The organism is Mesorhizobium caraganae, assembly GCF_016836705.1.
Taxonomy (GTDB): Bacteria; Pseudomonadota; Alphaproteobacteria; order Rhizobiales; family Rhizobiaceae; genus Mesorhizobium; species Mesorhizobium caraganae.
On sequence record NZ_JAFCGY010000037.1, the window covers coordinates 1 to 46717 of the forward strand.

The following is a 46717-nucleotide window of genomic DNA, read 5'->3' on the forward strand; positions in this document are numbered from 1 at the left end:
AAAGCTCATCACAACCCTCAACGCCATGGTCCGAGACAACAAACCCTGGAGCCCAGCTTCAATCTGAAACACGGTTGCTCATCCGTCGCCTTCGGCGACACCTTCTCCCACAAGGGGAGAAGGAAAAGATCGCCGATGTCGCTTTTACGGCGGCCTTTTGCTGCTGCGTAGGCGATGCTCCCTCCGTATGGCCACTCTCGCTAATACCAAGACCCACATCGACCCGGACCATGGCGCCTCGCCGGCGCCGGTGATCGCCATTGCCAGTGTCGTCGTGTCGATGGCGCTTATTGCGGTCGGCAATGGGTTGATGTTTGCCTATATCCCGGTCCGGCTCGGTGTGGAGCATTTCGATCCGACATGGGCCGGGCTGATCATCACCGGCCTGTCGGCCGGTGGCCTTGCCGGCTGCATCCTGACCGGGCCGCTGGTGCGCCGGGTCGGACATGCGCGCGCGTTCATGGTGCTGTCGGCGCTGATTGCGCTCTCCAACGCGGCCATCGGCGCCGGCACCTATCCGCTGCTGTGGATCGCGGCGCGCGCGCTTTACGGCTTTGCCATATGCGGCCTGTTCATCGTTGCCCAGAGCTGGCTCAACGATGCCGTAGCCAACGCCATTCGCGGCCGGGTGATGGCGGTGTTTTATGTCGCCTATGTCGCCGGGCTCGGCGTTGGCTATGCCCTGCTTGCGGCGGTCGACATCGCGTCGGCGCAGGCGCCGCTGATCGGCATTGCCTTCACCGCGGTGTCGATCCTGCCGGTGGGGATGACCCGTCTAGCTCAACCGCCACCACCTCGCGCGGCCTCGGTGGCGCTTGGGCGCGCCTGGCGAATCTCACCGGTCGGCGTGGCCGGCATGTTGGCCGTCGGCGGTCTGTCGATGGCGATTTCGGGCTTTGCGCCGATCCATGCGACGGCCAAGGGCTACAGCCAAGCCGAAGTGGCGCTGCTGCTTTCGGCCATGCCCGTCGGCACGCTGATCCTGCAGATCCCGCTCGGTTGGATTTCCGACCGTACCGACCGCCGCTACGTGCTGGCCGGCGCTGCAGCACTCGCCATCGTCGCCGGCCTGTTCGCCATCGGCTTCGACGGCGGCGCGCTGGCGGTGCTGGTGGTGATCTACGTGATCTGGGACGGCGCGTCGGAATCGATCTATTCGCTGGCCAGCGCGCATGCCGCCGACCGCGCCGGCAAGGACGACATGGTGGCGTTGTCGAGTTCGCTGCTGTTTGCCTGGTCGCTGTCTGGTTTCATCGTGCCGGGCATCGTGACGGCGCTGTCGGCTGTCTATGGAACGCAGGCCTTCATCTATGTGGCGATCGTCATCGCCACGGGCTTCTGCCTGTTCGTGCTGTGGCGGGTGGCGACGACGCGCGCCGTCCCCGCCACGGAGACCGGCAGTTTCGCGCCGATGTCGGCGCAGGCGCCGCTGCCGGTGGAGCTCGCCTACGCCCCGGATGAGCAGCGCTAAAGCAATTCCAGGAAAAGTGTGAAGCGGTTTTCCGTCAGATATTGCTGAAGCAAATGACCAGTTCCACAGATCTACTGTCGGGTGGCGGAAGCCTCCTGCCGGGCCTCCGGCGGCGGCGCCGGAACCGAGATGGCCTCGGCATCGAACGCCTGCTTGACGCGCTTGGTGAGATCGATCTGGGTGGCAAAGAAATCCGCCGCCGATGTCCAGTAGCGCAAGGTGATGGCGACGGTGGCATCGCCGACGGTGGCGACAAAGGCAATCGGCGCCGGCTCGCGCTTGATGCGGCGCTCGGCGCCGGCAACGCCCAGCATCGTCTTCTGCGCCAGGTCGATGTCGTTCCAGGAGCCAATGGTCAGCGTGATGTCGCTGCGGCGCACGCCGTTGCGGGTGAAATTACGGACAGGCTGGTTCCACAAGGTGGAATTCGGCGCCAGCACGTAGACACCGTCTGTCGTGCGAAGCTTGGTGGCGAACAGGCCGATTTCCTCGATGGTTCCGGCAATGGCGCCGACCTCGACATATTCGCCGATGCGGAATGGCCTGAGCGCCAGAAGCATGATGCCGGCGGCGATGTTCTGCAGCGTGCCTTGCAGCGCCAGTCCGATGGCCAGGCCGATGGCGCCGATGGCGGCAATGATCGAGGCCGTCTGCACGCCGAACTGGCCGAGCACCATGATGACGACCAGGATCAGGATGGCGTAGCGGACGATCTTGGAGAAGAAATGGCGCAGCGTCGCGTCGAAGCCATGGATATGGCCGAGCCCGGCTGAGATCGAGCGTTCGGCGAGACCGGCAACGAGGTAGCCGACAACCAGCAGGATGACGGCGCCGATGGCAGAGAAGGAATAGGAAACGATCAGGGTGCTCAGTTGCGCAAGGCCGGCCTGCACGGTGAGAAGCGTGTTTTGGGGGTCGATGGGCATCAGAGAAATTCCGGTTGGGGGGTGCGTCGATAACCGCTGTGGACGCCATGGGTTCCGATTTTTTTGAAGATCTCTGGAACCGGAAAGGGGGTGCAACGTTCGCGCCGGCAGGGCCTGCGTCTTGAAACTGCAACGGAACTCTGCCTATCTATGGGGTGTCACCTGATTTCATGGGTGATTTGGTTGTTCTTGCTGCGAAAGGAAATACACTGAGAACAGCACTGCGGAAGAAGGCCGACATCGTGCCTTCGCCGGCCAGGATCAGCGTAGACGACGCCGTGTCCCGTGCCATCAAGACAGTCCTTGCCAGTCTGGAAGACTCCAAGGCCGAAAATATTGTCTCAATCGACATTCAGGGGAAATCGAGCCTCGGCGACTATATGGTTGTCGCGTCGGGTCGATCGCACCGTCATGTCTCGGCTGTCGCCGACCATCTCCTCAAGGCGCTCAAGGATGCCGGCCTCGGCATGGCGCGCGTCGAGGGGTTGTCCGGCGCCGACTGGGTCCTGATCGATTCAGGCGACATCATCGTCCACGTCTTCCGCCCCGAAGTCCGCGAATTCTACAATCTTGAAAAGATGTGGCAGGCGCCGGATCTCGAGGAAGAGACCCTCCACTAAGCCGCTCGCGCGGCTTATAGAGGCGGGATGAAAGTATTCGTTCATGCCGTGGGCCGGATGAAGACCGGCCCCGAGAGAGAACTCGCCGACCGCTATTTCGAGCGTTTCGCCAAGAGCGGCCCGGCGATCGGGCTCGAATTCTCTGGTGTCACCGAGATTGCCGAGGGACGCGCGCAGAATGCCAATGAGCGCCGCCGCGAGGAAAGCCAGAAGCTGCAGGCGCAGCTGCAGCCGGGCACGGCGCTATTCCTGCTCGACGAGCGCGGCAAAAACCTGTCCTCAGACGATTTCGCCGGCCGCATCGGCCAGCTGCGCGATGGCGGCCGCAAGGCGCTGGTGATCGCCATTGGCGGTGCCGACGGACACGACCAGCCGCTGCGCGATCAAGCCGATCTGGTGCTGTCGTTCGGCGCGGCGACCTGGCCGCACCAGCTGGTGCGCGTCATGCTGGGCGAGCAGCTTTATCGCGCGGCGACAATTCTCTCGGGCCATCCGTACCATCGGTCGTAAACCGGTGGACGCAATCACCGTCATACCGATTTCCGCCCCAATGCGCGGCTGTCTTATGCTAGGCTTCGGTTTCGATCATGGTTGATGGTTCGTTAACGAAGCCACGCATAGAGTCGGGCTTCAATGGCTGACAACGGGAAATCAGGAACGGGCTTCTGGCACGCACGCTGCGGCATCGCTGCAGCCGTGGTTTTGCTGTCGCTCGGCCTTGTGCGGGCCGAAAACACGCTCGACGTGGCGCCCGATCCGGACCAGAGCCGGGCCGAATATGAGAAGGTGTCGGCCGAGATCACGCTGTCGTCCGAACGGCTGGCCAAGCTTGCCGCCGACATTGCGGCGGTCAAGAAGGACCATGCTTCGATCACCGCGGCGCTGATCCAGTCGGCGATGACCGAGCAGAAGCTCGGCCAGGACATCGAGGATATCGGCGCCAGGCTGGAGGGGCTGAAGGGCGAGGAACAGAAGATCCGCGGCTCGCTGGCGGCACGGCGCGACGTGCTGGCTGAAGTGCTGGGCGCGTTGCAGCGAATGGGGCTCAATCCGCCGCCGGCGATCCTGGTCAAGCCGGAAGACGCGCTGTCGTCGGTGCGCAGCGCCATCCTGCTCGGCGCGGTGGTGCCGGAACTGCGCCAGCAGACCGACAAATTGCTGGCCGACCTCAAGGAACAGACGCGGGTAACGGCCTCGATCGAGGCCGAGCGGACCCGGCTGACGGCGGCGGTCGGCGAGCAGACGGCGGAAAAGAAACGCCTCTCCATGCTGCTCGAAGCCAAGCAGAAGCTCGAGGCGGACACCTGGACCGCAATGGTGGCGGAAAAGCAGCGCTCCCAGGCGCTTGCGGCCAAGGCCGGCAGCCTGAAGGAACTGATCGCCTCGCTCGAGGCCGACAAGAGCCGCAAGGCGGCCGATGCAGTTAAGGCAGGCGAGCAGAAGGCGGCTGACGGCGACAAGCCGGACGCGGATACCACCGCGTCGACGGAACTGGCGTCACTGCCGGTGCCGGAAGGCAACCGTCTCACTGCATCGGCGCCGTTTTCGGCGCTTCAGGGCCAGGTCGCGCTGCCGGTCACCGGCAAGATCAAGCGCCGTTTCGGGACCGATGACGGTAACGGCGCGGTGATGCTTGGCGACATGGTTGCGACACAATCGGGAGCCATCGTCACAGCACCGGCGGACGGAAATGTGCTTTATGCGGGGCCTTTTCGCTCCTATGGTCAACTCTTGATCCTCAATGCGGGAGACGGCTATCATGTCGTCCTGGCGGGGATGAGCAGAATCAGCGTCGCGTCTGGCCAGTCGGTGCTCGCAGGAGAGCCGGTCGGCGCGATGGGAGAGGCCCGGGTGGCAAGCACCTCGGCCTCGAAGAATGGAAATGCCACGCCGGAACTCTACGTCGAGTTCCGCAAGGATGGAAAACCCGTCGATCCGACCCCATGGTGGGCGGACCGCTTCTCTGGAAGGACGTGAAATGATGCGGAAACTGTCGCTTCTTATTGCCGGTGCGCTGATGGGCGCGTCAGCGATGAGCCTGGTCTATGGCGCGCCCGGCTCGACGGCGAACGCTGCAGGCTCCGAAACCTACAAGCAACTGGCGATCTTCGGCGACATCTTCGAGCGCGTGCGGGCGCAGTATGTGACGCCGCCGGACGACAAGTCGCTGGTCGAAAACGCCATCAACGGCATGCTCGCTTCGCTCGATCCGCACTCGTCCTACATGAATGCCGAGCAGGCGCAGGACATGCGCGTGCAGACCAAGGGTGAGTTCGGCGGCCTCGGCATCGAGGTCACCATGGAGAACGACCTGGTCAAGGTGATCACGCCGATCGACGACACACCGGCCGCCAAGGCAGGCGTGCTGGCCGGCGACTATATCGCCAAGATCGACGGCGAAGAGGTTCGCGGCCTGACGCTGAACGACGCGGTCGAGAAGATGCGCGGCCTGGTCAACACGCCGATCAAGCTCACCATCCTGCGCCAGGGCGCCGACAAGCCGATCGAGCTGACGGTTGTGCGCGACATCATCAAGGTCAAGGCGGTCAAGTTCCGGGTCGAGAACGACATCGGCTACATGAAGATCACCTCCTTCACCGAAAAGACCTATGACGACCTCGAGAACGCTATCGACACCATCAAGAAGCAGGTGCCGAACGACAAGCTCAAGGGCTATGTGCTCGATCTGCGCCTCAACCCGGGCGGTCTGCTAGACCAGGCGGTGAGCGTGTCCGACGCCTTCCTCGACCGTGGCGAGATTGTCTCGACCCGCGGCCGCGACCCGAAGGATGTCACCCGCTTCGACGCCAAGGCAGGCGACGACATCGGCGCCAAGCCGCTGATCGTTCTGGTCAATGGCGGTTCGGCCAGTGCTTCGGAAATCGTTGCCGGCGCGCTGCAGGACCTGCGCCGCGCCACCGTGGTCGGCACGCAGTCCTTCGGCAAGGGCTCGGTGCAGACCATCATCCCGCTTGGCGAGAACGGCGCGCTGCGTCTGACGACGGCGCTTTATTACACGCCGTCCGGCAAGTCGATCCAGGGCAAAGGCATTACGCCCGACATCAAGGTCGACCAGCCGCTGCCGCCCGAACTGCAGGGCAGGGACCTGACGCGTGGCGAATCGGACCTCAAGGGCCACATCAAGGGCGCCGACGAGAGCGATACCGGTTCGGGCTCGGCTGCCTATGTGCCGCCGGATCCGAAGGACGATCTGCAGCTCATCTACGCCGAACAGTTGCTGCGCGGCCAGAAGACCGATCCGGCGTTCCCGCCGAATCCGGAGAAGGCCGTGCTCAACCAGTAAGTCGACAGGCGGCTCTGGCTGCCTGATCGAAGCATGCAATGCTGCCGGGACCGCAAGGTTCCGGCAGTTTGATTCGGAGGCAGTGGCTGGAGAGCGGTGCCTCAAAAGGCGCCGAGGACGCGCCATCAGTTTTGGATCTGCGCATGGCGAAAAGGTTTCGCTGATCATGCTCCCCGGGGATACGGCTTGGCTGACATCGGCAAGGACATAGAACGCCCGCTCGGACAGACCGTCCGGCCGCGCGCTGCGTCGCGCGGGTTGAGCGCCCGTACTGTCGCGACGACGCTGGTCGTCCTGGCCGCGCTCGGCATCTCCGGCGCGATCGCGCTTCGCGAAAAGCCGTTCCGCAAGCCCGAACAGGCGGCGGTCTCGACGCCGAAGGTGACGGCGGCGGCGGAGCCTGCCGCGGCGGCACCGACTGCCGAGCCCGCGGCGCCGAAGGCGGAAACGCCGCCCAAGGCAGCCGGGCCGCAGATCATTCATGTGCAGACCCAGGAGGGCGACGGTCCGGCGAATGCGGCCATCGTCATCCATGACCCGTCGACGATCGGTCAGAATCTGAAGATCGCACATATTCCTGACAAGGCGCTGATCGAGGCCAGCGACACCGGCCCGCTGCCGGTACGCGCCGCCGACGGCAGGCGGCCGTTCGACGTCTATGCGCGGCCATGGTCGGGCTCACGCGGCGCCCGCGTGGCGATTGTCATCGGTGGGCTTGCGGTGTCGCAGACCGGCACCCAGGCCGCGATCGCCAAGCTGCCGGCGGAAGTGACGCTAGCCTTTGCGCCGCAAGGCAACAGCATCGGCCGCTGGATGCAGGCGGCACGGCAAAGCGGGCATGAGGTGGTCATGCAGGTGCCGCTCGAACCGTTCGACTATCCCAACGTCAACCCCGGCCGCAACACGCTGACGGTGGCGGCGAGCCCGGACGACAACCTGAAGAGCCTGCGCTGGGCGCTGTCGCGGACCACCAATTATACCGGGGTCATGAACTATATGGGCGCGCGCTTTTCCGCCGACGCGACGGCGATGGGACCGTTCATGGCCGAGCTAGGCAAACGCGGCCTTGCCTATATCGACGACGGCTCGTCCGCGCGGAGCCTGGCGCCCGATCTCGCTTTGAAGGACGGCGTGCCGTTTGTCGCCGGCGATATGGCGATCGATGCCGTGCAGGATCGCGGAGCTATCCTGAAAAAGCTCGACGCGCTGGAAGCCACAGCGCGCGCCAAAGGCTCCGCCGTCGGCATCGGCTCGGCCTTCGATCTCACCGTCGACACGGTTGCGGCATGGGTGCTCGAGGCGAAAAAGCGCGGCATCGAGATCGTGCCGATCTCGGCGGTGGCCATCGACCCGGAAAAAAATTAGCGCGAACTCCCGAAACGGCTGGACCTGACTGATGGCTAAAAAGATCGATCCCGAGACGCTGCCCTACCGCCCCTGCGTCGGACTGATGATCCTCAATGGCGACGGGATGGTCTGGGTCGGCCATCGCATCGCCGAGCCGGACAGCGAATTTGCCGGCACGAAGCAACTCTGGCAGATGCCGCAAGGCGGCATCGACAAGGGCGAGGAGCCGCTGCAGGCGGCCGGGCGCGAGCTCTATGAGGAGACCGGCATGCGCTCGGTCACGCTGCTGGCCGAGGCGCCGCACTGGATCAATTACGATCTGCCGGCCGATCTGGTCGGCATCGCCTTCAAGGGCCGCTATCGTGGCCAGACGCAGAAATGGTTCGCCTACCGCTTTTACGGCGAGACCAGCGAGATCCAGATCAATCCGCCGCCCGGCGGCCATGCCGCCGAATTCGATGAATGGGCCTGGCGGCCGATGCAGGACCTGCCCGACCTGATCGTGCCGTTCAAGCGCAAGGTCTATGAGGATGTGGTGGCGGCATTCCGGCATCTCGCGTAGGCGGATTTGAGCAGCCAGGTTCGCATGGTAAGAAATCCATGCTTTATTGGTTGAAGCATGGACGACGCCCGGCAATCGCCCCCTAGCGCTGCGTTGGCGCTGCCCCTCACCTGGCTGCCGCCATCCTCTCCCCGTATAGGGACGGGGAGAGGGGCGATGTCGTCGGCGATTTCGCCAATCTCCAGCGTCGCAAGAAGAGAGCGGGCGTTGAGGCCAGCCCTTTCTCCCCGTCCCTATACGGGGAGAAATGTCCGGCAGGACAACGAGGGGCGGCGCCGACCTCCATGTGTCTGCCATGACTGAAGCGAAGGCGTCTTTGCCACAATCCGATACGATCACCGAGGCCGCCGCAGGCGCGATCCTGACCATCGATCTCGGCGCGGTCCGGGAGAATTACCGGCGGCTGAAGGCGAAGCTCGGCAGCGTGCGCTGCGCCGGCGTCGTCAAGGCCAACGGTTACGGGCTCGGCGCGCGCCATGTGGCGGCGGCGCTGGTTGCCGAGGGCTGCGACATCTTCTTTGTCGCGCATCTCACTGAGGGTGTCGCGCTGCGCGAGACACTCGGGCCGCAGCCAGCGATCCATGTGCTGAACGGGCTGCCGCCGGGCTCCGAGCCGGAAGCGATAGCGGCGGATCTTGTGCCCGTCATCAACAGCGCCGGGCAACTGAAGGCATGGAGCGAGGCCGGCCGAAAGGCCGGCCGCAAGCTCAAGGCGGCCGTTCAGGTCGATAGCGGCATGTCACGGCTGGGGATGGCGCCTGCGGAGGTCGAGGCGCTTGCGGCCGATGCCTTCGCCGGCGTCGACGTTGTCCTGGTCATGAGCCATCTGGCCCGTGCCGACGAACCCACCAATGCGGCCAATGATGCGCAACTCATGGAATTCGAACGGTTGCGCAAAATGCTGCCCAAGGCGCCGGCGTCGCTCGACAATTCCTCCGGCATCTTTCTCGGGCCGCGCTATCGGTACGACCTCGCCCGCCCAGGTGCAGCACTCTACGGCATCAACCCGACGCCAAGCGAGGCGAACCCGATGCTGCCGGTGGTGCGGCTCGAGGCAAAGATCATCCAGACGCGCAGCATCGAAAAGGGTGCGGGCGTCGGCTACGGCCATGCCTTCCTGGCCAGTGGTCCCTTGCGCGCAGCGACGATCTCGCTCGGCTATGCCGATGGCTGGCACCGGCGCGCCGCATCGGCCGCCTGGTTCGAAGGTGTCAGGCTGCCCTTTGTCGGACGGGTGTCGATGGATTCGATCACCCTCGACATCTCGGCGCTGCCGGCCGGCCGCTTGCGCGAGGGCGACCTCGTCGAGCTGCTGGGTCCGTCACAAAGCGTCGACGATGCGGCCGGCCACGCCGGCACCATCGGCTATGAAATCCTGACCAGCCTCGGCCCGCGCTTTCATCGCCGCTACATCAACGAATAGAGGCGCGACACGCCGCCCCTTGGCGGACGCGGCAAAATCCGGCAGACAGGAGGCGACGGCTTCGGGCTCGGATAAGATGTCGTCGTGGAGAGTGATGCGATGAAGATCTTCGTGTTGGGCGGCGGCGTTATCGGGGTCACCACAGCCTATTATCTCGCCGAGGCCGGCCACGAGGTCACGGTGTTCGACCGCCAGAAAGGGCCGGCGCTGGAAACCAGCTTCGCCAATGCCGGCGAGGTTTCGCCCGGCTACGCCTCGCCCTGGGCCGGTCCCGGCATTCCGCTGAAAGCGATCAAATGGCTGTTGATGAAGCATGGCCCGCTGGTCGTGCGACCGGCCTTCGATCCTTACATGTGGACGTGGCTGCTCAAGACGCTGCGCAACTGCACCGCCGATCGCTACGCCATCAACAAGGCGCGCATGGTGCCGCTCGCCGAATACAGCCGCGACACGCTGAAGGCGCTGCGCGAGGCGACCGGCATCGCTTATGACGAGCGGACCAAAGGCACGCTGCAGCTGTTTCGCACGCAAAAGCAGCTCGACGGCACCGGCGGCGATGTCGAGGTGTTGAAGAAATACGGCGTGCCCTATGAGTTGCTCGATCCCGATGGCTGCATCGCAGCCGAGCCGGCGCTGGCCGGCGTGCGGGAAAAGTTCGTCGGCGGCCTCAGGCTGCCCGGCGACGAAACCGGCGACTGCAAGATGTTCACCGACAGATTGGCCGAGCTCTGCGTGGCGCGTGGCGTCACCTTCGAATATGGCACGCAGATTAGGCGCTTCACCAAGAACCGCAATCGCATCGTCAGCTTCGGCACCGACCAGCGCTCGCGCGCGGCCGACGCCTACGTGCTGGCGCTGGGCAGCTATTCGGCGCGCTTCATGCGACTGCTCAGGCGTCCGATCCCGGTCTATCCGGTCAAGGGTTACTCGATCACCGTGCCGATCAAGGAGGCGGCGGCTGCACCGGTATCGACGGTGATGGACGAAACCTACAAGGTGGCGATCACCAGGCTCGGCGACCGCATCCGCGTCGGCGGCACGGCAGAGATTTCCGGCTTCGACCTCAGGCTGCATGAATCGCGCCGGCGCACGCTCGAACATTCGGTCGGCGATCTGTTCCCGGATGGCGGCGACCTCAAGGCGGCGTCGTTCTGGTGCGGGCTGCGGCCGATGACGCCGGATGGGCCGCCGCTGATCGGCCGCACCGAGTTCTCCAATCTGTATCTCAACACTGGCCACGGTACGCTCGGCTGGACCATGGCCTGCGGCTCGGCCAAGGTGCTGTCCGACATCATCTCCAGCAAGGTGCCTGATATCGATGTGCGGGAGCTGGGGCCGGAGCGGTATTTGCGGTAGGGATGGGGCAAGCGAAAAAGATACACAGTGTGTATGCGCTTATGTTATGATGGCGAGACAAGGGAACCCATCATGGCCACAAAGACCCCCGAGACTCGCGCCAAGCCCATTAATCTGCGCATCCGTGAAGACGTCCGCAATCTGATTGACCGGGCTGCGAAGCTGCGCGGCAAGACCCGTTCGGACTTCATGATCGACGCGGCATACCGCGCCGCAGAGGACACTTTGCTTGATCAGGCACTCGTCAAGGTCGACGCCGACAGCTATCGGCACTATCTGGCCATTCTGGACCGACCGCCGAGCGGCGAAGGCTTTGACCGGCTGATGAACGCTCCGAAGCCTTGGCAGAAATGACGCTGTCGGCGCCAACGTTGCTGACTGAGGCGCACGATCTCGAACTCTTTCAAAGTGGTACTGCCAGCCTTGATCAATGGCTTCGCCGACGGGCGCGCGCCAATCAGGTCAACGGGGCGTCCCGAACCTATGTTGTGGCGCTGGAGGGGCGTGTCGTCGGATACTATTGCCTTTCCTCCGGCGGACTAGATCTCGCCGACGCGCCGGGATCCATCCGCCGCAATATGCCCGATCCAATACCGGTTGCGGTCCTTGGTCGTCTCGCCGTCGATCAGCGCTGGCAAGGCACGGGTCTTGGCGCCGCGCTCCTGCAAGATGCCGCCTTGCGTGCGGCCCAGGCGGCGGCCATTCTCGGGGTTCGGGGACTTTTGGTTCACGCCATATCCGAAGAAGCGAAGGGCTTCCATGAACATTACGGGTTTGCTGCCTCCCCCAACAATCCGATGACGCTCGTTCTTTCACTGAAAGCTTCGACGTAGAGGCCGGACGTTTCCCGGGTCTAGAACGCTTCCTTCACCCAGCCTTTCGAGAACAGCCACCGGTAGGCCCAGGGTATCGTCACCTTGGTCGATACCGGGTTCGAATGGGCGACATAGTCGTCGTAGACCGGTTTCATTCTGGTGTAGAAGGCGGGGTCGAGCACCATCATGCCGTTCTCCAGGTCGTGGAAGAAGCTGCGGTTGTTGAGGTTGACCGACGAGATCGTCACCAGCCTTTCGTCGATCATCATGATCTTGGAATGCAGCACGACATCGGGCGCCTTGAATTCGCGGATGTTGATGCGGTCGCCATATTTCTCGACGAACAGCTTGTTGAGCGCGGTCAGCAACTTGCCGCCAATGTCGCCCTTGAGGTCGATGCGGCCGATAATGTCGATCCTGACACCACGCGCCAGTGCCCGCTCGATAGCCAGGCTGAGCTTCGGCGTCAGATTGAGGTAGGGATTGACGATTTCGATGTGATGCTGGGCGGTGTCGATCAGTTCGACGAAATAGGTCTCCAGCGCGTGGTTGTCCTCATAGGGCACGGAGATGAAATGGCGCACCGTGCCTGGTGGGCGCCGGCCGTCGGTGCGCACTGGAATGGAAAAAGGCCTGATAATGTTGGTGTCGGCGTCGCGCAGCCACAAGGTCGAGAGGTGCGCAGCCAATATCTCGACCGTTGCCGGGTCGGCGAACTCGATGTCGAAATCGCTCCAGTTCGAATAGTAGTTCAGCGAGAAGCCGTCGGTCTTGCCGTATTGCTCCAGGTTGGGATAGCGCGACAGGTCGATCGGCTTATGGAACAGGAAGCCGTCATGGACGTTGCGGCCGCCGATGATGACGCGCGAGCGGGTGGGATTTTCGGCCAGCGTCGCCAGCATCTTGACGTGGTGGGTCTTGTGTAGTTGCGACAGCTGCTCGTCGATCGGCGCGCCTTGGTCGGCCCGCCAGCGGTATTCCTGCAACTCGACATTGGGGTAGTCGGCCGCCAGCCGGTGCAGTAGGGCGTCGTCCTTGTCGCGCTCCAGCACGTCGGTCACCATGATGCGCACCTTGGTGCCGAGGGCTGCGTGGTGGCGGATCAGCCGTTCGAGGACGCGGCCGGAAAAATCAGCCTTGAATTCCAGCGACGACAGATAGATCAGCTTGAGTCTCGGCGCGAGCGAGAAGTCGAGCGGCAGTTCGGGATCGGCCTTGTCGAAGGCGCTGTCGGGCAGCGGCGCGCCGAGCAACGCCACGACCTTGGCGTTGAAGCCGTCGCGCGATTTGCGCAGAAGGCGCGGTGACCCCAGCGGCAGTGAGCAGGTCTGCGACAGCCAGCGGCCAGCATAGAAGACACGGTCGAGCTCCTCCAGCCCGGAGGGATCGGGCACCGGACAGCGCTCATAGCGGCTGTCGAGCGCGGTAATCGCCGGATACGCGACCTCTTCGCGCAGGATGGTGAGTGGCGTCCCCGCCGGGGCCAGACTGGAACTGACCTTGAGACTGCAGCGGTTAAGACCATCGCTCGGGAACAGGCTGGCGGTTTGCCCGGCCGACAGGCGGAGCCGGAGTGCGGCGCCGCTCGCCACGGTGCGCGAACCGCCGACGGCGCGGATCGCCAGCGCGCCGTCGCAGGCGCCCGATATGTCGACAGGCAGCTTTCCCGACTGGCGCAGCACGATCTCGACCGAGCGCGCCTGCAGGCCGGAGAAGCTGAACGTCTTGGGCGCGGAGGGCCGGGCAGCGGCGTCGATATAGAGCGTCTGCCGCGACACCCGCCAGCGGCCGGCAAAATGGCCTTCGCCAGCCGTGCCGCTCGCTGCCGGCATCTGCCCCGCGCCAACCGGCTTCGCCAGTCGTCCCAGTGTCCGGTAGGTTGCCTGGAAATCGCGGTTGGCGATGGCGTGGCGGTCATGGCCGAACGGACCGGTGCCGTTCGCCCTGTCCATGGCGCCGATCTGGTTGTTGGCGAGCAGCGCCAGAAACTGCCTTTCGTAGTCGCCGGTGCCGGCATCGCCGAAAAACTGCGTGGCAGCGACTTGCGGTCCTGGCGCGTCGGCCGACAGCGAGGGCCGCGCGCAGTCCTCGTTACCAGGGAAGAAATCGCAGCTATGTTTAAGCGGACCGGCGCATGCGGCCAGCGCCATAAGCGCCAGCCCGGCAATGGCCAGGCAAGTGGCGCGGTTCATCCCGCCGCCCCGTTCATGGTTTTCAGCTCGGCCGGGTCGCGGGGTGGCAGGAAGCCTTGCGGAAAGACCTTGCAGACGGGAAGCGCAAAGGTGGCGATCAAAAGCTCGGCCTCGCCGCGCATCTTTTTCGGCGCCGTCCTGTCGTCGCGGATTGCCTTTGCCGAGGCGACCAAAGCGCCGTCGCAGGCGCAATGGTTGCGCCGCGCAATGTAGCAGGCGTCATGGATCTGGCAGGCGCTGTCGAGCCGGTCGACCGGCCGGGCCGAGAGGTCGCCGGTGCGGGTGCCCGGGCCGCAATAATTGCCGAAGACGAAAGGCGAGGGGCGAGCCATTGCGGTGCGGATCGGCTTGGGCAGTTCAGCTTCCGGAACCTTGGTCCATGGGTTGGCGCAGGCCGAAAGCCAGGCCAGCAGGAGGATGGCAAGAACGGCTCGCATTGTTATTCGCGCCAGCTTTCCGAAAAATGTGCCACCCGGCGCTCCACCGTACCAGCGGCAAAATCCTGCGCCTGATGCCACACTCACTGATTCCGTGGCAAGGGAAGGGGATTTTATGGCAGGGGAAAGGCGATAGCCTACACGAACAGCCCGCGCTCCCGCTCCACCGCCTTGGTGATGAAGTTGGCGACGATCTGCACGCGGCGGAGAGGGCGAACCGATTCATGATAGACCAGCCAGTAGGCGCGGCGGATCGGCGCCACGATGTCGACGGGGATCAGCTCCGGCATCGAGCGGGCGACGAAGGTGTGCAGGATGCCAATGCCGGCGCCGGAGCGCACCGCCTCGGCCTGGCCGAGGGCCGAGGAAATGGCAAAGCTGGTGCGCCAGTCCGGGCTGAACTCGGCGGCATAGTCGAGTGACGGGCTGACGATGAGGTCCGGCACATAGCCGATCAGCGTGTGCTGGCTAAGTTCCGCTGATGTCCGCGGCAGGCCATGTGCCTCAACATAGGCGCGCGAGGCAAACAGGCCGAGCGTGTAGTCGACCAGCTTTCCCGCCACCAGCCTGCCTTCGCTCGGCCGCTCGACGGTGATGGCGATGTCGGCCTCGCGCCGTGACAGCGAGAAGGAACGCGGCACCGGCACCAGCTGGATGGTCAGTTCGCGGTGCAGCGCCGTCAGCGCACCGAGACGCGTGGCGAGGAAGGCGACGCCGAACCCGTCGGGCGCGCCGATGCGCACCGTGCCGGAAATGTCGTCGCCTTCGCCCGACACGGTCGAGCGTGCGGCGATCATGTCGCCCTCCATGCGCTCGGCAATGTCGAGAAACCGCTCGCCGGCCGGCGTCAGCTCGCTGCCGGTGGTGAGCCGGCGAAAGAGCTTTGTGCGCAGCGCATCCTCGAGCGCCGCGATGCGGCGTGAGACGGTGGCGTGGTTGAGCTCGAGGCGCTTGGCGGCACCGAGGATCTGGCCAGCGCGGGCCACTGCGAGGAAGATGCGGACGTCATCCCAGTTCATGCGGATGGCCCGATTTAGTGGCGAGCGCCGCGTTCCCGCCCACCCCCCTCTGGCCTGCCGGCCATCTCCCCCGCAAGGGGGGAGATTGGATGTCACTCCGGCTTTCGCCAATCTTGACCGCTGAAAGAAAGGCACCGTCGCTGACGCTGCTGATCTCCCCCCTTGCGGGGGAGATGGCCGGCAGGCCAGAGGGGGGTTTGAAGGATCGCAACTCTCTATCCTTGCTGCCAATCAACAGAACATCGCTATTTGCGGCAATTAATGCACACCCATCGGCCGTTGTCTAATCCCTGCACAACGGTTGCGTTCTCCCTCGCGTTGCCTTCGCGCCTGCAAAGGCGTTGAATGCATCATCACAAACTCAGGGAGAGAAACCATGATCGAATACGGTCATTTCATCGGCGGCAAGCATGTCGCCGGAACCAGCGGGCGCAAGCAGGATGTCATGCAGCCGATGGACGGCACGGTGCGCGGCACGGTGGCGCTGGCTTCGCCAGCGGAACTGCGCGCGGCAGTCGAGAATGCCAAGGAGGCGCAGCCGAAATGGGCCGCCACCAACCCGCAGCGCCGCGTGCGCGTCTTGATGAAATTCCTCGAACTGGTCGCCCGCGACTATGACGAACTGGCCGACATACTGGCGCGCGAGCATGGCAAGACCATCGCCGACGCCAAGGGCGACATCCAGCGCGGCCTCGAAGTGGTTGAAGTCTGCATCGGCGCGCCGCACATGATGAAGGGCGAATTCACCGACGGCGCCGGCCCCGGCATCGACGTCTATTCGATGCGCCAGCCGCTCGGCGTCGTCGCCGGCATCACGCCGTTCAATTTCCCGGCGATGATCCCGCTGTGGAAGATCGCGCCGGCAATCGCTTGCGGCAACGCGTTCATCCTGAAGCCTTCGGAGCGCGACCCGGGCGTGCCGATGCGCATCGCCGAACTGTTCATCGAGGCCGGCCTGCCGGCCGGCATCCTCAACGTCGTCAATGGCGACAAGGATGTCGTCGACGCCATCCTCGACGATGCCGACATCAAGGCCATCGGCTTCGTCGGCTCGACGCCGATCGCCCATTACATCTATTCGCGCGGCACGGCGGCGGGAAAACGCGTGCAGTGCTTCGGCGGCGCCAAGAACCACATGATCATCATGCCCGACGCCGACATGGACCAGACGGTCGATGCGCTGATCGGCGCCGGCTACGGCTCGGCCGGCGAGCGCTGCATGGCGATCTCGGTGGCGGTGCCCGTCGGCAATGACACCGCCAACCGGCTGATGGAAAAACTGGTCCCGCGTGTCGAAAGCCTAAAGGTTGGCCCATCGACCGATTCCTCCGCTGATTTCGGTCCGCTGGTGACGCGCCAAGCTCTGGAGCGGGTCAAGGGCTATGTCGACATCGGCGTCAAGGAAGGCGCCAAGCTGGTCGTCGATGGCCGCGGCTTCTCCATGCAGGGCTACGAGGACGGCTACTATATGGGCGGCTGCCTGTTCGACAACGTCACCGCCGACATGCGCATCTACAAGGAAGAGATTTTTGGGCCGGTGCTGTCGGTGGTGCGCGCGCCGACCTATGAGAACGCCATCAAGCTCGCCAACGATCACGAAATGGGTAATGGCGTCGCCATCTTCACCCGCGACGGCGATGCGGCGCGTGACTTCGCTTCCCGTGTCCAGGTCGGCATGGTCGGCGTCAACGTGCCGATCCCGGTTCCGATCGCCTACTACACGTTCGGCGGCTGGAAGGCCTCGTCCTTTGGCGACCTCAACCAGCACGGCCCGGATGCATTCCGCTTCTACACCAAGACCAAGACGGTGACGTCGCGCTGGCCGTCCGGCATCAAGGATGGCGCGGAATTCGTCATCCCGACGATGAACTGACCGGACGTTCTTTCACTTGCGCGTCCTCGCCTTTGGCTGTCGCGCGCAGGCAGGCATCAAGGGCGGTGCGGAGTTCGTCATCCCGACGATGGAGTTCGGGAAACATTCCAAATACAGAAAGAGGCGGGTCATCCCGCCTTTTTCGTCTTTGGCGGTCCGGTTGGCACCGGCGAGGGCAAGGCAATGGTGCTTGTTTTCAGATCGGGGCCTCACCATATCGATTCAAGGGAATGATAAAATTCCCTGACGACAGACCGGAAAACCAGAAGGAGTGACGTGATGAAGACGTCGGACCCGGCCTGGAACGCTCCGGCATATTGAGGCTGCCCCATGTGCCTCCCTTTGCCGGAACGCCAAGGCGAAGGAGGTGCCCATGGCACACAAATTTTCGTTTCGATGGATCAGGATAGCCGCGATCGGCACCGCGCTGGCGCTGTCGACGCTATCGGCACAGGCGCAATTTATCTGCGGTGGCCACAGCGACCTCGTCGCGGGGTTGGCGCAGGCCTTTCAGCAAAAGCAGATCGGCTACGGTGTGGTCGGCGAGGCCGCCATTGTCGAGATCTATGTTGCGGCAGATGGGACCTGGTCGATGCTGGTGACCGACGTGAAGGGCCGAAGCTGCATCTTCGCGACCGGTGACGGATGGGAGAATACCGCCATCGCCACCGCGCAAGGAATCTGATCGCCCGTTCAGCGCGTCGCCGCCGTCTCGGCATGGCCACGCAGCAGCGCCATCAGGCGCTTGGCGTCCTTGGCGGCGGCTTCCTCATCGCCGTCCAGGATCGAGCGGATCAGCGCGACATGGTGCTCGGCGGATTCGGCGAGCCCGGTGTCGGCCTTGTAGCGGAACCAGAAGCGGCGGCTGTGGGTCTGCAAGGGCGCGGCCAGCCGCGCCGCGAACGGGTTGTCGGCAGCGTGCGCCAGCGCCTCGTCGAGCGCCTTGTCGGCCTGGATGAAGGCCAGCACGTTGCCCGAGATGACCGCCTTCTGCATGGCAAGTGCTGCGTCGTGAAACATGTCGGCGGCCTCGCGGGTGACGAAACGGGCGGCTGAGCGTGCCAGCACCACCTCGACGCCGCGGCGCGCGTCAAGCACGCGCAGCCAATCGCCGGGATGCAGCGGCGCAATGGCGATGCCGGCGCGTGGCCTTATGTCGAGCAAGCCTTCCCAGGCCAGGCGCTGGATCGCCTCGCGCACTGGCGTGCGGCCGAGGCCGAGCCTTTCGATCAGGGCGCCCTCGGTGACAAAGCTCGCCGGCGCCAGTTCCAGCGTCACGATCATATGCTCGAGCGCGCGATAGGCCTTGGTGGCAGCCGGCTCTGGGGATGCAGTGTCGGTGGATATCAAAGGTCCGCTCCTGATATATTTTAGATATATCATAGCAGATTCCGCATTGACAGTAGATTTCTTACCAGATATACGGCTGATATATCAGATGGAGAGACAGCTATGTGGACCGGAGTTTTCCCCGCCGTCACGACCAAATTCACTGCTGACGACCGCCTCGACCATGCCGAGATGGAGCGCTGCTTTGCCTTGCAGATGGAGGCCGGCTGCGACGGCATCATCGTCTGCGGCTCGCTCGGCGAAGGCCCGATGCTGTCGCATGACGAAAAGATCGAGGTGCTAAAGACGGCACAGAAAGTCGCCGGGAACAAGCCGGTGCTGCTGACGGTCAACGAGGCCGGCACCCGCGAGGCGGCAAGCATCGCCAAGCGCGCCGCCAAGGAAGGCGCCAACGGGCTGATGGTGGTGCCGAGCCCGATCTATCACACCAACCCGGAAGAGACGGTCGCCGCCTTGCGCGCCGTCGCCCAGGCCGGCGACCTGCCGGTGATGATCTACTCCAACCGGCTCGCCTACCGCGTCGACGTCACCGTCGACCAGATGGAGGAGCTGGCCGCCGACAAGCGCTTCGTCGCCATCAAGGAATCGTCCGACGATATCAGGCGTTCGACCGAGATCATCAACCGCTTCGGCGACCGCTATGATTTGTTCACCGGCGTCGACAATCTCGCTTTCGAGGCGCTGTCGGTCGGCGCCATCGGCTGGGTAGCGGGTCTGGTCACGGCCTTCCCGCGCGAGACGGTGGCCATCTTCCAGCTGATGAAGCAGGGCCGCCGCGAGGAGGCGCTTTCGATCTACCGCTGGTTCCGGCCGCTGCTCGATCTCGACGTGTCGACCTATCTGGTACAAAACATCAAGCTTGCCGAAGTGTTCGCCATCCAGACCAACGACCGCGTGCGCATGCCGCGCCAGCCGCTGTCAGGCGAGCGCCGCAAGACAGTCGAGAAGATCGTCAAGGACGCATTGGCGATACGGCCGAAGCTGCCGACGTTCTGAATTGGCAATGCTGCAGGCCCCCTCATCCGGCCGCTTCGCGGCCACCTTCTCCCCGAGGGGAGAAGAGATAGCCAGCGATGGTGCTGGTCTCTTCTCCCCACCGGGGAGAAGGTGGCCCGAAGGGCCGGATGAGGGGGCTGGCTCGGAGAAGCGAGACTGGCCATTTTTGCACGGCGCGTGGTCATGAACAGCGATGCTTCAATTGACATCGCCATTGTGGGTGGCGGCATTGTCGGCATCTGTGCCGCAGCCCTGCTGGCTGAGGCCGGGCGCAGCGTCACCATCTTCGACCGGACCGGCATTTGCGAGGAAACCAGCTCCGGCAATGCCGCCGCCTTAGCCTTCTCCGATGTGCTGCCGATGGCGCATAAGGGCATGATGCGGCAATTGCCGAAATGGCTTGCCGATCCGCTCGGACCGCTCAGCATCCCACCGGCCTATCTGCCGAAGCTCCTGCCATGGCTGTTCCGCTTCTGGCGCGCTGGCGCGCCGCGGCATTATGAGGCGAGCCTTGTGGCACAGGCGGGCATGATGAGGCTCGCCGAGGCCGAATGGATGGGGTTGCTCGAGCGGTCCGGCACGCGGCCGATGCTGCACGAGGATGGTTCGCTGGAACTTTACGAAAGCGAGGCAGAGTTCCAGGCCGGACTGTCGGGCTGGGCGGCGCGAGAGCGCTTCGGCATCGGCTTTCGCCATGTCGAAGGCGAGGAACTGGCGCGGCTGCAGCCTGGGCTGTCGCCGCGCTTCATCAAGGGCACGTTCGTGCCGGGATGGAAGACCGTCGCCGACCCGAAACTGCTCGGCAAGGCAGTCTGGGCCTATGCCGAAGGGTTGGGCGCGCGTTTCGAAAAAGCGCGCATCGAGCGCGTCGTGGCCGATCATGCCGGCGTGACGCTGACGCTGGCCGACGGCACTGTCCGGCAGGCACGGCATCTCGTCGTTGCTGCCGGCGCATGGTCGCATCTGCTGGCCAAGAACCTCGGCGACATTATCCCTTTGGAGACCGAGCGCGGCTACAACACGACATTGCCGAAGACCGCCTTCGCCGTGCAGCGGATGCTGATCTTCTCCGGCCACGGTTTCGTCATCACGCCGCTCGGCACGGGACTGCGTGTCGGCGGCGCCGTCGAGCTGGGCGGACTCGACCGGCCGCCGAATTTTGCGCGCTCGAAGGCGATGCTGGAAAAAGCCAAACAATTCCTGCCGGGGCTGGACCCGTCAGGCGGCCGCGAATGGATGGGCTATCGTCCGTCGCTGCCGGATTCGCTGCCGGTCATCGGCACGGCGCGCATTGCGCCCAACGCTGTCTACGCCTTTGGCCATGGCCATCTCGGCCTGACCCAGGCGGCGGCCAGCGGCCGCTTGATCCGCGATCTCGTTCTCGGGCAGACTTCGCCGATCGATCTTACCCCCTTCAGCCCGCAACGGTTTTGAGTTCGAGGAAATCATGGCCAAAAAATCCTTCTTCTGCATCGACGGCCATACTTGCGGCAATCCGGTGCGGCTGGTCGCTGGCGGCGGTCCCTTGCTCGAGGGGTCGACGATGATGGAACGGCGAGCGCATTTCCTGGCGGAGTATGACTGGATCCGCACCGGGCTGATGTTCGAGCCGCGCGGCCATGACGTGATGTCGGGCTCGATCCTTTATCCGCCGACGCGCGAGGATTGCGACATCGCCATCCTGTTCATCGAGACATCGGGCTGCCTGCCAATGTGCGGCCACGGCACGATCGGCACGGTGACGATGGCCATCGAACATGGGCTGATCAAGCCGAAAACGCCGGGTGTGCTCAGGCTCGACACGCCGGCCGGGCTGGTCATCGCCGAATACAAACAGGTTGGCGATTATGTCGAAGAGGTGCGTATCACCAATGTGCCGTCCTTCCTTTATGCGGAAGGGCTGACGGTGGCGTGTCCGCAGCTTGGCGAGATTACGGTCGATGTCGCTTATGGCGGCAATTTCTACGCCATCGTCGAACCGCAGGCGAATTACCGCGATATGGCTGACTACTCCGCTGGCGATTTCATCGCCTGGAGCCCGGTGGTGCGGCAGCGGCTCAACGAGAAGTATTCGTTCGTGCATCCGGAAAATCCTGAGATCAACCGGCTGTCGCACATGCTGTGGACGGGCAAGCCGACGGTGGCGGGCGCCGATGCGCGCAATGCCGTCTTCTATGGCGACAAGGCGATCGACCGCTCGCCCTGCGGCACGGGCACTTCGGCACGCATGGCGCAGCTTCACGCCAAGGGCAAGCTCAAGGCCGGCGACAGCTTCGTCCATGAATCGATCATCGGTTCGCTGTTCAAGGGTAAGGTCGAAAAGGACGTCACCGTTGCCGGCAAGCCGGCCATCATCCCTTCGATTGGCGGCTGGGCGCGGATGACCGGTCTGAACACTATCTTCATCGACGACCGCGATCCGTTCGCGCATGGGTTCGTCGTCAAGTAGCGGGCTGGTTGCCCTCGGCATCGACCGAGACTTCCCGACGGAACCAGTCGGCGAAGGTGAGTGCGGCGGGGGAGGCATTCGCCGCCATGGTCAGGAAATAAGCCTTGTCGCGGTTCGTCGATATGTCGGACAGGACCACCAGGTCGCCGCGCTTCAGTTCGTCGCGAAAGACATCGACCGGGCATAGCGCCACGCCATGCCCGGCGATGACCGCGGTGGCAAGGATGTTGAAGTCGGCAAAGACCGGCCCGTTGCCGACATCGACCTTGGCCAGTCCGGCCTCGGCAAACCAATCGCTCCAGCCCTGGCGGTTCTCGTCGTGCAGCAGGTCGGCGCCGGCGATCCCGGCAGGTGTCCTGAGATGCTCCCTGCCGGCCAGATAGTAGGGGCTGCACACCGGGCGGTTGAGGCGCGAAAACAGTTTCAGGCTGGTGACGCCGGGCGTCGGATCGGCGCCGAGCGTGATCAGCACATCGTTGTCGCCATCGCCAAGCCTGTCCTCGGCTTTGGCATAGGCGACGCGCATGCCGATGTCGGGGTGACTGGCGGTGAAGGCTGGCAGGCGGGGCACAAACCAGCGGCTGGCGATGGACGGGATGCAGCCGACAGAAATCGTCGCCGCCGCGGCATTGCGGCGGATGCGCCGGCAGGTGGCGCCGAGTTCGGCAAGGGCTGCGCTCGCTGACGCCTGCAGGATCACGCCGGCATCGGTCAGCCTTACCTTGCGCGCGTCGCGGTGGAACAGAGGCTCGCCCAGCCACTCCTCCAGGCGCCTTATCTGGTGACTGATCGCCGGATGGGTCACATGCAACTCTTCGGCGGCAGCGGAAAAGCTCAAGCGGCGGGAGGCAGCCTCAAAGGCCCGGATGGCGTTCAGCGGAATGTAGTCCATCTGTAAGATTTACTAACATGACCGTGAGAAGCAATCATTTGAAAATCCGCCCGGCATGCAGCATCTCTGCCGTGGATCACCAATCCATCCGCAACTTCCCGGTCCTTGGCCGGCATCCGCAGGGAAATCGTCATGTTCACCAGACTATTGGCTGATGTAGAAAAATCTGACTTCTTCGTGAATTGGGGCAATGGCACCAGCCACCGGCTGCTGACCCAGCAGGACGGCATGGGCTTCACCGTCTGTCACACCGTCGTGCGCGCCGGCAGCGAATCGCGCCTCCACTATGTCAGGCATTTCGAGGCCTGCTACTGCATCGCCGGCACCGGCGAGGTCGAGGACATGTCCGGTGCGGTGCACCGCATCGGGTACGATCTATGTGCTCAATGAGCATGACGAGCATTATCTGCGGGCCGACGCCGCAGGCGACATGATCCTGGTCAGCGTTTTCAATCCACCCTTGAAAGGCACGGAACGGCATGCGCTGAGCGAGGACGGTGGATCCGCCTACTGATCACAGACGGGCAGTCGCTTCCTTGTCCGGCGGCCGGGCCTGGAAGCTCGGGTTCAACAGGGTCTTTTATCGGCCATCGCGGCCGACTCGATCAACGCTTTGTGGCTAGGCAGCAAGAATCTTGCCTCTGCGGAAAGGAATGTGGCTAAAAAACGAAGCCTGTCAGCAACGCAACGAATCGTCTCATCACCTAATTTTGACGGCGATTTCTTCGAAACGGGGTGCATGGTCCGGCTGAATCGTCAAAGACATTGCGTTATGCCAATGATAGGGTCCGCGATAGTCCAGGGGTCGGGAGCAAAAAAACGGGCAATCGGACGGCGTGCCGGCAAAACACGCACGACGTTTGAAAAATCACGTTGCAATCCGGGCTCGAAACTTTACGACTAGGGGAAATACGAAAAGGAATGCGTCTGCATGGGCGACATTCCAGGGGAGCCATGTACACATGCAGTACTTTGTCCAGCAGCTTATCAATGGGCTGACGCTGGGATCGATCTATGGGCTGATCGCAATCGGCTACACGATGGTCTACGGCATCATCGGCATGATCAACTTCGCCCACGGCGACATTTTCATGGTCGGGGCCTTCGCCGCCCTCGTCGTCTTCCTCATCCTCGGCGCCTTGTTCTATTCGGTGCCGGTCGTCCTGGCGCTGCTGATCATGATGATCGTGGCGATGCTGCTCACCAGCCTCTACAACTGGACGATTGAGAAGGTGGCCTACCGGCCGCTGCGCGGTTCGTTCCGGCTGGCGCCGCTGATCACCGCCATCGGCATGTCGATCGCGCTGTCGAACTTCATCCAGGTGACGCAGGGTCCGCGCAACAAGCCGATCCCGCCGATGGTCAGCCAGGTCTACAACATCAACGGCATCAGCGTGTCGCTGAAGCAGATCATCATCGTCATCGTCACGGCGCTGCTGCTGGCGCTGTTCTGGTACCTGGTCAACAGGACCTCGCTTGGCCGCGCCCAGCGCGCTTGCGAACAGGATCGCAAGATGGCCGCGCTGCTCGGCGTCGACGTCGATCGTACGATCTCGATCACCTTCATCATGGGCGCAGCGCTTGCGGCCGTCGCCGGCACGCTGTTCCTGATGTATTACGGCGTCATCGCCTTCTCCGACGGCTTCGTGCCGGGGGTCAAGGCCTTCACCGCGGCCGTTCTCGGCGGCATCGGGTCTCTGCCGGGCGCCGTGCTTGGCGGGCTTTTGATCGGCTTCATCGAAAGCATGTGGTCGGCCTATTTCTCGATCGACTACAAGGACGTCGCGGCGTTCTCCATCCTGGCGATCGTGCTGATCTTCCTGCCTTCCGGCATTTTGGGCCGGCCAGAAGTCGAAAAGGTCTGAGACAATGGCGGTTACCGTATCCTCGGAGCGCGACACCGTCGCCTCCCCCGTGCAGCGCGCATTTCGTGAGGCGCTTTATGCCGGTGCCATCTCGCTGGGCCTGTTCGTTCTGTTCATCGGCCTGAAGACCGACCAGAACATCAGCAACCAGCTGATCCTGGTGACGCGGTGGTGGCTGCTCATCACCGTGGTCGTGCTGACCATGCTTGGCCGCTTCTTCTACATTGCCTATGGCCAGCCCTTCATGGCCAATCAGAAGATCGCCAATGTCGCCACCGGCCTGTTGCCGGCCAGCGTGGCGTCGCGCTTCTTCCTGCTTCCGGCCTTCATCGGGGCCATCGTGCTGGCGGTGGTCCTGTTTGTGTTCGGCGGCGCCTTGCCGGGGCTGGTGGGCGATGGTCTGGCCGGCTATCTGCAGTTCCTGCGCGCTCTGGCCGTCATCTATGCGCTGGCCTGCGTGATCTTTTACTTCCGCGCCTACATCCACGACAATTTCACCAAGCTCGGGGTCACCGCATTGGTGCTCTATCCGATCCTGGTCGTCGGCGTGTTGTCGCTGATGTCGTGGTCGTTCGTCGGCGGGCTGCAGGGTTCGCTGAAGTGGATCGACAATTTCGGCATCCAGATCCTGATCTATGTGATGCTGGCCTGGGGGCTGAACATCGTCGTCGGCCTCGCCGGCCTGCTCGATCTCGGCTACGTCGCCTTCTACGCGGTCGGCGCCTATGCCTATGCGCTGCTCGGCTCTCACTACGGCCTGTCGTTCTGGATCCTGCTGCCGGCGGCCGGCGCCATGGCCGCCTTCTGGGGCGTGATGCTCGGCTTTCCGGTGCTCCGGCTGCGTGGCGACTACCTGGCGATCGTCACTCTGGCCTTCGGCGAGATCATCCGCCTGGTGCTGATCAACTGGCGTGAAGTCACCAACGGCTCGGCCGGCATCTCTGGTATTCCGAAGGTCACGTTCTTCGGCCTGATGACGTTCAATTCGACGGACCCGAACTATATCGGCAAGGTGCTGCACATCGCCCAGTCGAGCGCCTACTACAAGATCTTCCTCTATTATCTGATCCTGGCGCTGGCGCTGCTGACCGCCTTCGTCACGATACGGCTCAGGCGCATGCCTGTCGGCCGCGCCTGGGAGGCACTGCGCGAGGACGAGATCGCCTGCCGCTCGCTCGGCATCAACACCACCACCACCAAGCTCACCGCCTTTGCCACCGGCGCCATGTTCGGCGGTTTTGCCGGCGCCTTCTTCTCCGCACGGCAGGGCTTCGTCAGTCCTGAATCCTTCGTCTTCCTGGAATCGGCGATCATCCTGGCCATCGTTGTGCTCGGTGGCATGGGCTCGCTGGTCGGTATCGCGGTCGCCGCAATGGTGATGATCGGCGGCACCGAGGCATTGCGGGAGCTCGACTTTCTCAAGCAGGTCTTCGGCAAGGATTTCACGCCGGAGCTTTACCGCATGCTTCTGTTCGGCATGGCCATGGTCATCGTCATGCTGTGGAAGCCGCGCGGCTTCGTTGGTAGTCGTGAACCGACAGCCTTCCTCAAGGAGCGAAGAGCGGTCTCCAGTTCCTTCACCAAGGAAGGACACGGCTGATGAATGCGAGTTCGATTCAGAAGGCCAATCCGGGCATGAAAGACGCCATTCTCCAGGTCGAGCATCTGTCGATGAAATTCGGCGGCCTGGTCGCCATCGGCGACCTGTCGTTCCAGGCCAAGCGCGGCGAGATCACCGCGCTGATCGGACCGAACGGCGCCGGCAAGACCACCGTTTTCAACTGCATCACCGGCTTCTACAAGCCGTCGGAAGGCATGATCACGCTCAACGGTGCCGACGGCTCGAGCTTCCTGCTCGAACGGCTGCCCAATCATGAGATCCCGGCGCGCGCCAAGGTGGCGCGCACCTTCCAGAACATCCGCCTGTTCTCGGGCATGACGCTGTTGGAGAACCTCTTGGTTGCCCAACACAACAAGCTGATGAAGGCATCGGGCTATACGATCCTGGGCCTGTTCGGGATCGGCGGCTACCGCCGGGCCTCGGCCGAATCGGTGGAGCTTGCCAAGCACTGGCTGGAGAAGGCAGATCTCGTCGATCGCGCCGACGATCCGGCCGGCGATTTGCCCTATGGCGCGCAGCGGCGCCTCGAGATCGCGCGCGCCATGTGCACGGGGCCCGAGCTTCTGTGCCTCGACGAGCCGGCGGCCGGTCTCAATCCGAAGGAATCGGCCGCGCTCAATTCGCTGCTGATGGACATCAAGAGCAGTACATCGATCCTGCTGATCGAGCATGACATGTCAGTGGTCATGCAGATTTCCGACCATGTCGTGGTGCTCGAATACGGCCGCAAGATCTCCGACGGCAGCCCGCAAGCGGTGCGCACCGACCCGCGCGTCATCGCCGCCTATCTCGGCGTCGACGACGAGGAGGTCGAGACGGTGCTGACCGAGGTCGGCGATGAAGACGTCATCGAGCAGTTGGACATAGGGCCTGACACGGCGCACGGGCCAGGCACGTCGTCGTCTTATCTCGCCGGCCCGGTGAGCGACACGATCGGCCACAGCGAGGGCGAGCGGGTTACGGTGTCGAAGGGCGCCTCGAAGGCGGCACAGGTCGATGCAAGGGCCAGCGTCGCGCCAAGAAAGCCGGCTGAGCGGGCGACGGCCAAGCCCAAGCCAGCGGCTGCAAAATCCCCGACACCCAAGCCGCGCGGAGGGCGTAAGTGATGGCCGAGACAACGCTACTCGACATCAAGGGCGTCGAGACCTACTACGGCAACATCAAGGCGCTGAACGGCGTCAATGTGCACGTCAACCAGGGCGAGATCGTCGCGCTGATCGGCGCCAACGGCGCCGGCAAGTCGACGCTGATGATGACTATCTTCGGTGCGCCGCGGGCGCGTGCCGGCACCATCACTTTCGCCGGCACCGACATCACCCAGATGCCGACGCACGAGATCGCGCGCATGCGCATCGCGCAGTCGCCGGAAGGCAGGCGCATTTTCCCGCGCATGACGGTGATGGAAAACCTGCAGATGGGCGCCGGCCTCGACAACCTCAAGCACTATGACGAGGATGCCGAGAAGGTGTTCACACTGTTCCCGCGCCTCAAGGAGCGCATTGCCCAGCGTGGCGGCACGCTGTCGGGCGGCGAGCAGCAGATGCTGTCGATCGGACGCGCGCTGATGGCGCGGCCGAAGCTGCTCCTGCTCGACGAGCCGTCGCTCGGCCTGGCGCCACTGATCGTCAAGCAGATCTTCGACGCCATCCGCGAGCTGAACCGCACGCAAGGGCTGACCGTGTTCCTGGTCGAGCAGAACGCCTTCGGCGCGCTCAAGCTCGCCACGCGCGGCTATGTCATGGTCAACGGCAACGTGACCATGAGCGGCACCGGCAAGGACCTTCTCGCCAATCCGGAAGTGCGCGCGGCCTATCTCGAAGGCGGCCATCACTGAGTTCAGGAGTCTTCACCATGCAAGGCATTCTCTACGAAGAACCTTCCATCTGGCAGTTCTTCTTCGTCACCTGTCTGCTCGGCGGCTGGGCGGCATGGATGACTGGCAAGGCCAGCGCCCAGACATGGCGCAGCCTGCCGGCGCTGTTCGCCTTCCTGCTGGGGCTCGGCATCGGCATCAGGTTCATCCATCATGCCCTGTTCGGCGGTACGATGTTTTCTCTGCAATACTATGTCGTGGACACAATCGTGCTTATGATATTGGGGTTTGTCGGCTATCAATACACGCGCACCAACCAGATGGTGACGCAGTATAATTGGCTTTACGAACGGGCTTCGATCTTAAGCTGGAAACCGAAAGCTTGACGTTCACCATTAACGCCGTTTCGGGGATGAATCGGCGTGACAAGGGCCTGAAAATCGGCAAAGTACGCTTTCTGCGATAAGGGTGGGCATCGCATGAAAGTATCATCCACGCCCACCTCGTAAATGGGAGCGTTTAAATGAAGAAGTCACTTTTGTCCGCCGTTGCCCTGACCGCGCTTGTCGCGTTCGGCGGTAACGCATGGGCTGACGTCCTCGTCGGCGTCGCCGGTCCGATCACCGGCCCGAATGCGGCCTTCGGTGCGCAGCTGCAGAAAGGTGCGGAAGCGGCCGTTGCCGACATCAATGCAGCAGGCGGCATGAATGGCGAGCAGATCAAGCTCGAAGTCGGCGACGACGTCTCCGATCCGAAGCAGGGCATTTCGGTCGGCAACAAGTTCGTTGGCGACGGCGTCAAGTTCGTGGTCGGCCACTTCAACTCGGGCGTCTCGATCCCGGTGTCGCAGGAAGTCTATGTCGACAACAACATCGTCGAAGTGACCCCGGCGGCGACCAACCCGAAATTCACCGAGCGCGGCCTGTGGAACGTGTTCCGCACCTGCGGACGCGATGACCAGCAGGGCGGCATCGCCGGCGCCTATATTGCGGCTAACTTCAAGGACGCCAAGGTTGCCGTCATCCACGACAAGACCCCCTACGGTCAGGGCCTTGCCGACGAAACCAAGAAGGCGATGAACGCGGCCGGCATGACGGAAGTCATGTACGAAGGCGTCAATGTCGGCGACAAGGACTTCTCGGCGCTGATCGCCAAGATGAAGGACGCCGGCGTCACCCTGATCTACTGGGGCGGCCTGCACACGGAAGCCGGCCTGATCATCCGCCAGTCGGCTGACCAGGGCCTCAAGGCTACCTTGATGTCGGGCGATGGCATCGTCACCGACGAGCTGGCTGCGATCGCCGGCGACGCGGTTATCGGCACGCTCAACACCTTCGGTCCGGATCCCCGCCTGATCCCCGAGAACAAGGCACTGGTCGAGAAGTTCCGCGCCCAGGGCTTTGAACCGGAAGCCTACACGCTGTACGCCTACGCTGCCATGCAAGTGATCGCGGAGGCCGCTGCCGTGGCCAAGTCGAACGATCCGGTGGAAGTGGCGAAGGCGATGCATGAGAAGGGTCCGTTCAAGACCGTTCTGGGCGACCTCGCCTATGACGAGAAGGGCGATCCGAAGCTCCCGGGCTACATCATGTACGAGTGGAAGAAGGGTCCGGACGGCAAGATCACCTGGCTGCCGAAGACCTGATCGGATAACGCAATCCCTACGAAATGCCCGGCGCTTGCGCCGGGCATTTTTCTTTAACCCCGGAGCGCCTAGCGACGGCATTGGCTAAAAAGAACCATTAGCCGGGAGCGGATTGTGCGCGAGATGACAATTCGCGTCACTTCGCGACGCCATCCGCACGCAGTCTTTCGCTTTGCAGTGCTAGAATCCATTTAAATCGGTTTAATCGCCCCCCGATTTTGGTTGCACTGCAGCATTTTCGCGTTAATCATTGCTGAGCCCCATCCCTCCATGTCCGGAGCCTTCTTCCTTGGCCATTACGAAGATCCTCGTCGCCAACCGGTCCGAAATTGCCATCCGCGTCTTTCGCGCCGCCAACGAGCTCGGCCTCAAAACCGTGGCGATCTGGGCCGAGGAGGACAAATATTCGCTGCATCGGTTCAAGGCCGATGAAAGCTACCAGGTCGGGCGCGGGCCGCATCTCAACAAGGACATGGGGCCGATCGAAAGCTATCTGTCGATCGAGGAAGTGATCCGCGTCGCCAGGCTGTCCGGCGCCGACGCCATCCATCCGGGCTATGGCCTTTTGTCGGAAAGCCCTGAATTCGCAGATGCCTGCGCCGAGGCCGGCATCACCTTTATCGGCCCTAAGCCAGACACGATGCGCCGGCTCGGCAACAAGGTCGCCGCGCGCAATCTCGCCATCGAGGTCGGCGTGCCGGTGATCCCGGCAACCGACCCGCTGCCGGACGACATGGACGCGGTCAAGAAATTGGCCAAGGAAATCGGCTATCCGGTGATGCTCAAGGCATCGTGGGGCGGTGGTGGGCGCGGCATGCGCGCCATCCGCGCCGAGGCCGATCTGGTCCGCGAAGTCACCGAAGGCAAACGTGAGGCCAAGGCCGCGTTCGGCAAGGACGAGGTCTATCTCGAAAAGCTGATCGAGCGCGCCCGCCATGTCGAGGTCCAGGTGCTTGGCGACACGCACGGCAATGCCGTGCATCTGTTCGAGCGCGACTGTTCGATCCAGCGCCGCAACCAGAAGGTCGTCGAGCGCGCGCCGGCGCCCTACCTCAGCGAGGCATTGCGCCAGGAGCTTTGCGGCTATGCGCTCAAGATCGCGCGCGAGACGAGCTATATCGGCGCCGGCACGGTGGAATTCCTGCAGGACGCCGACACCGGCAAATTCTACTTCATCGAGGTCAATCCGCGCATCCAGGTCGAGCACACCGTCACCGAGCAGGTGACCGGCATCGACATCGTCAAGGCGCAGATCCACATCCTGGACGGCTTTGCCATCGGCACGAAAGAGTCGGGCGTGCCGGCGCAGGCCGACATCAGGCTGAACGGCCACGCCCTGCAGTGCCGCATCACCACCGAGGATCCGGAGCATAGTTTCATTCCGGATTACGGCCGGATCACCGCCTATCGCGAAGCCGCCGGTTTCGGCATCCGCCTTGACGGTGGCACCGCCTATTCGGGCGCGGTCATCACCCGCTTCTACGATCCGCTGCTGGAGAAGGTGACGGCCTGGGCGCCGACACCGGCCGAGGCGATTGCCCGCATGAACCGGGCCTTGCGCGAGTTCCGCATCCGCGGCGTGGCGACCAACCTCACCTTCCTCGAGGCGATCATCAACCACCCGCGCTTCGCCGACAATTCCTACACGACCCGTTTCATCGACACGACGCCGGAACTGTTCGCGCAGGTCAAGCGGCAGGACCGCGCCACCAAGCTGCTCAACTATCTGGCCGACGTCAGCGTCAACGGCCATCCCGAAACCCGCGGCCGTCCGATGCCGAAGGCCGATGCGGCAGCGCCCGTCGTGCCCTATCTCAACGGCAATGTGCCGGGCGGCAGCAAGCAGAAGCTCGACGCGCTGGGGCCGGAGAAATTCGCCGCCTGGATGCGTGAGCAAAAAGAGGTGCTGGTCACCGACACGACGATGCGCGACGGCCACCAGTCGCTGCTCGCCACCCGCATGCGCACGCATGACATTGCCGGCATTGCCGGCACCTATGCGCGGGCACTGCCGCGGCTGCTGTCGCTGGAATGCTGGGGCGGCGCCACTTTCGACGTCGCCATGCGCTTCCTCACCGAGGATCCGTGGGAGCGGCTGAGCAAAGTGCGCGAGGCCGCCCCCAACCTTTTGCTGCAGATGCTTCTGCGCGGCGCCAACGGCGTCGGCTACACCAACTATCCCGACAATATCGTGCAGCATTTCGTCAAGCAGGCAGCGGCTGGCGGCGTCGACCTGTTCCGCGTCTTCGACTGCCTGAACTGGGTCGAGAATATGCGCGTCGCCATGGACGCGGTGGGCGCAGAGGGCAAGCTGGTCGAAGCGGCGATCTGCTACACCGGCGACATCCTCGATCCGGCGCGCGCCAAATACGACCTCAAATACTATGTCGGGCTGGCGAAGGAATTGCAGGCCGCTGGCGCCCACATCATCGCCGTCAAGGATATGGCAGGGCTGTTGAAGCCGGCCGCCGCACGCGTGCTGTTCAAGGCGCTGCGCGAGGCGACCGATTTGCCGATCCACTTCCACACCCACGATACGTCAGGTCTGTCGGCGGCGACGGTGCTGGCGGGCGTGGAAAGCGGCGTCGACGCCATCGATGCGGCGATGGATTCCTTCTCCGGCAACACCTCGCAGCCTTGCCTCGGCTCGATCGTCGAGGCGCTGAAGGGAACCGAGCGCGATCCCGGCCTCGACCCACAATGGATCCGCAACATCTCGTTCTACTGGGAAGCAGTGCGCAACCAGTACGCCGCCTTCGAAAGCGACCTCAAGGGGCCGGCCTCGGAGGTCTATTTGCACGAAATGCCGGGCGGCCAGTTCACCAACCTCAAGGAACAGGCGCGCTCGCTCGGGCTGGAGACGCGCTGGCACGAGGTGGCCCAAGCATATCACGACGTCAATCTGATGTTCGGGGACATCGTCAAGGTGACGCCGTCATCCAAGGTGGTCGGCGACATGGCGCTGATGATGGTGAGCCAGGACCTCACCGTCGCCGACGTCGAAAACCCGGCCAAGGACATCGCCTTCCCCGACTCGGTCGTCTCGATGCTGCGCGGCGATCTCGGCCAGTCGCCCGGCGGCTGGCCTGCGAAGCTGCAGAAGAAGGCGCTGAAGGACAACAAGCCGATCACCGTGCGGCCAGGCTCGCTGCTCAAGCCGGCAGACCTCAAGGCCAGCCGCAAGGAAATTGAGGAGAAGCTGGAGCGCAAGCTCTCGGAGTACGAATTCGCGTCCTGGCTGATGTATCCGAAGGTGTTCACCGACTTTGCCGCCGCGCAGGAGACCTACGGGCCGGTCAGCGTCTTGCCGACGCCGACCTATTTCTACGGCATGAAGTCCGAGGACGAGATCTTCCTGGACATCGAGAAAGGCAAGACGCTTGTGGTGCGCTGCCTTGCCATCGGCGATGTCGATGAGAAGGGCATGGTCACCGTGTTCTTCGAGCTCAACGGCCAGCCACGCCGCGTCCGGGTGCCGGACAGGGCGCACGGCGCCTCGGCGGCCAAGGCACGGCGCAAGGCCGAGCCCGGCAACGAGGCGCATGTCGGCGCGCCGATGCCCGGCGTGGTCTCCGCGCTTGCGGTTGCCGCCGGCCAGGCGGTCAAGGCTGGTGACGTGCTGCTCTCCATCGAAGCCATGAAGATGGAGACGGCGCTGCATGCCGAACGCGACGGCACGATCGCCGAAGTGCTGGTCAAGGCCGGCGATCAGATCGACGCCAAGGATTTGCTGATCGCCTTTGGCTGATGCGGATCGATCACATTGGGGACGGCTGGCAGCAGCCGTCCACGAAGCATCGATAATGGCTTGACCCGCCGCGCCCGCTCGGGCATCGAACCCGCTCCAATTTTGCCGCGCCAGAATCGCGGCGCCTAAAAAGAAGCGGAGAAAAACATGGCCGACGACATCACCGAGACCAGCCAGACTGTTGCCGCCGGCCAGTTGCGCGCCTTCATCGAGCGCATCGAGCGGCTCGAGGAAGAAAAGAAGACCATCGCCGACGACATCAAGGAAGTGTTCGCCGAAGCCAAGGGCACCGGCTTCGACACCAAGGCGATGCGCTCGATCATCCGGCTGCGCAAGAAGGACCAGGCCGAGCGCCAAGAGGAAGAATCCATCCTCGATCTGTACAAGGCCGCGCTCGGCATGGTGTAAGGCCGGGGGCAGCCTCCGGGCGTCGATAGCGGCGCCTTTCGACGGGTTGAACCATGAGCGAATTCGACTTTGGCGCCCGCCGCGCCTCTGAATTCCGCCAACGCAACTTCTGGGTGCTGTTCGCCGAACGGCATCCGGAGGAACGCGCATCCATGGCGCGGCGCGGACCCTGGTTCTGGCAGCGCGGGCTGCCGGACTTCGCCCTGGTCCTGTCCATGTATGTCGCGCCGGCGCAAAACCATGTCGGCGTCTTCTTCGGCCGTAACGAGAAGTTCGGCGCCACTGAAGCCTGGTCGCGGCTGAAGCCTTTCCAGCCGGCGATCGAAGGCAGGCTGAAGCTCAGGCCGGAGCAGAGCTGCGAGGGTCTCGGCATCAATTCGATGTGGCGGGTGAACTGCTTTGCCGAGGACAACTGGCCGGCCATGGCCGACTGGCTGGTGACGGAATGCTCGCGCTTCGAGCACGCCGTTACTGAGGTGCTGGGACAGGTTGAGACCGGCTGGCGCTAATTCGGCTTCGGCGCGTCGCGGCCGATCTCATCCAGATGCTGCTGCAACGCCATGTGGTCCAGCGCGTCCATCGGCAGGTTGGTGAACAGCGATATGCGGTTGTTGAGCATGCGATAGGCATCAGCGAAGGCCAGATGCATTTCGGCGTCGGTGCCTTGTGCCTTGGCCGGATCCGGTATCGCCCACAGTGCGGTCATCGGGTGACCGGGCCAGACCGGGCAGGTCTCGTTGGCGGTGCTATCGCAGACGGTGAAGACGAAATCCATTTCCGGCGCGTCTGGCTTTGCAAACTCGTCCCAGCCTTTTGAGCGGGCGAAGCCGGTGTCGTAGTTGAGGCTCTCAAGCAGCTGCAGCGCGTAGGGATTGACGGTGCCCTTCGGCTGCGACCCGGCGGAGAAGGCCTTGAATTTCTCGGCGCCAACCCGGTTGAGGATGGCTTCGCCCATGATCGAGCGCGCCGAATTGGCGTTGCACAGGAACAGCACATTGTAGCTTTTGTCGCTCATCAAAGACCTCCCTCGCAGACGACCGGGATGAAGGAACGGCACGTTGTGCAAGGTAGCTTCGCGGCGGATGCCGGCAAGGGGCCATCCGGAAAGATTTCGCGATTGTTTGACGGCGATCGCCAAGCCATATGCTCTACGCGATCATCATGCGCGCCTGCCGCGCCCGGGATCGTTCCGAATGAAAGAGTTGAGCCGATGCCAGGACCCGCGGAAAGCGAAGACGGCAAGATGGGCGGAGCGGCCGGCTTCTTCCGCTCCCGCTGGCACGGTGCCGTGTCCCTCGATCGTCTGTTCTGGCGCGACCTGGTCGTTGTCGGCACCGCGATCAACGTCGCGTCGTCGGTGGTCGCGCTCGTCCTGCTCGGGCTGAAGCTGCCGCTGGCCGTGGTGCTGGCCGTGCATTTCGCGCCGGTGCCCTACAACATATTCCTGACCCTGGCCGTCTGGCGAATCGCGGAAAAGGCCGGCGGCGCCAAGGCCTCGCTGATGATGCTCGGTTCCGCGCTATGGTTGATCCTGGTGGTCGTTGTTTGAGGCGCCGGCAGGGCATGAAAAAGGGCGGCCGGAGCCGCCCTTTCCAAGATGACCGCGCTGCGGTTTAAGCCGCCGGCTCGAATTTCAGCGCCACGCCGTTGATGCAATAGCGCAGGCCGGTCGGCGGCGGGCCGTCCTCGAAGACATGGCCGAGATGGCTGCCGCAGCGGGCGCAGTGGCATTCGGTGCGGACCATGCCGTAGCTGCGGTCGACGGTGTTTTCGACCGAACCCGGCACCGGGTCGTTGAAGCTCGGCCAGCCGGTGCCGCTCTCGAACTTCAGCTTGGATTCGAACAGCGGCTGGTCGCAGCCGACGCAGGAAAAGGTTCCGGCGCGCTTTTCGTAGAGCAGGGCGCAGCTTCCGGGCCGTTCGGTGCCGTGGCCGCGCATGACGGCATACTGCTCCGGCGTCAGCCGGGCACGCCATTCGGCGTCAGTGCGGGTAACGGGGTAGGTGTGGGTATCCATCCAATCTCCTCAGCCTTGGCGGCTTGTTGTTGGTTGCAGCCGGTATTCGCACCAACATAAGCATTTGTTACACGCCTGCCCAGCGCAGAGGCGTGTTTGGGGCTCAATGCTTGCGTGAGAGCTGCTTGGTCGCGGCTTCGAGCCCGGCCAGCGTCAGCGGGAACATGCGGCCGCCGAAGATATCGCGGATCATCGCGATCGAGTGGGTGAAGCCCCAGTTCTTCTGGTTTTCGGGGTTCAGCCAGACCGCGTTCGGCCATTGTTGCAGCAGGCGGCCGAGCCAGACGGCGCCGGCTTCCGGGTTCCAGTGCTCGACCGAACCGCCGGGGTGCGCGATCTCGTAAGGGCTCATCGAGGCGTCGCCGACGACGATCACCTTGTAGTCCGGGCCGTATTTGTGAAGCAGGTCGAAGGTCGAAATCACCTCGGCATGGCGGCGGCGGTTGTCCTTCCACACGCCCTCATAGAGGCAGTTGTGGAAGTAAAAATATTCGAGCTGGCGGAACTCGGCGCGGGCGGCCGAAAACAGCTCCTCGACGCTTTTGATGTGGTCGTCCATCGAGCCGCCGACATCGAAGAACATCAGAAGCTTCACAGCATTGCGCCGTTCGGGGCGCGTCTGCACGTCGAGATAGCCGTGCTCGGCGGTGGCATGGATGGTGCCGGGCAGGTCGAACTCTTCCTCCGCGCCCTCGCGCACCCAGCGGCGCAGCCGCTTCAGCGCCACCTTGATGTTGCGGGTGCCGAGCTCGACGGCGTCGTCGAAATTCCTGAACTCGCGCTTGTCCCACACCTTCACCGCACGGCGGTTGCGGCTTTCGTGCTGGCCGATGCGCACGCCTTCGGGATTGTAGCCATAGGCGCCGAAAGGCGAAGTGCCGCCGGTGCCGATCCATTTCGATCCGCCCTGGTGCCGGCCTCTTTGTTCCTCGAGCCGCTGCTTCAGCGTCTCCATCAGCTTGTCGAAACCACCGAGCGCCTCGACCAGTTTTTTCTCTTCCTCGGTCAGGTGCTTTTCGGCGAGTCGGCGCAGCCACTCCTCGGGGATGTTGGCGACATCGACCGCATCCGGTCCGCCCAGCGCTTCAATGCCCTTGAAGACATGCGCAAACACCTGGTCGAAGCGGTCGATATGACGCTCGTCCTTCACCAAAGCGGCGCGGGCGAGGTAATAAAAACCCTCGACGTCATAATCGACCAGACCGGCTTCCAGCCCCTCCAGCAGCGACAGATATTCCCTGAGCGAAACGGGTACCCGCGCGGCCTTCAGTTCGAGGAAGAAGGGGATGAACATGGGCTATCTACAGCAGATCGTACTCGATGAAGCCAGTCCGCCGGGCAACGCGGTCGTAGAGCTTGCGCGCGGTGGTGTTGGTTTCGTGGGTCATCCAGTAGACGTTCTTGACGCCGATCTTGCCGGCCTCCTGCTTTACCGCTTCGATCAGCGCCGCACCCACGCCCTTGCCGCGCACATCAGGGTCGGCGAACAGGTCCTGCAGGTAGCAGTTGTTTTTTTCGGACCAGCCGGAGCGATGGTAGAGATAGTGGGTCAGGCCGACCGCCTTGCCGTCGAGCGTGGCGATAAAACCCTTCGGCTCGAATTCTCCGTCAGTGAACAGCCGTTTCCAGGTGATGTCATACACCTCGTCAGGCAGCTTGGTTTCGTAGAAGGTGAGGTAGGCGGTCCACAGACGCCGCCAGTCGGCATGGTCGGCCTGCGCCAGCGGGCGGACGGTGATCTCGGTCATTTAGGTTCCACCAAAGCATGACCCGTTCCGGCGGAATCAGATCAGGTACAGCTTCGCCTATACCACCGGCGAATTGTACTCGCGAAATGCGGTCGCCAGCACATGCAGGGCCTCGCGCGCTCGTGGTGCCAGCGTGTGCGAATGCAGCACCACTTCGGACGGGTCAAGCGGCGGCAGGCCAAGCTTGCGGCCAACCTCGACCAGGCCGGGAGGAACGACCCGGTGGGCCAGCGCCGAAATGGCAAAGCCCGCCGATACAGCAATGTTGACGGCCGCCCCGCCGCCGCCGACGAAGGCCTCTTCCCAGGCTATGCCTGCCTTGTTCAGCGTCTCGACCGCTCGCACACGGTCCGGGCAGCTGCATATCGTGCTTAGAAGCGCCAGGCGCAGCGGCGTTCCGCGCTGCCATTCGAAGGAAGGGGTCGCGAACCAGCCATAGTGGTTGCGCGACAAGGTCCGGCCCGGACGGCTGTCGCCTTCGCGGTGTACGATGATCGCATCCAGTTCGCCGCGATCGAACGCCTCCTTCAGAATTGTGCTGGTGTCGATCCTCAAACTGAGCGTGAGCGAGGGATCGTGCGCATGGAGCTGGGCAATCAGGACGGAAAGCTCGGGGCCGGCGACATGATCGACAAAGCCGAGCGCGAGCCGGCAAGGTGCTTCGGCAAACTCAGCCATGGCGCGCTCATGCGCGGCCAGGAAGTCGCGCGCGGAGGGCAGGAAAACAGCCCCCTTCGCCGACAGACTGACGCGGCGCGGCGTGCGTTCGATTAGCCGCGCCCCGAGCTTTTCCTCGAGCCGGCGCAGCTTGACGCTGATTGTGGCCTGGGTGCTGCCCAATGCGGCAGCGGCGCGGGTGAAGCTCTGCAGGTCGGCCACCATCACGAAGGTGCGGACGGCATCGACATCAAGACTGGTCATTTACAACCTTCCGTCGGGCAGCATGCCAATTTGTCATTTCTGATATAGCCAACCATAGCCTTTTTTCATGGTCAAGTCTCCTCTATTTCAGGCCGATCGCGGTTTGAAGAGCATCGCCGCCCCATGTTCCGATGGAGAGATCGATATGCCGTTGCCAATTCAACGAAACACCATTGCGCTGACCGGCGTGTGCCTGGCGTCGCTGCTGTTCGGGCTCGAAATCTCCAGCGTGCCGGTGATCCTGCCGAAACTGGAAAGCGTGCTCGCCGCCGATTTCAGGGATTTGCAGTGGATCATGAATGCCTACACCATAGCCTGCACCACGGTGCTGATGGCGACCGGGACATTGGCCGACCGCTTCGGCCGCAAGAGCGTGATGGTGATCACCACCATCGCCTTCGGCCTCGCCTCGCTGCTGTGCGGCCTGGCTCCCAGTGCGCCGCTGCTGATCGCCGCCCGTTTCCTGCAAGGTCTTGCCGGCGGCGCGATGCTGACCTGCAGCGTCGCCGTCCTGTCGCACCAGTTCCAGGACGGCCGTGAACGTGGCAAGGCTTTCGTCGCCTGGAGCGTCGTCGCGGGCATCGGGCTTGGCTTCGGTCCCGCCATCGGCGGCCTGATCGTGGCACTGTCGAACTGGCAGTGGGTGTTCCTCATCCACGTGCCGCTGGCGATCCTGGCGCTCGCCTTCATCGGCGCCGGTGTCACGCAATCGCGCGATCATAATGCCCAGACGCTCGACTGGGCCGGCATGCTGACGCTTTCAGCTGCAGTGTTCGGCTTCTCTTCTCTGATCACGCAAGGTGCGGACCTCGGAGCGAGCGCCCGCATCGGCGTGATATCAGCCTCGGTGGCGGCCTTCATTGCTTTTCTCGTCGCCGAGAGGGTCAATGCCTATCCGATGTTCGATTTCTCGGTCTTCCGCATCCGCCAGTTTTCCGGCGCGATCATGGGCGCGATCGGCATGAATTTCAGCTACTGGCCGTTCATCATCTATTTGCCGATCTATTATTCCGGCGTGCTCGGCTATGACAGCACGACGAGCGGCCTTTTGCTGCTCGTTTACACGCTGCCCTTCATGGTGATGCCGCCAATCGCCGAGCGCATTCGCGCGCGCTATCAGGCGCGGATCGCCGTCCCGCTTGGCCTTTTGACATTGGGGATCGGCTTCATCGCCATGTGGATCGGCTCCGGGCTCGAAGGGGCGACCTGGCTGGCCATGCTGCCCGGCACGCTGATCGCCGGCATCGGCATCGGTCTCACCAATTCACCGACCACCAACACCACGACCGGCGCGGTGTCGCCGGATCGCGCCGGCATGGCCTCCGGCATCGACATCAGCGCCCGCCTGATCACGCTCGCCATCAACATCGCGGTGCTCGGCCTGCTGCTGACGCAGGGGATCGTTTCCTACCTGTGGACCACACTCGGCGCGGCGATGGAGCCGAACGAGTTGCGAGCGCTGGCGGAAAGGATCGCCACTGGAAATCTCAATGACTTGACGCAAGTCTCGCCCAAGCTCGCAACGCTCGATCCGTCCGGCGCCATTGTGCACGCCGCTCTGGTCAACGGTTTCAGCTGGGTCATGCTCTATTGCGGGCTCGGCGTTCTAGCTCTTTCGGTCATCGGGTTCGTCATTTTTGGGCCGAAGCGCGCCGCGCCGCAGGAAAGAGGGCTTGCTGCCGCCGAGTGAGCGGCCCAAGCCGCTCATAGCTGTTAGCCGGCCCCGCCGCCCTTACCCCTGCCGCCTGGCCATAAAGGCCAGGCGTTCGAACAGATGCACATCCTGCTCGTTCTTCAGCAGTGCGCCATGCAGCTTGGGCAGCGCGTTCTTGGGATCGGCGCGCAGATCTTCCGGTGCGATGTCGTCGGCGACCAGCAGGCGGATCCAGTCGAGCGCCTCGGAGGTCGACGGCTTCTTCTTCAGCCCTGGCACGTCACGGATCTCGTAGAACTGGGTCAGTGCCGCGCGCACCAGATTCTGCTTGATGCCGGGATAGTGGACATCGACGATTTTGTGCAGCGTGTCGACGTCGGGAAAGCGGATGTAGTGGAAGAAGCAGCGGCGCAGGAAGGCGTCGGGCAGTTCCTTCTCGTTGTTGGAGGTGATGATGACGATCGGCCGGACCGCGGCGCGAATGGTCTCGCCGGTCTCGTAGACGAAGAACTCCATCCGGTCGAGTTCCTGCAGCAGATCGTTGGGAAACTCGATGTCGGCCTTATCGATCTCGTCGATCAGCAGCACGACCTTCTTGCCGGCCGCGAACGCCTCCCACAGCTTGCCGCGCTTGATGTAGTTCCTGATGTCGTTGAAGCGCTCGTCGCCGAGCTGGCTGTCGCGCAGCCGCGAGACCGCGTCATATTCATAGAGCCCTTGCTGCGCGCGCGTCGTCGACTTGACGTGCCATTCGATCAGGTCGAGGCCGAGTGCCGCCGCCACTTGCCTGGCAAGTTCGGTCTTGCCGGTACCGGGCTCGCCCTTGACCAGCAAGGGCCGCTCCAGCGCGATCGCCGCATTGACCGCCACCATCAGATCCTTGTCGGCGACATAGGCCGCCGTGCCTTCAAAACGCATGCTTGCTCCTCGGTTGGTCATCGCGACCGTAAGGACGCCGCCCGGCCTGTGCAAGGGCGAGCCGGTCGCGACGAAAAAGGGCGTGCATCCGAAATGGAAACATCGGCTCGTGTCACTGGCGCTGGACCGACCAGCGGCCTATATTGGGGGCGACGGTCTGTGCTTCCCGGCAGGAGAACATTTTCCCCGGGGCCTTAACGATCCTTAGGGAGCTGTCCCTGGGAAGACCCGTGGGTTTTCTCATACGGCGCCCACCTACTTTGTAGGTTCCCGGGATCGCTCTCTCCACCGGTTGTGTGGATCGTCACTCAAGGCCAAGCATCCACTGACATTTCGGTGGATCGTGCGGTAGAAAACGTTGCTCCTGACACTCCGCTCAAATCCGACCTTTTCTACCTTGGCTTCATGACCTCTCCGAAAGAACTCAAGAAACATCTCCGCAAGGAAGCACTCGGCCGCCGCGATGCGCTCGATGCGTTCTGGCGGGTGGAGGCCGCGCTGGAAATGGCCGAGACGTCGCGCGATCACCTCGCGGTCGAGCCGGGCCAGATCGTCTCCGGCTTCTGGCCGATGCGCTCGGAGGTCGACGTGCGGCCGCTGATGTTCGCTTTGCGCGAGCAAGGGGCAAGGCTTTGCCTGCCGGCCATTCTCGACAAGACCACCATCGTCTTTCGCGAACTGGTGCGGGGCGCGCCGATGGTCGAGATGGGTTTTGGCACGGTCGGTCCGCATGAGGAAGCCGAGGTTCTCGATCCCGCGGTGATGTTGGTGCCGCTCGCTGCTTTCGATGCGCGCGGCCATCGCCTTGGCTACGGCGCCGGCCACTATGACCGGGCGATCGCGCGCCTGCACGCCATGGGGCGCCAACCCCGATTGATCGGCATCGCCTTCGACTGCCAGGAGGTAGCGCGGGTTCCCGACGAGCCACATGACGTCGTCATTCCGGAAATACTCACCGAGAGCGGCTTGCGCCGCTTCGATATCGCTTAAAAAGTCGCGATCCGCTTAACGCGTTTCCAAGACATGCCGGGGTAGTTTTTTGCTCAATACGACCCGAGCCGATGGCGGTCGTCATGTTTGTCTTAGCACGCTACCTGCTGATGCCGTTCGTCCTCATCGCGGTGACGCTGTTCGCGATGGGCTTGCACATTGTCGGAACCAGCCTGCATCACCAGTTCGCCTGGCATCAGACGGTTGCCACCGTAATGGATGTCAGTCCCTATACCGAAACCCACAAAAACGGCCTGGCCACGAAAGGCATCAATGTCGCCATCGCCTATGTCGCCAACGATGCGCCGATGATCTGGTCAGGCAAGGGAAAGCTCATCGGTCTATACACGGCGTCCAAAGGCGACCGGGTGGAACTGTACTACGACCCTGCCGACCCATCGTCCCTCGATACCGCCGCAATGAAGGGCTGGGGCGGCGGGTTGCTGCTCTTTGCCGTTACGGGCGGGTTCACCGCTTTCTACGTCTGGTTCTTCTGGCTGCGCGGACGCAACGCGCCGCCGCCGATGTCTTCGGCCGGCCGCGTCGCAAGCGCGGGACAGCCGCAACCGCAGCGTGGCACTTTCGGTCGGCGTTAGGACCAGAACGGCGTGTTGCACCGTGTCATCGCTTGACGCGCGTGACCATCCGGCCGATACTACTGGATTCCAGTAGGTCTGCATGCTTGAATTCGAATGGGACGATGGGAAAGCAGCCGGTAATGTTGCCAAGCATGGTGTGGCATTCTCCGATGCTTGCCGCCTCTTCGATGACATTCACGCGCTGCACTACATCGACCGCTCCATGGTTTATGAGGAAGAACGGTTCGTCAGCATAGGTATCGTCAATGGCGTAGTGCTGACAGTGGTTTACATCGAGCGTGGCGACCGAATAAGACTGATCTCCGCCAGGAAGGCGACACGCCATGAGCAGAAAGCGTATGACGAAGCATGAATCTGAAACCGACTGGGATCGGCTGCGCGCCATGAGCGATGCTGCGGCCGAGGCGGGCGCGTTGGCTGATGCAGACAATCCTCCCGCGAGCGTGGACCGGCTGACGCCTGTTGCGCGCGTCAAAGTCATCCGTCGCGCTCTGCATCTTACGCAGGAAGAGTTTTCGATCCGCTACCTCATTCCGCTCGGGACGCTTCGCGACTGGGAGCAAGGCAGAACCGAGCCGGACCAGGCAGCGCAGGCCTATCTCAGGGTTATCGCCAAGGAACCGGAAACGGTGTCGCGGGCGCTCGGCACGCGCAGCGCCGCATGAGACTTCTCTTCCTCGGCGACATGGTAGGCAGATCGGGACGTACGGCGGTGTGGGAACAGCTGCCCGGCCTGATCTCCGATTTCAAACTCGATTTCGTCATCGTCAATGGTGAGAATGCCGCCGGCGGTTTCGGCATCACCGAAGATATTTTTCGCGACACCATTGCGGCCGGCGCTGATGTCGTCACCACCGGCAACCATGTCTGGGACCAGCGCGACGCGCTGATCTTCGCGCCGCGCGAGGAACGTTTCCTGCGTCCCTCCAATTTTCCCAAGGGCACGCCGGGGCGCGGCTCCGGCGTCTACATCGCCAAAAACGGCGCACGCGTGCTGGTCGCCAACATTATGGGCCGGGTGTTCATGCATCCCGAACTCGACGATCCGTTCCAGGCCGGTGAACGCGAGCTGGCCGCCTGTCCGCTGGGCGAGCAGGCCGATGCCGTGGTCATCGACTTTCACGCCGAGGCGACTTCGGAGAAAATGTGCTTCGCGCATTTCGTCGACGGCCGCGCCAGTCTCGTCGTCGGCACCCACACGCACCAGCCGACCGCCGATCACCAGATCCTCAATGGCGGCACGGGCTACATGTCCGACGCCGGCATGTGCGGCGACTATGATTCCTCGCTCGGCATGGACAAGGAAGAACCGCTCAACCGGTTCCTGTCGAAAGTGCCGAAAGGCCGCTTCGAGGCGGCGACCGGACCGGCGACATTGTGTGGCATCGGCGTCACTATTTCCGACCGCACCGGGCTGACCGAGAAGATCGCGCCGTTTCGTCGCGGGCCGCGGCTTGAAGAAACCGCACCATCCTTCTGGTCGTGACATTGATATGCTGGAATATAGTACCTAACTGGCGACGAAACTGCTCTAGATCGTAGAGGGGACGACCTCCATGCAGCTCGTTGAATTCCTGGCGCCGCATTTTCAATTTGTCTCTGACCCCACCGCCTGGGTCGCGTTGCTGACGCTGATTGTGCTCGAGGTCGTGCTCGGCATCGACAATCTGATCTTCATCTCGATCCTGACCAACAAATTGCCGGAAGCGCAGCGCGCACGCGCCCGCCGTCTCGGCATCTCGGCGGCGCTGATCATGCGGCTGGTGCTGCTTGCCACCATCTCGATCATCGTCCAGCTGACGACGCCGGTGTTCACCGCCTTCGGCCACGGCTTTTCCTGGCGCGACCTGATCCTGATTGCCGGCGGCCTGTTCCTGGTGTGGAAGGCGACCAAGGAAATTCATCACACGGTCGACCCGGAAGACCACAAGGACACGATGATGGGCGAGACACTGCAGATCTCGCTTGCCGGCGCCATCTTCCAGATCCTGCTGCTCGACCTCGTCTTCTCGATCGATTCGATCATCACTGCCGTCGGCATGACCGACGAGATCGCCATCATGTATATCGCGGTCATTGTGGCGGTGAGCGTGATGATGCTGGCGGCCGGGCCGCTGGCCAATTTCATCGCCAAGAATCCGAGCATCGTCATGCTGGCCCTGGGCTTCCTGCTGATGATCGGCATGACGCTGATTGCCGACGGCATGGGCTACCATGTGCCCAAGGGCTACATCTACGCCGCCATGGGTTTCTCGGCCTTGGTCGAAGGACTCAACATGCTGGCGCGGCGGCGCAGGAAATCCGGTGGTGGGCATTGAAGCTGCTCGCCGGGGCGCTGTGAACGCCGTGTCTGGACGAATTGAGCCGATTTATCTATAAGCCGGCCATTCCGACAGAGAACGCCGTAAGCCTTCGCAGGCATGCGAGAGACGTTCTGAAATTTAAATTCGAGCATTTGCGGGAAGGCCGGGTATCGTCGCCTCGCTTCGCGATGCTCTAGCCGAAGACGACAGGGGTGCCATGGCTGGCCATTCACAGTTCAAGAACATCATGCACCGCAAGGGCCGCCAGGACGCGGTGCGGTCGAAAATGTTTTCCAAGCTGGCGCGCGAAATCACCGTCGCCGCCAAGAGCGGGACGCCGGATCCGTCGATGAACCCGCGCCTGCGCCTGGCCATCCAGAACGCCAAGGCGGTGTCTATGCCGAAGGACAACATCCAGCGCGCCATCAACAAGGCGTCGATGGGCGATGCCGAGAATTACGAAGCGGTGCGCTACGAAGGCTACGGGCCGGGCGGCGTGGCGCTGATCGTCGAGGCGCTGACCGACAACCGCAACCGTTCGGCCTCGAACGTACGCGCCGCCTTCACCAAGGCCGGCGGTGCGCTCGGCGAAACCGGCTCGGTGTCGTTCATGTGGAACCGCGCCGGCGAGATCTACTATCCGGCCTCCGCCGGCAGCGCCGACAAGGTGATGGACGCGGCGATCGAGGCCGGCGCCGATGATGTCGAGTCCGACGAGGAAGGCCATACCATCTACTGTGCCTTCGAGAGCATGGGCGAAGTGTCGAAGGCGCTGGAAGCCTCGCTGGGCGAGGCCGAATCGGTGAAGCCGATCTGGCAGCCGCAGAACAATGTTCCGGTCGACGAAGAACGCGCCCAGTCGCTGATGAAGCTGGTGGCAACGCTCGAAGACGATGACGACGTGCAGAGCGTCTACGCCAATTTCGAGGTCGACGACGAGACGATGGCCAAGCTCAGCGCGGCGTGATCGAAACTCGGAAATGAGCCAGCTGCCCACCATCCGCATCACCTATTGCACGCAGTGCCAGTGGCTGTTGCGCGCCGGCTGGATGGCGCAGGAACTGCTCTCGACCTTCGGCACGGATCTGGGCGAAGTGACGCTGGTGCCGGGCACCGGCGGCATCTTCACCATTTCCTGCAACGATCAGCTGGTCTGGGATCGCAAGCGCGACGGGGGTTTCCCGGAAGCAGCAAAACTCAAGCAACTGGTTCGCGATGTGATCGATCCGGACCGCGATTTAGGCCATTCCGACCGCAAGGCCTAATCTGCGTCGACATTCAGGTGAGGCCGGCCTGCAAATGACGGCTACCTGCGCTTCCGGTGCTCATATGTGGACGGCCCCCTGCTTGCAAGGCTTGGTGAGATAGTTTGATCGGATCGCTTGCGCTCATATGTCCGGCCTTTTGCGCGCGGATATCTGAGCGCGGGCCTAG

At 63.3% G+C, this 46717-nt stretch carries 46 protein-coding genes, 1 other RNA gene and 2 pseudogenes; 37 read left to right on the forward strand and 12 right to left on the reverse strand.

Annotated features, from left to right (window positions below):
- Positions 1-187: 187 nt before the first annotated feature.
- On the forward strand, positions 188-1471 hold the full coding sequence (locus JQK88_RS31310; protein ID WP_203280510.1) for an MFS transporter: 1284 nt from the start codon (positions 188-190) through the stop codon (positions 1469-1471).
- 71 nt (positions 1472-1542) lie between these two features.
- Here the strand turns inward: JQK88_RS31310 and JQK88_RS31315 are convergent, their stop codons facing one another.
- Positions 1543-2397, reverse strand: a complete 855-nt coding sequence (locus JQK88_RS31315; RefSeq protein WP_203280511.1) for a mechanosensitive ion channel family protein — start codon at positions 2395-2397, stop codon at positions 1543-1545.
- Between the two features lie 242 nt (positions 2398-2639).
- Here JQK88_RS31315 and rsfS point away from each other — a divergent pair, with 242 nt between their 5' ends.
- The 10 genes from rsfS (at position 2640) to JQK88_RS31365 (ending at position 11842) form a co-directional block, all read left to right on the forward strand.
- A complete protein-coding gene (gene rsfS / locus JQK88_RS31320) occupies positions 2640-3017 on the forward strand; it encodes a ribosome silencing factor (protein WP_112559829.1) in 378 nt (125 codons plus the stop codon).
- A 27-nt stretch (positions 3018-3044) separates the two neighbouring features.
- Positions 3045-3527 (forward strand): 23S rRNA (pseudouridine(1915)-N(3))-methyltransferase RlmH, encoded by a 483-nt coding sequence (gene rlmH / locus JQK88_RS31325; protein ID WP_192252509.1) that lies wholly within the window; start codon positions 3045-3047, stop codon positions 3525-3527.
- A 123-nt stretch (positions 3528-3650) separates the two neighbouring features.
- A complete protein-coding gene (locus JQK88_RS31330; protein WP_203280512.1) occupies positions 3651-4994 on the forward strand; it encodes a murein hydrolase activator EnvC family protein in 1344 nt (447 codons plus the stop codon).
- A 1-nt stretch (position 4995) separates the two neighbouring features.
- Complete coding sequence (locus JQK88_RS31335) at positions 4996-6321, forward strand: S41 family peptidase (RefSeq protein ID WP_192252503.1); 1326 nt, start codon at positions 4996-4998, stop codon at positions 6319-6321.
- Between the two features lie 186 nt (positions 6322-6507).
- Positions 6508-7686 carry a divergent polysaccharide deacetylase family protein gene (locus JQK88_RS31340; protein ID WP_203280513.1) on the forward strand — a complete coding sequence of 393 codons (1179 nt, stop codon included), beginning with the start codon at positions 6508-6510 and terminating at the stop codon, positions 7684-7686.
- Between the two features lie 31 nt (positions 7687-7717).
- The gene (locus tag JQK88_RS31345) at positions 7718-8230 is read left to right on the forward strand and encodes an RNA pyrophosphohydrolase (protein ID WP_192252497.1); all 513 of its coding nucleotides are present in this window, start codon (positions 7718-7720) and stop codon (positions 8228-8230) included.
- Positions 8231-8525: 295 nt separating this feature from the next.
- A complete protein-coding gene (gene alr, locus JQK88_RS31350) occupies positions 8526-9653 on the forward strand; it encodes an alanine racemase (RefSeq protein WP_203280514.1) in 1128 nt (375 codons plus the stop codon).
- A 99-nt stretch (positions 9654-9752) separates the two neighbouring features.
- Positions 9753-11009 (forward strand): D-amino acid dehydrogenase, encoded by a 1257-nt coding sequence (locus JQK88_RS31355; protein ID WP_203280515.1) that lies wholly within the window; start codon positions 9753-9755, stop codon positions 11007-11009.
- Between the two features lie 72 nt (positions 11010-11081).
- On the forward strand, positions 11082-11363 hold the full coding sequence (locus JQK88_RS31360; protein ID WP_203280516.1) for a type II toxin-antitoxin system TacA family antitoxin: 282 nt from the start codon (positions 11082-11084) through the stop codon (positions 11361-11363).
- Complete coding sequence (locus JQK88_RS31365) at positions 11360-11842, forward strand: GNAT family N-acetyltransferase (protein ID WP_203280517.1); 483 nt, start codon at positions 11360-11362, stop codon at positions 11840-11842. Before JQK88_RS31360 ends, JQK88_RS31365 begins: the two co-directional genes overlap by 4 nt.
- 20 nt (positions 11843-11862) lie before the next feature.
- Here the strand turns inward: JQK88_RS31365 and JQK88_RS31370 are convergent, their stop codons facing one another.
- The 3 genes from JQK88_RS31370 to JQK88_RS31380 all read right to left on the reverse strand — a co-directional run bounded on the left by JQK88_RS31370 (position 11863) and on the right by JQK88_RS31380 (position 15472).
- A complete protein-coding gene (locus JQK88_RS31370; RefSeq protein WP_203280518.1) occupies positions 11863-14016 on the reverse strand; it encodes a phospholipase D-like domain-containing protein in 2154 nt (717 codons plus the stop codon).
- Complete coding sequence (locus JQK88_RS31375) at positions 14013-14453, reverse strand: phospholipase A2 family protein (RefSeq protein WP_203280519.1); 441 nt, start codon at positions 14451-14453, stop codon at positions 14013-14015. The genes JQK88_RS31370 and JQK88_RS31375 overlap by 4 nt, the downstream gene beginning before the upstream one ends.
- A 137-nt stretch (positions 14454-14590) precedes the next feature.
- Positions 14591-15472 carry a LysR family transcriptional regulator gene (locus JQK88_RS31380; protein ID WP_192252482.1) on the reverse strand — a complete coding sequence of 294 codons (882 nt, stop codon included), beginning with the start codon at positions 15470-15472 and terminating at the stop codon, positions 14591-14593.
- A 376-nt stretch (positions 15473-15848) separates the two neighbouring features.
- Here JQK88_RS31380 and JQK88_RS31385 point away from each other — a divergent pair, with 376 nt between their 5' ends.
- Positions 15849-17345, forward strand: coding sequence for a CoA-acylating methylmalonate-semialdehyde dehydrogenase (locus JQK88_RS31385; RefSeq protein WP_112559720.1), 1497 nt, complete (start codon positions 15849-15851; stop codon positions 17343-17345).
- A 373-nt stretch (positions 17346-17718) separates the two neighbouring features.
- Entirely contained in the window at positions 17719-18030 is a 312-nt protein-coding gene (locus JQK88_RS31390; RefSeq protein WP_203280520.1) for a hypothetical protein, read from the forward strand.
- 8 nt (positions 18031-18038) lie between these two features.
- Here JQK88_RS31390 and JQK88_RS31395 read toward each other — a convergent pair whose 3' ends face one another.
- Positions 18039-18728, reverse strand: coding sequence for a GntR family transcriptional regulator (locus JQK88_RS31395; protein ID WP_203280521.1), 690 nt, complete (start codon positions 18726-18728; stop codon positions 18039-18041).
- 69 nt (positions 18729-18797) lie between these two features.
- Here JQK88_RS31395 and JQK88_RS31400 point away from each other — a divergent pair, with 69 nt between their 5' ends.
- The 3 genes from JQK88_RS31400 (at position 18798) to JQK88_RS31410 (ending at position 22140) form a co-directional block, all read left to right on the forward strand.
- Entirely contained in the window at positions 18798-19691 is an 894-nt protein-coding gene (locus tag JQK88_RS31400; RefSeq protein ID WP_203280522.1) for a dihydrodipicolinate synthase family protein, read from the forward strand.
- Between the two features lie 183 nt (positions 19692-19874).
- The gene (locus tag JQK88_RS31405; protein ID WP_203280523.1) at positions 19875-21125 is read left to right on the forward strand and encodes an NAD(P)/FAD-dependent oxidoreductase; all 1251 of its coding nucleotides are present in this window, start codon (positions 19875-19877) and stop codon (positions 21123-21125) included.
- Between the two features lie 13 nt (positions 21126-21138).
- Complete coding sequence (locus JQK88_RS31410; RefSeq protein WP_203280524.1) at positions 21139-22140, forward strand: 4-hydroxyproline epimerase; 1002 nt, start codon at positions 21139-21141, stop codon at positions 22138-22140.
- On the opposite strand, the gene JQK88_RS31415 is transcribed toward JQK88_RS31410, so the two are convergent.
- Positions 22133-23032 carry a LysR substrate-binding domain-containing protein gene (locus JQK88_RS31415; protein WP_203280525.1) on the reverse strand — a complete coding sequence of 300 codons (900 nt, stop codon included), beginning with the start codon at positions 23030-23032 and terminating at the stop codon, positions 22133-22135. The two genes, JQK88_RS31410 and JQK88_RS31415, sit on opposite strands and share 8 nt — an antisense overlap.
- A 132-nt stretch (positions 23033-23164) precedes the next feature.
- Here JQK88_RS31415 and JQK88_RS31420 point away from each other — a divergent pair.
- The 10 genes and pseudogenes from JQK88_RS31420 to JQK88_RS31465 all read left to right on the forward strand — a co-directional run bounded on the left by JQK88_RS31420 (position 23165) and on the right by JQK88_RS31465 (position 34641).
- Positions 23165-23546, forward strand: a pseudogene (locus JQK88_RS31420) (ectoine synthase).
- A gap of 448 nt (positions 23547-23994) precedes the next feature.
- The gene (locus tag JQK88_RS31425; RefSeq protein WP_192252467.1) at positions 23995-24897 is read left to right on the forward strand and encodes a branched-chain amino acid ABC transporter permease; all 903 of its coding nucleotides are present in this window, start codon (positions 23995-23997) and stop codon (positions 24895-24897) included.
- Between the two features lie 4 nt (positions 24898-24901).
- Positions 24902-26497, forward strand: coding sequence for a high-affinity branched-chain amino acid ABC transporter permease LivM (gene livM / locus JQK88_RS31430; protein WP_203280526.1), 1596 nt, complete (start codon positions 24902-24904; stop codon positions 26495-26497).
- Positions 26497-27606, forward strand: a pseudogene (locus JQK88_RS31435) (ABC transporter ATP-binding protein); the annotation flags it as partial. The gene livM and the pseudogene JQK88_RS31435, both read left to right, overlap by 1 nt.
- Before the next feature lie 17 nt (positions 27607-27623).
- Positions 27624-28352, forward strand: coding sequence for an ABC transporter ATP-binding protein (locus JQK88_RS31440; protein ID WP_192252685.1), 729 nt, complete (start codon positions 27624-27626; stop codon positions 28350-28352).
- Between the two features lie 17 nt (positions 28353-28369).
- A complete protein-coding gene (locus tag JQK88_RS31445; protein WP_192252461.1) occupies positions 28370-28717 on the forward strand; it encodes a DUF6867 family protein in 348 nt (115 codons plus the stop codon).
- 137 nt (positions 28718-28854) lie between these two features.
- Positions 28855-29976: a branched-chain amino acid ABC transporter substrate-binding protein gene (locus JQK88_RS31450; protein WP_192252458.1), complete on the forward strand. Its 1122-nt coding sequence runs from the start codon at positions 28855-28857 to the stop codon at positions 29974-29976.
- A 289-nt stretch (positions 29977-30265) separates the two neighbouring features.
- Positions 30266-33724 (forward strand): pyruvate carboxylase, encoded by a 3459-nt coding sequence (gene pyc, locus JQK88_RS31455; RefSeq protein ID WP_203280527.1) that lies wholly within the window; start codon positions 30266-30268, stop codon positions 33722-33724.
- 147 nt (positions 33725-33871) lie between these two features.
- The gene (locus JQK88_RS31460; protein ID WP_023719653.1) at positions 33872-34132 is read left to right on the forward strand and encodes a DUF2312 domain-containing protein; all 261 of its coding nucleotides are present in this window, start codon (positions 33872-33874) and stop codon (positions 34130-34132) included.
- 53 nt (positions 34133-34185) lie between these two features.
- Positions 34186-34641, forward strand: coding sequence for a hypothetical protein (locus JQK88_RS31465; RefSeq protein ID WP_203280528.1), 456 nt, complete (start codon positions 34186-34188; stop codon positions 34639-34641).
- Here JQK88_RS31465 and JQK88_RS31470 read toward each other — a convergent pair.
- Entirely contained in the window at positions 34638-35147 is a 510-nt protein-coding gene (locus JQK88_RS31470) for an arsenate reductase ArsC (RefSeq protein WP_203280529.1), read from the reverse strand. The two genes, JQK88_RS31465 and JQK88_RS31470, sit on opposite strands and share 4 nt — an antisense overlap.
- 195 nt (positions 35148-35342) lie before the next feature.
- On the opposite strand from JQK88_RS31470, the gene JQK88_RS31475 reads away from it, so the two are divergent.
- Positions 35343-35681: a hypothetical protein gene (locus tag JQK88_RS31475; protein WP_246501590.1), complete on the forward strand. Its 339-nt coding sequence runs from the start codon at positions 35343-35345 to the stop codon at positions 35679-35681.
- Between the two features lie 64 nt (positions 35682-35745).
- Here the strand turns inward: JQK88_RS31475 and msrB are convergent, their stop codons facing one another.
- The 4 genes from msrB to JQK88_RS31495 all read right to left on the reverse strand — a co-directional run bounded on the left by msrB (position 35746) and on the right by JQK88_RS31495 (position 38819).
- Entirely contained in the window at positions 35746-36150 is a 405-nt protein-coding gene (gene msrB, locus JQK88_RS31480) for a peptide-methionine (R)-S-oxide reductase MsrB (protein ID WP_013529102.1), read from the reverse strand.
- Between the two features lie 103 nt (positions 36151-36253).
- Complete coding sequence (locus JQK88_RS31485; protein ID WP_203280530.1) at positions 36254-37444, reverse strand: vWA domain-containing protein; 1191 nt, start codon at positions 37442-37444, stop codon at positions 36254-36256.
- 7 nt (positions 37445-37451) lie between these two features.
- A complete protein-coding gene (locus JQK88_RS31490) occupies positions 37452-37898 on the reverse strand; it encodes a GNAT family N-acetyltransferase (protein ID WP_203280531.1) in 447 nt (148 codons plus the stop codon).
- Positions 37899-37955: 57 nt separating this feature from the next.
- The gene (locus tag JQK88_RS31495; protein ID WP_192252441.1) at positions 37956-38819 is read right to left on the reverse strand and encodes a LysR family transcriptional regulator; all 864 of its coding nucleotides are present in this window, start codon (positions 38817-38819) and stop codon (positions 37956-37958) included.
- A gap of 145 nt (positions 38820-38964) precedes the next feature.
- Between JQK88_RS31495 and JQK88_RS31500 the strand changes: the two genes are divergently transcribed.
- Positions 38965-40509 (forward strand): MFS transporter, encoded by a 1545-nt coding sequence (locus tag JQK88_RS31500; protein ID WP_246750125.1) that lies wholly within the window; start codon positions 38965-38967, stop codon positions 40507-40509.
- A gap of 42 nt (positions 40510-40551) precedes the next feature.
- Here the strand turns inward: JQK88_RS31500 and JQK88_RS31505 are convergent, their stop codons facing one another.
- A complete protein-coding gene (locus tag JQK88_RS31505; protein ID WP_203280533.1) occupies positions 40552-41391 on the reverse strand; it encodes an AAA family ATPase in 840 nt (279 codons plus the stop codon).
- 151 nt (positions 41392-41542) lie between these two features.
- Between JQK88_RS31505 and ssrS the strand changes: the two genes are divergently transcribed.
- From ssrS to JQK88_RS31550, 9 genes are all read left to right on the forward strand, one after another.
- A non-coding RNA gene (gene ssrS / locus JQK88_RS31510) (6S RNA) lies at positions 41543-41698 on the forward strand.
- Positions 41699-41796: 98 nt separating this feature from the next.
- Entirely contained in the window at positions 41797-42381 is a 585-nt protein-coding gene (locus JQK88_RS31515; RefSeq protein WP_203280534.1) for a 5-formyltetrahydrofolate cyclo-ligase, read from the forward strand.
- A gap of 71 nt (positions 42382-42452) precedes the next feature.
- Positions 42453-42977, forward strand: coding sequence for a DUF3592 domain-containing protein (locus tag JQK88_RS31520; protein WP_203280535.1), 525 nt, complete (start codon positions 42453-42455; stop codon positions 42975-42977).
- Positions 42978-43059: 82 nt separating this feature from the next.
- On the forward strand, positions 43060-43332 hold the full coding sequence (locus JQK88_RS31525) for a BrnT family toxin (RefSeq protein ID WP_203280536.1): 273 nt from the start codon (positions 43060-43062) through the stop codon (positions 43330-43332).
- The gene (locus tag JQK88_RS31530) at positions 43319-43645 is read left to right on the forward strand and encodes a helix-turn-helix domain-containing protein (RefSeq protein ID WP_246501588.1); all 327 of its coding nucleotides are present in this window, start codon (positions 43319-43321) and stop codon (positions 43643-43645) included. Before JQK88_RS31525 ends, JQK88_RS31530 begins: the two co-directional genes overlap by 14 nt.
- Positions 43642-44466, forward strand: coding sequence for a TIGR00282 family metallophosphoesterase (locus JQK88_RS31535; protein WP_192252422.1), 825 nt, complete (start codon positions 43642-43644; stop codon positions 44464-44466). The genes JQK88_RS31530 and JQK88_RS31535 overlap by 4 nt, the downstream gene beginning before the upstream one ends.
- A gap of 70 nt (positions 44467-44536) precedes the next feature.
- The gene (locus JQK88_RS31540; protein WP_203280537.1) at positions 44537-45298 is read left to right on the forward strand and encodes a TerC family protein; all 762 of its coding nucleotides are present in this window, start codon (positions 44537-44539) and stop codon (positions 45296-45298) included.
- A 202-nt stretch (positions 45299-45500) separates the two neighbouring features.
- Complete coding sequence (locus JQK88_RS31545; protein ID WP_023668740.1) at positions 45501-46250, forward strand: YebC/PmpR family DNA-binding transcriptional regulator; 750 nt, start codon at positions 45501-45503, stop codon at positions 46248-46250.
- 13 nt (positions 46251-46263) lie between these two features.
- Complete coding sequence (locus JQK88_RS31550) at positions 46264-46548, forward strand: Rdx family protein (protein WP_192252416.1); 285 nt, start codon at positions 46264-46266, stop codon at positions 46546-46548.
- Positions 46549-46717: the final 169 nt, after the last annotated feature.

Coding starts and splice junctions, on each gene's coding strand:
- JQK88_RS31310 (WP_203280510.1), top strand. CDS start 188: ATGGCCACTCTCGCTAATACCAAGACCCACATCGACCCGGACCATGGC.
- JQK88_RS31315 (WP_203280511.1), bottom strand. CDS start 2,397: ATGCCCATCGACCCCCAAAACACGCTTCTCACCGTGCAGGCCGGCCTT.
- rlmH (WP_192252509.1), top strand. CDS start 3,045: ATGAAAGTATTCGTTCATGCCGTGGGCCGGATGAAGACCGGCCCCGAG.
- JQK88_RS31330 (WP_203280512.1), top strand. CDS start 3,651: ATGGCTGACAACGGGAAATCAGGAACGGGCTTCTGGCACGCACGCTGC.
- JQK88_RS31335 (WP_192252503.1), top strand. CDS start 4,996: ATGATGCGGAAACTGTCGCTTCTTATTGCCGGTGCGCTGATGGGCGCG.
- JQK88_RS31345 (WP_192252497.1), top strand. CDS start 7,718: ATGGCTAAAAAGATCGATCCCGAGACGCTGCCCTACCGCCCCTGCGTC.
- alr (WP_203280514.1), top strand. CDS start 8,526: ATGACTGAAGCGAAGGCGTCTTTGCCACAATCCGATACGATCACCGAG.
- JQK88_RS31355 (WP_203280515.1), top strand. CDS start 9,753: ATGAAGATCTTCGTGTTGGGCGGCGGCGTTATCGGGGTCACCACAGCC.
- JQK88_RS31360 (WP_203280516.1), top strand. CDS start 11,082: ATGGCCACAAAGACCCCCGAGACTCGCGCCAAGCCCATTAATCTGCGC.
- JQK88_RS31365 (WP_203280517.1), top strand. CDS start 11,360: ATGACGCTGTCGGCGCCAACGTTGCTGACTGAGGCGCACGATCTCGAA.
- JQK88_RS31370 (WP_203280518.1), bottom strand. CDS start 14,016: ATGAACCGCGCCACTTGCCTGGCCATTGCCGGGCTGGCGCTTATGGCG.
- JQK88_RS31375 (WP_203280519.1), bottom strand. CDS start 14,453: ATGCGAGCCGTTCTTGCCATCCTCCTGCTGGCCTGGCTTTCGGCCTGC.
- JQK88_RS31380 (WP_192252482.1), bottom strand. CDS start 15,472: ATGAACTGGGATGACGTCCGCATCTTCCTCGCAGTGGCCCGCGCTGGC.
- JQK88_RS31385 (WP_112559720.1), top strand. CDS start 15,849: ATGATCGAATACGGTCATTTCATCGGCGGCAAGCATGTCGCCGGAACC.
- JQK88_RS31390 (WP_203280520.1), top strand. CDS start 17,719: ATGGCACACAAATTTTCGTTTCGATGGATCAGGATAGCCGCGATCGGC.
- JQK88_RS31395 (WP_203280521.1), bottom strand. CDS start 18,728: ATGATATATCTAAAATATATCAGGAGCGGACCTTTGATATCCACCGAC.
- JQK88_RS31400 (WP_203280522.1), top strand. CDS start 18,798: ATGTGGACCGGAGTTTTCCCCGCCGTCACGACCAAATTCACTGCTGAC.
- JQK88_RS31405 (WP_203280523.1), top strand. CDS start 19,875: ATGAACAGCGATGCTTCAATTGACATCGCCATTGTGGGTGGCGGCATT.
- JQK88_RS31410 (WP_203280524.1), top strand. CDS start 21,139: ATGGCCAAAAAATCCTTCTTCTGCATCGACGGCCATACTTGCGGCAAT.
- JQK88_RS31415 (WP_203280525.1), bottom strand. CDS start 23,032: ATGGACTACATTCCGCTGAACGCCATCCGGGCCTTTGAGGCTGCCTCC.
- JQK88_RS31425 (WP_192252467.1), top strand. CDS start 23,995: ATGCAGTACTTTGTCCAGCAGCTTATCAATGGGCTGACGCTGGGATCG.
- livM (WP_203280526.1), top strand. CDS start 24,902: ATGGCGGTTACCGTATCCTCGGAGCGCGACACCGTCGCCTCCCCCGTG.
- JQK88_RS31440 (WP_192252685.1), top strand. CDS start 27,624: ATGGCCGAGACAACGCTACTCGACATCAAGGGCGTCGAGACCTACTAC.
- JQK88_RS31445 (WP_192252461.1), top strand. CDS start 28,370: ATGCAAGGCATTCTCTACGAAGAACCTTCCATCTGGCAGTTCTTCTTC.
- JQK88_RS31450 (WP_192252458.1), top strand. CDS start 28,855: ATGAAGAAGTCACTTTTGTCCGCCGTTGCCCTGACCGCGCTTGTCGCG.
- JQK88_RS31460 (WP_023719653.1), top strand. CDS start 33,872: ATGGCCGACGACATCACCGAGACCAGCCAGACTGTTGCCGCCGGCCAG.
- JQK88_RS31465 (WP_203280528.1), top strand. CDS start 34,186: ATGAGCGAATTCGACTTTGGCGCCCGCCGCGCCTCTGAATTCCGCCAA.
- JQK88_RS31470 (WP_203280529.1), bottom strand. CDS start 35,147: ATGAGCGACAAAAGCTACAATGTGCTGTTCCTGTGCAACGCCAATTCG.
- JQK88_RS31475 (WP_246501590.1), top strand. CDS start 35,343: ATGCCAGGACCCGCGGAAAGCGAAGACGGCAAGATGGGCGGAGCGGCC.
- msrB (WP_013529102.1), bottom strand. CDS start 36,150: ATGGATACCCACACCTACCCCGTTACCCGCACTGACGCCGAATGGCGT.
- JQK88_RS31485 (WP_203280530.1), bottom strand. CDS start 37,444: ATGTTCATCCCCTTCTTCCTCGAACTGAAGGCCGCGCGGGTACCCGTT.
- JQK88_RS31490 (WP_203280531.1), bottom strand. CDS start 37,898: ATGACCGAGATCACCGTCCGCCCGCTGGCGCAGGCCGACCATGCCGAC.
- JQK88_RS31495 (WP_192252441.1), bottom strand. CDS start 38,819: ATGACCAGTCTTGATGTCGATGCCGTCCGCACCTTCGTGATGGTGGCC.
- JQK88_RS31500 (WP_246750125.1), top strand. CDS start 38,965: ATGCCGTTGCCAATTCAACGAAACACCATTGCGCTGACCGGCGTGTGC.
- JQK88_RS31505 (WP_203280533.1), bottom strand. CDS start 41,391: ATGCGTTTTGAAGGCACGGCGGCCTATGTCGCCGACAAGGATCTGATG.
- JQK88_RS31515 (WP_203280534.1), top strand. CDS start 41,797: ATGACCTCTCCGAAAGAACTCAAGAAACATCTCCGCAAGGAAGCACTC.
- JQK88_RS31520 (WP_203280535.1), top strand. CDS start 42,453: ATGGCGGTCGTCATGTTTGTCTTAGCACGCTACCTGCTGATGCCGTTC.
- JQK88_RS31525 (WP_203280536.1), top strand. CDS start 43,060: ATGCTTGAATTCGAATGGGACGATGGGAAAGCAGCCGGTAATGTTGCC.
- JQK88_RS31530 (WP_246501588.1), top strand. CDS start 43,319: ATGACGAAGCATGAATCTGAAACCGACTGGGATCGGCTGCGCGCCATG.
- JQK88_RS31535 (WP_192252422.1), top strand. CDS start 43,642: ATGAGACTTCTCTTCCTCGGCGACATGGTAGGCAGATCGGGACGTACG.
- JQK88_RS31540 (WP_203280537.1), top strand. CDS start 44,537: ATGCAGCTCGTTGAATTCCTGGCGCCGCATTTTCAATTTGTCTCTGAC.
- JQK88_RS31545 (WP_023668740.1), top strand. CDS start 45,501: ATGGCTGGCCATTCACAGTTCAAGAACATCATGCACCGCAAGGGCCGC.
- JQK88_RS31550 (WP_192252416.1), top strand. CDS start 46,264: ATGAGCCAGCTGCCCACCATCCGCATCACCTATTGCACGCAGTGCCAG.